Source organism: Streptomyces sp. NPDC107538 (genome assembly GCF_055657445.1).
Map to the genome: position 1 here is coordinate 288082 of NZ_JBVKAY010000008.1, position 57671 is coordinate 345752.

The 57671-nt window shown below is 70.5% G+C and carries 43 protein-coding genes (2 of these 43 only partly in view); 24 read left to right on the forward strand and 19 right to left on the reverse strand.

Annotation, left to right across the window (positions count from 1 at the left end):
• A protein-coding gene (locus tag ACZ7MG_RS28260; RefSeq protein ID WP_471384514.1) for a lytic polysaccharide monooxygenase auxiliary activity family 9 protein crosses the window boundary here: on the forward strand, window positions 1-149 show its 3' portion. The gene continues 925 nt to the left of window position 1, outside the view; the window shows 149 of its 1074 coding nt (coding positions 926-1074); its start codon lies off the left edge, out of view; its stop codon occupies window positions 147-149.
• Window positions 150-426: 277 nt separating this feature from the next.
• Here the strand turns inward: ACZ7MG_RS28260 and ACZ7MG_RS28265 are convergent, their stop codons facing one another.
• Window positions 427-4224, reverse strand: coding sequence for a GH92 family glycosyl hydrolase (locus ACZ7MG_RS28265; protein ID WP_471384512.1), 3798 nt, complete (start codon window positions 4222-4224; stop codon window positions 427-429).
• A gap of 480 nt (window positions 4225-4704) precedes the next feature.
• On the opposite strand from ACZ7MG_RS28265, the gene ngcE reads away from it, so the two are divergent.
• The 9 genes from ngcE to ACZ7MG_RS28310 all read left to right on the forward strand — a co-directional run bounded on the left by ngcE (window position 4705) and on the right by ACZ7MG_RS28310 (window position 17198).
• Window positions 4705-6183, forward strand: a complete 1479-nt coding sequence (ngcE, locus tag ACZ7MG_RS28270; protein WP_471384510.1) for an N-acetylglucosamine/diacetylchitobiose ABC transporter substrate-binding protein — start codon at window positions 4705-4707, stop codon at window positions 6181-6183.
• An 85-nt stretch (window positions 6184-6268) separates the two neighbouring features.
• Window positions 6269-7195, forward strand: a complete 927-nt coding sequence (locus tag ACZ7MG_RS28275; protein WP_471384507.1) for a carbohydrate ABC transporter permease — start codon at window positions 6269-6271, stop codon at window positions 7193-7195.
• Between the two features lie 4 nt (window positions 7196-7199).
• Window positions 7200-8123 carry a carbohydrate ABC transporter permease gene (locus ACZ7MG_RS28280; protein ID WP_471384504.1) on the forward strand — a complete coding sequence of 308 codons (924 nt, stop codon included), beginning with the start codon at window positions 7200-7202 and terminating at the stop codon, window positions 8121-8123.
• Window positions 8124-8422: 299 nt separating this feature from the next.
• Window positions 8423-9622 carry an ROK family transcriptional regulator gene (locus tag ACZ7MG_RS28285; RefSeq protein ID WP_471384502.1) on the forward strand — a complete coding sequence of 400 codons (1200 nt, stop codon included), beginning with the start codon at window positions 8423-8425 and terminating at the stop codon, window positions 9620-9622.
• 124 nt (window positions 9623-9746) lie between these two features.
• Window positions 9747-10850: a sugar ABC transporter substrate-binding protein gene (locus tag ACZ7MG_RS28290; RefSeq protein WP_471384499.1), complete on the forward strand. Its 1104-nt coding sequence runs from the start codon at window positions 9747-9749 to the stop codon at window positions 10848-10850.
• Between the two features lie 323 nt (window positions 10851-11173).
• Entirely contained in the window at window positions 11174-11959 is a 786-nt protein-coding gene (locus ACZ7MG_RS28295) for an ATP-binding cassette domain-containing protein (protein WP_471384497.1), read from the forward strand.
• Window positions 11956-13287 carry a sugar ABC transporter permease gene (locus ACZ7MG_RS28300; RefSeq protein WP_471384496.1) on the forward strand — a complete coding sequence of 444 codons (1332 nt, stop codon included), beginning with the start codon at window positions 11956-11958 and terminating at the stop codon, window positions 13285-13287. Before ACZ7MG_RS28295 ends, ACZ7MG_RS28300 begins: the two co-directional genes overlap by 4 nt.
• 318 nt (window positions 13288-13605) lie before the next feature.
• The gene (gene dxs / locus ACZ7MG_RS28305) at window positions 13606-15525 is read left to right on the forward strand and encodes a 1-deoxy-D-xylulose-5-phosphate synthase (RefSeq protein ID WP_471384493.1); all 1920 of its coding nucleotides are present in this window, start codon (window positions 13606-13608) and stop codon (window positions 15523-15525) included.
• Window positions 15526-15671: 146 nt separating this feature from the next.
• Window positions 15672-17198, forward strand: a complete 1527-nt coding sequence (locus ACZ7MG_RS28310; RefSeq protein ID WP_471384491.1) for an amino acid permease — start codon at window positions 15672-15674, stop codon at window positions 17196-17198.
• Between the two features lie 138 nt (window positions 17199-17336).
• Here the strand turns inward: ACZ7MG_RS28310 and ACZ7MG_RS28315 are convergent, their stop codons facing one another.
• Window positions 17337-17711, reverse strand: a complete 375-nt coding sequence (locus tag ACZ7MG_RS28315) for a PIN domain-containing protein (RefSeq protein ID WP_471384489.1) — start codon at window positions 17709-17711, stop codon at window positions 17337-17339.
• Window positions 17712-17854: 143 nt separating this feature from the next.
• Here ACZ7MG_RS28315 and ACZ7MG_RS28320 point away from each other — a divergent pair, with 143 nt between their 5' ends.
• Window positions 17855-18970, forward strand: coding sequence for a PLL family lectin (locus ACZ7MG_RS28320; protein ID WP_471384487.1), 1116 nt, complete (start codon window positions 17855-17857; stop codon window positions 18968-18970).
• 131 nt (window positions 18971-19101) lie between these two features.
• Here the strand turns inward: ACZ7MG_RS28320 and ACZ7MG_RS28325 are convergent, their stop codons facing one another.
• A complete protein-coding gene (locus tag ACZ7MG_RS28325) occupies window positions 19102-20199 on the reverse strand; it encodes an LCP family protein (RefSeq protein WP_471384484.1) in 1098 nt (365 codons plus the stop codon).
• Between the two features lie 367 nt (window positions 20200-20566).
• Between ACZ7MG_RS28325 and ACZ7MG_RS28330 the strand changes: the two genes are divergently transcribed.
• From ACZ7MG_RS28330 to ACZ7MG_RS28355, 6 genes are all read left to right on the forward strand, one after another.
• Window positions 20567-22201 (forward strand): stealth family protein, encoded by a 1635-nt coding sequence (locus tag ACZ7MG_RS28330; RefSeq protein ID WP_471384481.1) that lies wholly within the window; start codon window positions 20567-20569, stop codon window positions 22199-22201.
• A 105-nt stretch (window positions 22202-22306) separates the two neighbouring features.
• Window positions 22307-23920, forward strand: coding sequence for a sugar phosphotransferase (locus ACZ7MG_RS28335; RefSeq protein WP_471384479.1), 1614 nt, complete (start codon window positions 22307-22309; stop codon window positions 23918-23920).
• The gene (locus ACZ7MG_RS28340; protein WP_471384477.1) at window positions 23917-25680 is read left to right on the forward strand and encodes a stealth family protein; all 1764 of its coding nucleotides are present in this window, start codon (window positions 23917-23919) and stop codon (window positions 25678-25680) included. Before ACZ7MG_RS28335 ends, ACZ7MG_RS28340 begins: the two co-directional genes overlap by 4 nt.
• Entirely contained in the window at window positions 25677-27773 is a 2097-nt protein-coding gene (locus tag ACZ7MG_RS28345) for a glycosyltransferase family 4 protein (protein ID WP_471384475.1), read from the forward strand. Before ACZ7MG_RS28340 ends, ACZ7MG_RS28345 begins: the two co-directional genes overlap by 4 nt.
• 36 nt (window positions 27774-27809) lie before the next feature.
• The gene (locus ACZ7MG_RS28350; RefSeq protein WP_471384473.1) at window positions 27810-29207 is read left to right on the forward strand and encodes a GDSL-type esterase/lipase family protein; all 1398 of its coding nucleotides are present in this window, start codon (window positions 27810-27812) and stop codon (window positions 29205-29207) included.
• On the forward strand, window positions 29197-30075 hold the full coding sequence (locus ACZ7MG_RS28355) for an endonuclease/exonuclease/phosphatase family protein (RefSeq protein WP_471384470.1): 879 nt from the start codon (window positions 29197-29199) through the stop codon (window positions 30073-30075). Before ACZ7MG_RS28350 ends, ACZ7MG_RS28355 begins: the two co-directional genes overlap by 11 nt.
• Before the next feature lie 65 nt (window positions 30076-30140).
• On the opposite strand, the gene ACZ7MG_RS28360 is transcribed toward ACZ7MG_RS28355, so the two are convergent.
• The 4 genes from ACZ7MG_RS28360 to ACZ7MG_RS28375 form a co-directional block, all read right to left on the reverse strand.
• Window positions 30141-32267 carry a 3-hydroxyacyl-CoA dehydrogenase NAD-binding domain-containing protein gene (locus ACZ7MG_RS28360; protein ID WP_471384468.1) on the reverse strand — a complete coding sequence of 709 codons (2127 nt, stop codon included), beginning with the start codon at window positions 32265-32267 and terminating at the stop codon, window positions 30141-30143.
• The gene (locus ACZ7MG_RS28365; RefSeq protein ID WP_045559888.1) at window positions 32264-33490 is read right to left on the reverse strand and encodes a thiolase family protein; all 1227 of its coding nucleotides are present in this window, start codon (window positions 33488-33490) and stop codon (window positions 32264-32266) included. The genes ACZ7MG_RS28360 and ACZ7MG_RS28365 overlap by 4 nt, the downstream gene beginning before the upstream one ends.
• 224 nt (window positions 33491-33714) lie before the next feature.
• Window positions 33715-34737 carry a LacI family DNA-binding transcriptional regulator gene (locus ACZ7MG_RS28370; RefSeq protein WP_471384466.1) on the reverse strand — a complete coding sequence of 341 codons (1023 nt, stop codon included), beginning with the start codon at window positions 34735-34737 and terminating at the stop codon, window positions 33715-33717.
• Window positions 34734-37148, reverse strand: coding sequence for a glycoside hydrolase family 2 protein (locus tag ACZ7MG_RS28375; RefSeq protein ID WP_471384463.1), 2415 nt, complete (start codon window positions 37146-37148; stop codon window positions 34734-34736). Before ACZ7MG_RS28375 ends, ACZ7MG_RS28370 begins: the two co-directional genes overlap by 4 nt.
• 160 nt (window positions 37149-37308) lie before the next feature.
• On the opposite strand from ACZ7MG_RS28375, the gene ACZ7MG_RS28380 reads away from it, so the two are divergent.
• The 3 genes from ACZ7MG_RS28380 to ACZ7MG_RS28390 are packed head-to-tail and all read left to right on the forward strand — an operon-like array spanning window position 37309 to window position 40363.
• On the forward strand, window positions 37309-38625 hold the full coding sequence (locus tag ACZ7MG_RS28380) for an ABC transporter substrate-binding protein (RefSeq protein WP_471384461.1): 1317 nt from the start codon (window positions 37309-37311) through the stop codon (window positions 38623-38625).
• Window positions 38625-39500 (forward strand): carbohydrate ABC transporter permease, encoded by an 876-nt coding sequence (locus tag ACZ7MG_RS28385; RefSeq protein WP_471384458.1) that lies wholly within the window; start codon window positions 38625-38627, stop codon window positions 39498-39500. The genes ACZ7MG_RS28380 and ACZ7MG_RS28385 overlap by 1 nt, the downstream gene beginning before the upstream one ends.
• Complete coding sequence (locus ACZ7MG_RS28390) at window positions 39497-40363, forward strand: carbohydrate ABC transporter permease (RefSeq protein ID WP_471384455.1); 867 nt, start codon at window positions 39497-39499, stop codon at window positions 40361-40363. Before ACZ7MG_RS28385 ends, ACZ7MG_RS28390 begins: the two co-directional genes overlap by 4 nt.
• Window positions 40364-40481: 118 nt before the next feature.
• Here ACZ7MG_RS28390 and ACZ7MG_RS28395 read toward each other — a convergent pair whose 3' ends face one another.
• The 3 genes from ACZ7MG_RS28395 to ACZ7MG_RS28405 all read right to left on the reverse strand — a co-directional run bounded on the left by ACZ7MG_RS28395 (window position 40482) and on the right by ACZ7MG_RS28405 (window position 43542).
• The gene (locus ACZ7MG_RS28395; RefSeq protein ID WP_471384452.1) at window positions 40482-41783 is read right to left on the reverse strand and encodes an HRDC domain-containing protein; all 1302 of its coding nucleotides are present in this window, start codon (window positions 41781-41783) and stop codon (window positions 40482-40484) included.
• A 141-nt stretch (window positions 41784-41924) separates the two neighbouring features.
• Window positions 41925-42584 (reverse strand): helix-turn-helix transcriptional regulator, encoded by a 660-nt coding sequence (locus ACZ7MG_RS28400; protein ID WP_471384450.1) that lies wholly within the window; start codon window positions 42582-42584, stop codon window positions 41925-41927.
• Window positions 42585-42912: 328 nt separating this feature from the next.
• A complete protein-coding gene (locus tag ACZ7MG_RS28405; RefSeq protein ID WP_471384956.1) occupies window positions 42913-43542 on the reverse strand; it encodes a DUF3000 domain-containing protein in 630 nt (209 codons plus the stop codon).
• 228 nt (window positions 43543-43770) lie between these two features.
• Between ACZ7MG_RS28405 and hemE the strand changes: the two genes are divergently transcribed.
• Window positions 43771-44850: a uroporphyrinogen decarboxylase gene (hemE, locus tag ACZ7MG_RS28410; RefSeq protein ID WP_471384447.1), complete on the forward strand. Its 1080-nt coding sequence runs from the start codon at window positions 43771-43773 to the stop codon at window positions 44848-44850.
• A gap of 11 nt (window positions 44851-44861) precedes the next feature.
• Here the strand turns inward: hemE and ACZ7MG_RS28415 are convergent, their stop codons facing one another.
• Complete coding sequence (locus ACZ7MG_RS28415) at window positions 44862-45671, reverse strand: rhomboid family intramembrane serine protease (RefSeq protein WP_471384444.1); 810 nt, start codon at window positions 45669-45671, stop codon at window positions 44862-44864.
• A gap of 145 nt (window positions 45672-45816) precedes the next feature.
• Between ACZ7MG_RS28415 and ACZ7MG_RS28420 the strand changes: the two genes are divergently transcribed.
• Complete coding sequence (locus tag ACZ7MG_RS28420) at window positions 45817-46164, forward strand: hypothetical protein (protein ID WP_471384442.1); 348 nt, start codon at window positions 45817-45819, stop codon at window positions 46162-46164.
• 117 nt (window positions 46165-46281) lie between these two features.
• Here the strand turns inward: ACZ7MG_RS28420 and ACZ7MG_RS28425 are convergent, their stop codons facing one another.
• Both ACZ7MG_RS28425 and ACZ7MG_RS28430 read right to left on the reverse strand, forming a co-directional pair.
• Window positions 46282-47685 carry an FAD-dependent oxidoreductase gene (locus ACZ7MG_RS28425; RefSeq protein ID WP_471384439.1) on the reverse strand — a complete coding sequence of 468 codons (1404 nt, stop codon included), beginning with the start codon at window positions 47683-47685 and terminating at the stop codon, window positions 46282-46284.
• Window positions 47686-47723: 38 nt separating this feature from the next.
• Window positions 47724-48716 (reverse strand): DUF4349 domain-containing protein, encoded by a 993-nt coding sequence (locus ACZ7MG_RS28430; RefSeq protein WP_471384436.1) that lies wholly within the window; start codon window positions 48714-48716, stop codon window positions 47724-47726.
• A gap of 200 nt (window positions 48717-48916) precedes the next feature.
• On the opposite strand from ACZ7MG_RS28430, the gene hemG reads away from it, so the two are divergent.
• Both hemG and hemQ read left to right on the forward strand, forming a co-directional pair.
• Window positions 48917-50419 carry a protoporphyrinogen oxidase gene (hemG, locus tag ACZ7MG_RS28435; RefSeq protein ID WP_471384433.1) on the forward strand — a complete coding sequence of 501 codons (1503 nt, stop codon included), beginning with the start codon at window positions 48917-48919 and terminating at the stop codon, window positions 50417-50419.
• Window positions 50420-50424: 5 nt separating this feature from the next.
• Window positions 50425-51156: a hydrogen peroxide-dependent heme synthase gene (gene hemQ, locus ACZ7MG_RS28440; RefSeq protein ID WP_471384430.1), complete on the forward strand. Its 732-nt coding sequence runs from the start codon at window positions 50425-50427 to the stop codon at window positions 51154-51156.
• Window positions 51157-51184: 28 nt separating this feature from the next.
• Here hemQ and ACZ7MG_RS28445 read toward each other — a convergent pair whose 3' ends face one another.
• The 6 genes from ACZ7MG_RS28445 to ACZ7MG_RS28470 form a co-directional block, all read right to left on the reverse strand.
• Window positions 51185-52726, reverse strand: a complete 1542-nt coding sequence (locus tag ACZ7MG_RS28445) for an alpha/beta hydrolase (RefSeq protein WP_471384427.1) — start codon at window positions 52724-52726, stop codon at window positions 51185-51187.
• A gap of 124 nt (window positions 52727-52850) precedes the next feature.
• The gene (locus ACZ7MG_RS28450; RefSeq protein ID WP_471384424.1) at window positions 52851-53618 is read right to left on the reverse strand and encodes a TIGR04222 domain-containing membrane protein; all 768 of its coding nucleotides are present in this window, start codon (window positions 53616-53618) and stop codon (window positions 52851-52853) included.
• 131 nt (window positions 53619-53749) lie between these two features.
• Window positions 53750-54541, reverse strand: coding sequence for a DUF4142 domain-containing protein (locus ACZ7MG_RS28455; RefSeq protein ID WP_471384421.1), 792 nt, complete (start codon window positions 54539-54541; stop codon window positions 53750-53752).
• A gap of 251 nt (window positions 54542-54792) precedes the next feature.
• On the reverse strand, window positions 54793-56115 hold the full coding sequence (locus ACZ7MG_RS28460) for an MbnB/TglH/ChrH family RiPP precursor modification enzyme (RefSeq protein WP_471384954.1): 1323 nt from the start codon (window positions 56113-56115) through the stop codon (window positions 54793-54795).
• 182 nt (window positions 56116-56297) lie between these two features.
• Window positions 56298-57104 carry a DUF4142 domain-containing protein gene (locus ACZ7MG_RS28465; RefSeq protein WP_471384418.1) on the reverse strand — a complete coding sequence of 269 codons (807 nt, stop codon included), beginning with the start codon at window positions 57102-57104 and terminating at the stop codon, window positions 56298-56300.
• Between the two features lie 131 nt (window positions 57105-57235).
• Window positions 57236-57671, reverse strand: partial view of a DUF4142 domain-containing protein gene (locus ACZ7MG_RS28470; protein ID WP_471384415.1) — the 3' portion only. It continues 173 nt past the right edge of the window; 436 of the gene's 609 nt are visible here — the last part of the coding sequence; the start codon falls outside the window, past its right edge — the gene reads right to left on this strand; its stop codon occupies window positions 57236-57238.

Sequence of the window (57671 nt, forward strand, 5' to 3'; positions counted from 1 at the left end):
GCAGCGCGACGTACACCGGGCAGAACGTGATGGTGCACAACGCGGACTGGAACGGCTCGCTGGATCCCGGCGAGACGGCGACGTTCGGGTATGTGGTGCAGGGGGCGGGAGGTGATCCCGCGACCACGCTGCCCTGCCGGGTGGGCTGAACCCGGCGCTCCGACCGACGCCGTCCGCCCTGTGCGGGGGCGGGCGTCGCGCTCGGGGCGGACCGGGTGGGCGGGCGGTGCGTGCCCACCCGGTCCGCGAGCCGCGACCCGGTACGGGGGAGACCGGGCGCGGTGGGGAGTGCGGCTGTGGGGCCCCTCGACAGGACAACGTTGTCGAGTGGTCTGGACAAGACTCTATCGTTTCAACAGGCAACCAAGTCAAGCCGGTTGGGGCCGGTCCGGGGTCGGGTGGGTCACACCACCCGACCCCGGCCGGTCAGGACAGCAGTTCCACCTCCGCGAGGGTCGCCGGGCCGTCGAGGACGAGCCGGTAGTGGTCGTACGTCCTCGGGGCCGGGATCGAGAAGGCCCGCGTCTGGCGGTCCCAGGTGAAGGATTCGCCGGAGCGTTCGTCGAGGGTCTTCCAGGTCGTGCCGTCCCGGGAGCCCTGGAGGGTCCAGCCGGTCGGGGCCTCGGCGCGGCCGGCGGAGGTCAGCGTGTACTGAACGGCCCTCGTACGGGCCGGAGTCGGCAGGTCGGCCGTCTCCACCGACGCCTTCGTCGACGAGGTGTCGTCGAAGAGCGCGCCCTCCCCCTCGACGGCGTCCGTGCGAGGGGCCGGCGCCTGCCCGCCCTTGGTGATCGACACCGGGGCCGCCTTCTCACCGGTGCCCCAGCGGGACGGCCTCGGTCCCATGTCGAACTTCAGCACGCCACCACGGGAGATGAGGGAATGCGGCAGCGAAGTCGACGTCCAGGTCTTGCCGTTGACCTTCAGGCCCTGCACGTACACGTTCTTCGCGCTGTTCCTCGGGGCCTCGACCACCAGATCCCTGCCGTTCTCCAGGTGGACGGTCGCCTTGGTGAACAGCGGGGAGCCGACGGCGTATTCGCCGCTGCCCATCACCAGCGGGTAGAAGCCGAGCGCGGAGAACAGGTACCAGGCGGACTGCTCGCCGTTGTCCTCGTCGCCGTGGTAGCCCTGCCCGATGTCGCTGCCGGTGTAGAGCCGGGAGAGCGCCTCGCGGACCTTCGCTTGCGCCTTCCAGGGCTGCCCGGCGGCGTCGTACATGTAGATCGCGTGGTGGGCGACCTGGTTGGAGTGGCCGTACATGCCCATGCGGACGTCACGGGCCTCGGTCATCTCGTGGATGACCCCGCCGTAGGAGCCGACGAACTCGGGGGAGGCCGTCTCCGGGGTGGAGAAGTAGGTGTCCAGCTTCTCCGCCAGCCCGCTCCGTCCGCCGTACAGGTTGGCCAGGCCCTTGCTGTCCTGCGGCGCGGTGAAGGCGTACCCCCAGCCGTTGGTCTCCGTGTAGTCGTGGCCCCAGATCCGGGGGTCGTACTTCGCGGAGTCGACCCGCCAGGCACCGTTGCCGTCCCGGCCCTGGAAGAACCCGGCCTCCGTGTCGAACAACCGCACATAGTCCTGGGCCCGGTTGAGGAAGTAGGCGGCCTCCTCCTTGTACCGCTTCTCACCCGTCTCCCGGTACAGGGCCTGGCCCATCCGGGCGATGCCGTAGTCGTTGAGATAGCCCTCCAGGGCCCAGGACAGGCCCTCGTGGGTGTCGGTGCTGGTGTAGCCGAGGAAGGGCGAGGTGGCCATGCCCTTGCGGCCGACGCCCGCCGACGGCGGCACGACCGTGGCGTTCTTCAGGGCCGCCTCGTACGCCGATTTCGCGTCGAAGTCGACGCCCTTGACGTATGCGTCCGCGAACGCCACGTCCGAGGAGGTGCCGGTCATCAGGTCCGCGTAGCCGGGCGAGGACCAGCGGGAGGTCCAGCCGCCGTCCTTGTACTGCTGCACGAACCCGTCGACCATCTCGCCCGCCTGACTGGGCGTCAGGAGCGAGTACGCGGGCCAGGTCGTCCGATAGGTGTCCCAGAAGCCGTTGTTGACGTACACCTTGCCGTCGACGATCTTCGCGCCCGTGTGGGTCGGGGTGTCCTGGCCGGTCATGGGGGAGAAGGGCGAGGCGTACTTGTACGTCGAACCGACCTTCTCGAAACCGGAGTTGGGGTACAGATACAGCCGGTAGAGATTCGAGTACAGCGTGGTCAGCTGGTCGGGGGTGGCGCCCTCGACCTCCACCTTCCCGAGGACACGGTCCCACTGCGCCCGCGCCCGGTCCTTCACCGTCTCGAAGGAGGTGCCCTCGGGGATCTCCTGGCGCAGGTTGTCCTTCGCCTGGTCGAGGCTGATGAGGGAGGTCGCGAGGCGGAGCGTCACCGCGCGGTCGTCGCCCGCGTCGAAGCGGAGGTGGCCCTTCGCCCCGGTCGAGCCGCCGTCCGTGACCGGCGCGTCGAAGACCCCGTACACGAAGAGCCGGGTCGCGCCCGTCGACAGCCCGGACTTCACATCCGAAAACCCGGTGACGACACCGGCGTCCTTGTCGAGGGTCAGCCCCGCCTGGTCCGTGACGTTGTCGAAGAGCACGCTCGCGTCGTCGCCGGGATAGGTGAAGCGCAGCGCCGCCGCGTGGTCCGTGGGCGCCATCTCCGCCTTGACGCCGTTCTCGAAGCGCACCCCGTAGGAGTACGGCCGGGCCGTCTCGTTCTCGTGCCGGAAAGCCAACGCCCGTGCCGTACGGCTCAGTTCGGGGGTCCCGGAGGCGGCCGAGGGCATCACCTGGAAGGTCTGCCGGTCTCCCATCCAGGGGCTCGGCTCATGACTCGCGCTGAACGCCTGGATCGTCGGCAGGTTGTCCGCGTTGTTGGCCCGCGCGTAGTCGTACAGCCAGCTCAGCGAGCCCGCGTTGGTCACCGGCGTCCAGAAGTTGAAGCCATGGGGCACCGCGGTCGCCGGGAAATTGTTGCCGCGGGAGAAACCGCCGCTGGAATTCGTTCCCCTGGTGGTCACCGCGTAGTCGGACAGATGTGCCTTCGGCCGCTCCGGCGCGCGGACGCGCAGCGTCACATCGTCGAGCCAGCCGCGGAACCTCGCCGGGCCCTTCGGCGAGTCGTACGCCACCACGATCCGGTCCACGGTCCGCCCGGCCGCGACCGACCCGATCCGCGCCACCACGTCGTTCCACTGGTTGACGTACAGCACCTTCGACGCGCCCTGGCCGCGCGGCGACAGCGGGAATCCGTGCTGGTCGGCGGCGCCCAGCCCGCTCAGCGAGGTGCCGTCGGTGAAGACCAGGTCGACCGAGACGTTCGTGGCGTCGTAGTCCAGATCGCCGTCCGCCATCGAGGGGAAGATCCGGTACGCCAGCTCGGTGTCCCGCTCGACGGCCACGTTCACGTCGAAGACCTTGTTGTACGAGTGTGCCGGGCCGTCCGCCGTGTGCCGGCCCGCGTAGCGCAGGGCCCGCTTGCCGGTGAAGCCCGCCCCGGCCTTCGCGGTCGCCGAACCGCTCGGACCCCGGTCGACCAGCGACAGCATCTCCTTCGGCGCCGGGGCCTGTCCGCCGCCCGTGGAGAACTGCACATCGGCGAGCTGGGTGATCATCGAGGCGCCGTTGTTCCTGGTGATGTCGAGCCGGTAGTGCCGGTACTCGGCCGCCGCGTCACCGGGAATGTCGTACGACTTCGTCTGGAACCGCTCCCCGAAACTCTCGCCGGAGCGGGTGTCGAGGGTCTTCCACTGCTTGCCGTCGGTAGAGCCCTGGAGTGTCCAGTCCTTCGGGTCGCGGGTCTCGGCGTCGTTCGCCGAGGTCAGCGCGTAGGTGACCACCTTGGCCGGGCGGTCGAGGTCGAACTCGGCCCAGCCGGTGGGCTGGAAGGTGAGCCACTTGGTGGCGGACTCGCCGTCGACGAGGTTCTCCTTCACCTCCCCGCTGCCCGTGTTCTCGCCGCTGGCCCGGACCTCGGTGACCCGGTCGGTGATGCCGCCGGGGATGCCGGTGGTGTAGCCGCCGTCGACGCCGGAGGCGCGGGGGGAGCCGTCGGGCGCGGTGTCGACCGTGCTGACCCAGTCCGGAGCCGGGTCGTCCGTTTCGAAGGAGGAGCTGAACTCCCGTTCCCCGGCCGCCGGTCGGTCCGGTAACGCGACGGCCGCGCCCTGCGAGGCCACCACCAGAGCGAAAGCGGCGGCGCCGAGCACCACCGTGGAACCCCGTCTGTGCCGCATCAGCGAGCACCCTCCCTACGTCCAGCAGCTATTTTCGATCAAGAAACGACCGAAAGAGGACAACGTTGTCGAGCGTGTGACGCAGGGACCAGTAGGGGTTGAAGTGACGAGAGATGTCAAGGGTGTTGAGTGCGCCATCCCGGCCGAATGGCGGGGATTTTCCGGTCAGGTGGCGCAAGCTCGCTCATATTTCCGAGAGGTCTCAACTCGGAAAAGACCGATGGCGAACCTTGCATTCGATCTTGCCCCCTTGGCGGGAAGTGGACTATACCTGTCGGCGTCCGCATAGTGGTCGCACAGGTCGCACAACCGTGGACAGGCACTACCTGGGGGGAATTACCGGTGGTCGCGGACGTGTCCGCGCGCCGACCGCCACCTCGCCCCTGTTGAATCCTCACGCACGACCCCAGCTTGAACCGACCGCGGTGCCGGGAGGATCCGGTTCACCGCCTGAGTCCTGGAGAAGGCGAGGACTTGAGCATGGGATCCACTACCGCTGAGAACGACCACGGCCCCGAGGGCGTAGGCACCACCCCTTCCGCCGGTGTCGGCCGCCGCGATCTGATCAAGCGTTCCGCCGCGCTCGGCCTGATCACCGTGCCGACGATGAGCTTTCTCTCCGCGTGCGCCAGCAGCGGCGGAGGCGGCGAGGAGAAGGCCGAGGCGGGCGAGAAGACCGCCAAGAACCCCCTCGGTGTCAACGCCACCACGCAGATGGAGTTCGTCCTCTTCGACGGCGGCTTCGGCAAGGAGTACGCCGAGGACGCCGTGAAGATCTACGAGAAGAACTTCCCCAAGGCGAGCGTCAAGTTCTCCGCCACCCAGAAGATCCAGTCCACCCTCCAGCCCCGCTTCAACCAGGGCACCCCGCCGGACCTGATCGACAACTCGGGCGCCGAGCAGATGGACATGGGCGTCCTGGTCGGCAAGAAGCAGCTCGCCGACCTCACCCCGCTGCTGGACGCCCCGTCCTACGACGACCCGGACAAGAAGGTCCGCGACACCCTGCGCCCGGGGATCGTGGAGATGGGCCAGTTCGACGGCGACCCCGTCTGGATCATGTACTACGCCTACACGGTGTACGGCGTCTGGTACTCCCAGAAGGCCCTGGACTCGCTCGACGAGCAGTACCCCGAGACCTGGGACCAGATGCTCGCCGTCTGCGAGAAGGCCAAGAAGAAGGACATGGCGGGCTGGACGTACGCGGGCAAGTACCCGTACTACCTCCCCTTCTCCCTCTACCCGATGATCGGCAAGGTCGGCGGCCGGGAGGTCCTCGACGCGATCGACAATCTGGAGCCGAACGCCTGGAAGAACCCGGCGGTCAAGACCTGCTTCGAGGCCTACTACGAGCTGTACAAGAAGGGCTACATCCTCAGGGGCACTCCCGGTCTGGACCACATCCAGTCACAGACGGCCTGGGCCGAGGGCAAGGCGCTGTTCATCCCGAACGGCTCCTGGGTGGAGAACGAGTCCGCGAAGGTCATCCCGGCCGACTTCGACCTGGCCGTCTCCGCGCCCACCGGAATCGACAGCTCGGACAAGATGCCCTTCGGCACCATCTGGGCCTCGGGCGGCGAGCCCTTCATCGTCCCGGCCAAGGCGAAGAACGGCGCGGGCGGCATGGAGCAGCTGCGCATCATGCTCAGCGAGTCGTCGTCCAAGAACTTCACCAGCAAGGTCAAGTCGCTGACCGCGTACAACGGCGGCACCGACGGCATCACCCTCACCCCCGGTCTGAAGTCCGGGGTCGCCGCCCTGGAACTGGCCGGCGACAACGTGGTGAACCCGCGGATCCAGGACTGGTACGTGCAGTTGCAGAAGGAACAGATCGGTGTGGCGGGGCTCGGCGAGATGATGGCCGGTCGGCTCACCCCGGTCGAGGCCATCAACAAGATCCAGGGCTTCGCCGACGCGGCGGCCAAGGACTCGTCGATCAAGCACTACAAGCACCAGTGAGGAGTCGTCACCAGGGCCTGTCCGGGGTGCGCACCCCGGACAGGCCCTGGCGGCCGGGTCCGCGCGCAGATCGGGGTCGGTGGTAATGCAGCACGGCAAGTACCGTTTCATCGTGGGGTTTCTGGCGGTGCCCCTCGGCATTTACGCGCTTTTCGTGGTCTGGCCGTTCATCCAGTCCATCTATTACTCGTTCACGGACTGGACCGGGCTGAGTCCCGAATTCAAGATGGTCGGCTTCGGCAATTACGAGCGCATGCTGGACGACCCGATCTTCTGGAAGTCCCTGCAGCACAGTCTGCTGTTCGCATTGGTACTGCCGGTGGTGACGATCGGTCTCGCGCTGTTCTTCGCCTTCATGATCAATGTGGGGGGACGCCATCGGAGAGGCGGGCCGGTGGTCACCGGTGTCCGCGGCTCGTCCTTCTACAAGATCGTCTATTTCTTTCCGCAGGTGCTCTCGATCGCGATCGTGGCGCTGTTGTTCGCCTTCGCGTACAACCCCGACAGCGGCGCGATCAACTCGATCCTGCGCGGCATCGGGCTCGACAACGTCCAGCCGCTCTGGCTGGGCGACCCGGACCTCGCCCTGTGGGCGGTGATGGCGGTCCTCGTCTGGTCCACGGTCGGCTTCTTCGTGGTCCTCTTCTCGGCGGGCATGGCCTCCATCCCGACGGAGATGTACGAGGCCGCGCTGCTCGACGGGGCGAGCCGCGCCACCACCTTCTTCCGGATCACCCTCCCCCTGCTGTGGGACACGGTGCAGTCGGGCTGGATCTATGTGGGCATCCTCGCCCTGGGCGCGGAGTCGTTCGCGGTCGTGCAGATCATGACGACCGGGCCCGGCGGTCCGGACTACTCGACCACCGTCATGGTCCTGTACGTGTACCAGAAGGCGTTCCGCGACGGGCAGGCCGCCTACGCCACCACGATCGGTGTCGCCCTGCTCGTCGTCACCCTGGCCTTCGCCGCCGTGGTGATGCGGCTGGGCCGACGCGAGCGGCTGGAGTACTGAGCTGATGAAGACGACCGAGACCCCCGCCCCCGTACCGGCCGACTCCGGCAGCCCCGTCGTCAAGGTCGACCCTCCGGCCGGGCCGCGCCGGAGGGAGAAGAAGGAAGGCGTCACCCTCAACGTCTTCTCGCACGCGATCCTGGTCATCTGGGCGATCATGGTCGTGATGCCGCTGCTGTGGGCGGTCATGACGTCCTTCAAGGACGACCGCTCCATCTTCTCGTCCCCCTGGTCGCTCCCGGACACGCTGCACTTCGACAACTGGTCGCGGGCCTGGACCGAGGCCAACATGAGCGACTACTTCCTCAACACCATCCTGGTGGTGGGGGGTTCGCTCGTCGGCACCCTGGTGCTCGGGTCGATGGCGGCCTATGTGCTGGCCCGCTTCGACTTCCCGGGCAACCGGTTCATCTACTTCCTGTTCATCGGCGGCATGAGCTTCCCGATCATGCTGGCGCTGGTGCCGCTGTTCTACGTCGTGAACAACATGGGCCTGCTGAACACGATCCACGGGCTGATCCTGGTCTACATCGCGTACTCGCTGCCCTTCACGGTGTTCTTCCTGACCGCGTTCTTCCGCACGCTGCCGACCTCGGTGGCGGAGGCGGCCTTCGTGGACGGTGCCTCGCACACCAGGACGTTCTTCCAGATCATGATGCCGATGGCCAAGCCGGGCCTGATCAGCGTCGGCATCTTCAACTTCCTGGGCCAGTGGAACCAGTACATGCTCCCCACGGTCCTCAACACCGATCCGGACAAGCGGGTGCTCACCCAGGGCCTGGTCCAGCTGGCCGTCAGCCAGGGATACAAGGGCGACTGGTCCGGACTTTTCGCCGGTCTGGTGATGGCGATGCTGCCGGTGCTGGCCGCGTACATCGTGTTCCAGCGGCAGGTCGTGCAGGGACTGACCGCCGGGGCGCTGAAGTAGCGAGGTGGGGCCGTCCACCACGGCCCCACCCCGGCCCCACCCCGGCTCCACCCGGCTCCACCCGGCCCCGTTCCGGTCCGCCCTCGTGCCCCGAGTGGCCCGTTCGGGGACCTCAAGTAGCCGCAGAGTGACATTTAGTGGTCATTCGGCGGCCCCAGTTTCCCTCAAGGACTTGACTGCGGTAACCCGTTCAGCGGAGCTTGGAGTTCACAACTTGTAAGTGACCCGGGTCCCGTGGCTGTGACCTGGGTCACGGGCGGCGTGCGGGCCGCCCGTCCTGGACGGGAGTGGATGAGTCGATGGAGACTCCGGGGTCGCAGTCGTCGCTGCACAGAGCAAATCTCGAACGCGTCGTACGGGCGGTGCGGCTCGCCGGGTCGCTGACGCAGGCGGAGATCGCCAGGACGACCGGCCTCTCGGCGGCCACGGTCTCCAACATCGTGCGCGAGCTGAAGGACGGGGGAACCGTCGAGGTCACGCCCACGTCGGCCGGTGGTCGGCGGGCGCGCGCGGTCTCGCTCAGCGGGGACGCCGGGATCGTGATCGGCGTGGACTTCGGGCACACGCATTTGCGCGTCGCGATAGGGAACCTCGCTCATCAGGTGCTCGCCGAGGAGGCCGAGCCGCTGGACGTGGACGCCTCCTCGACCCAGGGCTTCGACCGGGCGGAGCAGCTGGTCACCCGGCTGATCGAGGCCACCGGTGTGGACCGTACGAAGATCGCGGGCGTGGGCCTCGGGGTGCCCGGCCCGATCGACGTGGAGTCCGGGACGCTCGGCTCCACCGCCATCCTGCCGGGCTGGACCGGCACCAAGCCCGCGGCCGAGATGCAGGACCGCCTCGGCGTCGTCGTGCACGTGGACAACGACGCCAACCTCGGCGCCCTCGGTGAGCTGGTCTGGGGCAGCGGCCGGGGGGTGCGGGACCTGGCGTACATCAAGGTGTCCAGCGGCGTTGGTGCCGGACTGGTGATCGATGGCAAGATCTACCGGGGCCCGGGTGGCACAGCGGGAGAAATCGGGCATATTACTCTTGATGAATCCGGCCCGGTCTGCCGCTGCGGCAACCGGGGCTGTCTGGAGACCTTCGCCGCCGCGCGCTATGTGCTGCCGCTCCTCCAGTCCAGCCACGGCACCGATCTGACCATGGAAGGGGTCGTACGGTTGGCGAGGGACGGGGACCCGGGCTGCCGTCGGGTGATCGCCGACGTCGGCCGACACATCGGAAGTGGAGTCGCCAATCTCTGCAATCTGTTGAACCCGAGCCGCGTGGTCCTCGGTGGCGATCTCGCCGAGGCCGGAGAGCTGGTTCTCGGACCCATAAGGGAGTCGGTCGGCCGGTACGCGATCCCGAGTGCCGCACGTCAACTCTCAGTGCTGCCAGGGGCGCTTGGCGGTCGAGCCGAGGTCCTCGGGGCCCTGGCTCTGGCCCTCAGTGAGATGGGTGATTCGACCCTTTTGGACGGAACCCTCTCTGCGGCAACCCCTGTCTTCACTTAGAGAACGAAACACGCCGTTGCCAACCCGTTAAGGATTTACTTCTTGACGTCGCACGTGTGGCCGAGTTGACTTCCAGCCACCTCGGCCGCAGTGCTGCGGCCCGTGTCAGGGAGGCACAACCCAAATGAACGCAACGATGCGTAGAGTCGCGATCGGCGCCACCGCGATGTCGCTGGCGCTGTCCGTGGCCGCCTGTGGCAAGGCCGGCGACGACAACGACTCGGACAGCGGCAGCACCGGCGGTTCGGACAGCAAGTCGATCGGTCTGCTCCTGCCCGACAACGTCACCGCGCGCTACGAGAAGTTCGACCGCCCGTACTTCGAGGACAAGGTCGAAGAGCTCTGCTCCGACTGCAAGGTCGAGTACGCGAACGCCGCCGCCGACCCCACCAAGCAGGCTCAGCAGATGAGCAGCATGGTGACCAAGGGTGTCAAGGTCATCGTCGTCTCCGCCCAGGACTCCGCCGCCATCAAGTCCTCCATCCAGTCCGCGGTGGACAAGGGCGTCAAGGTCGTCGCCTACGACCGTCTCGCCCAGGGCCCGGTCTCGGCCTATGTCTCCTTCGACAACGTCAAGGTCGGCGAGCTGCAGGGCCAGGCCCTCCTCGACGCGCTCGGCGACAAGGCGACCGCCAAGTCCAAGGTCGTCATGATCAACGGTGACGACGCCGACCCGAACGCCGGTCAGTTCAAGGAGGGCGCGCACAAGGTCCTCGACGGCAAGGTCGACATCGCCTACGAGCAGTCCGGCCTCTGGAAGGACACCGTCGCCGCCCAGAAGATGTCCGCGGCCATCACCCAGCTGGGCGCCAAGAACATCGCGGGCGTCTACGCCGCCAACGACGGCATGGCCGGTGGCATCGCCAACACCCTCAAGGGTGCGAAGATCAGCAACATCCCGCTGACCGGTCAGGACGCCGAACTCGCGGCCATCCAGCGGATCGTCGCCGGCACGCAGTCCTCCACGGTCTACAAGGCCTACAAGCCGGAGGCCGACACGGCCGCCGAGCTGGCGGTCAACCTGCTGGAGGGCAAGGACATCAAGTCCCTGGCCGACACCGAGGTGACCAGCGGCTCCGGTGACAAGGTCCAGGCGAAGCTGCTGACCCCGGTCTCCGTCACCAAGGAGAACATCAAGGACACGGTGGTGAAGGACGGCCTGTACACGGTCGCCGACATCTGCACCGCCGAGTACGCCAAGGCGTGCAAGTCCGCCGGTCTGGAGTAGTCACTCCGACCCGCTGAGCCTGTCCGGCGCCCGCCCCACCTCAGACCCCGCTTCCGGGGCGGGCGCCGGACGGAACCGTCACGCTCCGCCGGGAGGTGCCGGGAGGGCCGTCGGTCGTCCTCCCCGCCGTCGTGGCCGGTCGCGCAGTTCTCCGCGCCCCTTCAGGGCGCGGCCGGACCGCGGACCTCGCCCGGCCCGTCGGGCGCGGCGGATCTACGCATGTTCACCTGTAAGCCTTGTGCGTCACATACGTCTTGTGCGTCACGCACATCCTCCGCGCCTGTTACCGGCGCGGCATCCCCGCCGGTCAGGCGGCGAAGGAGATGGTTCACGTGTCCGCTACGCCCGTGCTGGCGTTGCGCGGAGTCTCCAAGCGATTCGGTGCGGTGCAGGCACTCACCGACGTCGATCTGGAGGTCCACGCCGGAGAAGTGGTCGCCCTGGTGGGCGACAACGGCGCAGGAAAGTCCACCCTGGTCAAGACGATCGCGGGTGTGCACCCCATCGACGAGGGCGTCATCGAGTGGCAGGGCGACCCGGTCAGGATCAACAAGCCGCACGACGCCCAGGGCCTCGGCGTCGCGACGGTCTACCAGGACCTCGCGCTCTGCGACAACCTCGACGTCGTGGGCAATCTCTACCTCGGGCGCGAACTGCTGCACCGGGGTGTCATCGACGAGGTGTCGATGGAGAAGAACTCCCGCGAGCTGCTGTCCACGCTCTCCATCCGGATCCCCAGCGTCCGGATCCCGATCGCGAGCCTCTCCGGCGGTCAGCGCCAGGTCGTCGCCATCGCCCGCGCCCTCATCGGCGACCCCAAGCTCGTCATCCTCGACGAGCCCACCGCCGCCCTCGGCGTCGAGCAGACCGCGCAGGTCCTCGACCTGGTCGAGCGGCTGCGCGAGCGCGACCTCGCCGTCATCCTCATCAGCCACAACATGGCCGATGTGAAGGCGGTCGCGGACACCGTCGCCGTCCTGCGGCTGGGCAAGAACAACGGCTCCTTCTCGGTGAAGGACACCAGCCACGAAGAGATCATCGCCGCGATCACGGGCGCCACGGACAACGCCGTGACCCGTCGCGCGGAGCGCACGGAGGCGGCAAAGTGAGCGACACGTCCAAGACCGTGAAGAGCGATTCCTCCCAGGGCACCGTGGCGGGTCAGACCACGGTCGCCCCCGCCGACGACCCGACGGCCGCGCCGGTCACCGTCGTCGACCCGCGTCTGCTGGTCCGCGAAGAGGGCCTCAAGGGCTACGTCACCGAGTTCAAGCGCAAGGTGAAGGGCGGCGAGCTGGGCTCGCTGCCGGTGGTCATCGGCCTGATCGTCATCTGGACGATCTTCCAGTTGCAGAACGACCGCTTCCTGAGCGCCGACAACCTCTCCAACATCAGCTACTTCCTCTCGGCCACCGGCATGCTCGCCATCGGCCTGGTGTTCGTGCTGCTGCTCGGCGAGATCGACCTGTCGGTGGGCTCGGTCAGCGGTCTGGCCTCCACCCTGTTCGCCGTGCTCGCCGTGAACCACGGCATGAACTCCTGGTTGTCGCTGGTCCTCGCGGTCCTCACCGGTATCGCCATCGGCGCGCTGCACGGCTGGTTCTTCGCCAAGATCGGCGTACCCGCGTTCGTCGTCACCCTGGCCGGCTTCCTCGGCTGGAACGGCGTCATGCTGTGGCTGCTGGGCGAGAGCGGCACGATCAACATCCCGTCCGACGCGGGTCCGGTCCGGCTGCTCGGCCAGAGCTCCTTCTTCATGGACCAGGCCATCATCGGCGCGTACATCCTGGCCGGCCTCGCGGTCGTGCTCTCCCTCGTCGGCAACCTCAACGAGCAGCGCCGCCGCCGGGCCGCGAACGTGCCGTTCCGGCCGACCAGCGAGATCCTGCTGCGCGTCGGCGCGCTCGCGGTCGCGGCCTTCGCCGCCGCCGCCGTGCTCAACAACGCGTCCGGTGTCTCCAACGCGCTGGTGATCTTCCTCGGCGCGCTGGTGGTCGTGGACTTCGTGCTGCGCCGTACGACCTACGGCCGCAAGGTGTTCGCGGTCGGCGGTGGCATCGAGGCGGCCCGCCGTGCGGGTATCAACGTGCCGATGGTCCGGATCAGCGTCTTCGCGATCTCCGGTGGGTTCGCGGCGGTCGGCGGTATGTTCTTCGCCGGTCAGACCGCGAGCGCGACGCTGTCCGCGGGTGGTGGCAACACGCTGATGCTCGCGATCGCCGCGGCGGTCATCGGCGGTACCAGCCTCTTCGGTGGGCGTGGGTCGGTGTGGTCGGCGCTGCTGGGCATGCTGGTGATCCAGTCGATCCAGACCGGTCTCGACCTGCTGAACATGAACCAGTCGATCCAGTACATGATCACGGGTGCGGTTCTGCTGGGTGCGGTCGTCATCGACTCCGTCAGCCGTCGGAGCCAGAAGGCCGCGGGCCGCGCGTAGCGGTCCGGCGGGAGGCGCCGTGGGGGTGCCCGTCCGTCGCCGGCCGCGGGTCGTTCGTGGCTGATCGCGCCCGCGCGGCGGAGCCGCATATCGAAACAGCCCCGCGCCCCTTCAGGGCGCGGATGTGCCCGGTGCCTTCAAGGCGCCGGGCACTTCTGTTTGTTGTCGGACGTTTCGTACGGGTACGTCTGCGCAGGATGGTTTACGGCCGTTCGTGTGACACGGGACCCGACCGCCCGGCGGTGGGCCCGGTGCGCGGAAGATTAGACTTCGACGAGCCCGGTAACGCTCGAACAGCACTATCGCAAGGAGGCACGGGTGCCGCTGCTGACCCGCATCAGGGGACCGCGCGATCTGGACCGGCTCAGCCTGGAGGAGTTGGACCAGCTGGCGGAGGAGATCCGGACCTTCCTCGTCGAGGCGGTGTCGAAGACCGGCGGTCACCTCGGCCCGAACCTCGGCGTGGTGGAGCTCACCATCGCCCTGCACCGGGTCTTCGACTCGCCCAAGGACAAGGTGCTCTGGGACACGGGCCACCAGTCCTACGTCCACAAGCTCCTCACCGGGCGCCAGGACTTCTCCAAACTGAAGATGAAGGGTGGCCTCTCCGGCTACCCCTCGCAGGCCGAGTCCGAGCACGACGTCATCGAGAACAGCCACGCCTCCACGGTGCTCGGCTGGGCCGACGGCCTCGCCAAAGCCAACCAGGTGCTGAAACGCGACGACCACGTGGTCGCCGTCATCGGCGACGGCGCGCTCACCGGCGGTATGGCCTGGGAGGCGCTCAACAACATCGCCGACGCCAAGGACCGCCCCCTGGTCATCGTCGTCAACGACAACGAGCGGTCGTACGCGCCGACCATCGGCGGACTCGCCAACCACCTCGCCACCCTGCGGACCACGGACGGCTACGAGCGGTTCCTCGCCCGCGGCAAGGACCTGCTGGAGCGCACGCCCGTGGTGGGCCGGCCGCTCTACGAGACGCTGCACGGCGCGAAGAAGGGCCTCAAGGACTTCATCGCCCCGCAGGGCATGTTCGAGGACCTCGGCCTCAAGTACGTCGGCCCGATCGACGGGCACGACGTCGAGGCCCTGGAGTCCGCGCTGTCCCGCGCCAAGCGGTTCGGCGGGCCGGTCATCGTGCACTGCCTCACCGAGAAGGGCCGCGGCTACCAGCCCGCCCTCCAGGACGAGGCGGACCGCTTCCACGGCATCGGCCCCATCCACCCCGACACCGGCCTGCCGGTCAAGGCGTCGGGCGCCGACTGGACCTCCGTCTTCGGCGACGAGATGGTGCGGCTCGGCGAGGAGCGCGAGGACATCGTGGCGATCACCGCGGCGATGCTCCAGCCGGTGGGGCTGAAGAAGTTCGCGGACACCTTCCCGGACCGGATCTACGACGTCGGCATCGCCGAGCAGCACGGCGCCGTGAGCGCGGCCGGTCTGGCGGCCGGGGGACTGCACCCCGTCTTCGCCGTCTACGCGACCTTCCTGAACCGCGCCTTCGACCAGGTGCTGATGGATGTCGCCCTGCACAAGTGCGGGGTGACCTTCGTCCTGGACCGGGCCGGTGTCACCGGCACCGACGGCGCCTCGCACAACGGCATGTGGGACATGTCGATCCTCCAGGTCGTCCCGGGGCTCCGGCTGGCCGCGCCGCGCGACGCCGACCAGGTCCGCGCCCAGCTGCGCGAGGCCGTCGAGGTCACCGACGCCCCGACCGTGGTCCGCTTCTCCAAGGGCGCCGTCGGCCCCGCCGTACCCGCCCTGCGCCGCGTCGGCGGCATGGACGTCCTGCGCGAGCCGGGCACGGACACCCCGGACGTGCTCCTCGTCTCGGTGGGCGCCCTCGCCCCGATGTGCCTGGAGATCGCCGACCTGCTCGACAAGCAGGGCATCACCACCACCGTCGTCGACCCGCGCTGGGTCAAGCCGGTCGACGAGCACATGGCGCCGCTCGCCGACCAGCACCGCGTGGTCGTCACCGTCGAGGACAACTCCCGCGTCGGCGGCGTCGGTTCGGCCGTCGCCCAGGCGCTGCGCGACGCCGGTGTGGACATCCCGCTGCGGGACTTCGGCATCCCGCCGCGCTTCCTCGACCACGCCTCCCGCGCCGAGGTGCTGGCCGAGATCGGGCTCACCGCGCCGGACATCGCCCGCCAGGTCACCGGCCTGGTCTCCAAGATCGACGGCCGCTTCGGCGATGCCGCCGCCGAGGTGGAGCCCGCCCGCGACTGACGTACCCGGTTGGGCCGTTCGGGCCGGTCTCACCATCCTTTACGGTGGTGAGACCGGCCCATTCGCGTGAAACCACCCGCGCCGGGGCATACGCTCCACGCCCCCTCTCGATCATGTCGAGGACGACAAGCGTGGGAGGTACGCCAATGAGCAGCACACTCTTCCGGACGAAGAAGGTCGAGCAGTCCATCCTCGATACCGAGGAGCCAGAGCACGCGCTCAAGAAATCCTTGTCCGCGCTGGATCTGACGGTCTTCGGCGTCGGTGTCATCATCGGCACCGGCATCTTCGTCCTCACCGGCACGGTGGCCAAGAACAACGCCGGTCCCGCCGTGGCCCTCGCCTTCGTCGTGGCCGGCGTCGTCTGCGCGCTCGCCGCCCTGTGCTACGCGGAGTTCGCCTCCACGGTCCCGGTCGCCGGATCCGCGTACACCTTCAGTTACGCCTCCCTCGGGGAGCTGCCCGCCTGGATCATCGGCTGGGACCTGGTGCTGGAGTTCGCGCTGGGGACGGCGGTGGTGGCGGTCGGCTGGTCCGGCTACATCCATTCGCTGCTGGCCAACGCGGGCTGGGAGCTGCCGGCGGCGCTCAGTACGAGAGACGGGGCGGACGGCTTCGGGTTCGACATCCTCGCCGCCGCGCTCGTCCTCGTCCTCACCGCCATCCTGGTGGCCGGCACCAAGCTCTCCGCGCGCGTCACCTCCGTCGTCGTCGCCATCAAGGTGACGGTCGTCCTGACCGTCATCGTCGCGGGCGCCTTCCTCGTCAACGGTGACAACTACGACCCGTTCGTCCCGAAGGCGCAGGAGGTACCGGCGGGGGACAGTCTCCAGGCCCCGCTGATCCAGCTGATGTTCGGCTGGGCGCCCTCCAACTTCGGGGTGATGGGCATCTTCACGGCCGCCTCCGTCGTCTTCTTCGCGTTCATCGGCTTCGACGTCGTCGCCACGGCCGCCGAGGAGACCAGGAACCCGCAGCGGGACATGCCCCGGGGCATCATCGGTTCCCTCGTCATCTGCACCACGCTGTACGTGGCGGTGTCGATCGTCGTCACCGGCATGCAGCACTACACCGACCTGTCGGTGACCGCGCCCCTCGCCGACGCGTTCAAGGCCACCGGGCATCCGTGGTTCGCGGGCTTCATCAGCTTCGGCGCCGCCGTCGGCCTGACGACGGTGTGCATGATCCTGCTGCTGGGCCAGACCCGGGTGTTCTTCGCGATGAGCCGCGACGGACTGCTGCCGCGCTTCTTCTCCCACGTCCACCCGCGGTTCAAGACCCCGCACCGGCCGACCATCCTGCTCGGTGTGGTCATCGCGATCCTCGCGGGCTTCACCCCGCTGAGCGAGCTGGCCGAGCTGGTGAACATCGGCACGCTGTTCGCCTTCGTGGTCGTCGCGATCGGCGTCGTCATCCTCCGCCGGACCCGCCCCGACCTGCACCGCTCGTTCCGCACCCCCTGGGTGCCGTTCGTCCCGATCCTGTCGGTGCTCGCCTCGCTGTGGTTGATGCTCAACCTGCCCACCGAGACCTGGCTCCGTTTCGCCGGCTGGATGGCGCTGGGCTTCGTCGTCTACTTCGTCTACGGCCGCTCGCACAGCCGCCTCGGACGCCATGAGGAGACCACGGTGGACGAGGTCGGCGGGAGGCCGCCGCGGAACGGCGCCTCGTAGGCCCGTAGGTCTGGAGGCCCGTACGTCCGGAGGAACGGACCGTAGTACCGCGGTCCTGTGGCCCCGTGTGTTCCGCTTACGGCGGGGCCGCGGGGCCACGTCGTGTGTGCGGGGCGGCGCGCCGCTCGGGGCGACCGCTCAGGACTCCCGGCGCACTGCCCGGGGCCCGGTGACCTCGGCGCCCAACTCGCCCACCCGGCGCCGTAGTTCACGGTCGGCGGTGACGACGAGGCAGGGGCGGTCGCGGGCCTCCTCGGCGACCAGTTCCACGATGCGGTCGTCGCCGCTGCGGGGCGCGGCCTCGACCCGTACGCCGGGTACCGGTTCCACTTCGCGGGCGGCGCCCTCGACGACCAGGACCAGTTCCACGGGCTCGTCGCGGCCGGGGACGCCGTCCCGGGCGAGCCGGTCGCGCAGGCGTTCCGCCGCGCCCCGTCGGTCGCGCCACCAGCCGTCGGGCACGGAGCCGACGACATTGGCCGCGTCGACGATCACAAGCAGGGGGTCGTCCATGGGGACAGGGTCGCACGCCCGGCCGCCACTCCCTGCTGGTGAAACGTTCATCCTATGATGGGGGCCGCTCGGCCTTCCGCGTTCCTGTGCGAGAAGGCGGCCGGGGAGCCGCGCCGAGCGTCATCGAAAGGGCAGGTCACGTCATGCGGACCAGATCCGGGCGCGCCGCTGCCCAGGGGGCGGCGGCCGACACCTCGGCGAACGGCGGGGGAGGGCGGCACAGGGCCGAGGCCCCCCTCACCGGTTCCTGGCTCGTCCTCGGCAAGGACGGCAGGCTCACCGCGTACGCCCGCGCGCGTGCCGGGCTGCTGCGCTGGACGCAGAGCCGGCCCGGCGGCGCCGAGTGGACCGGCCCGGACCTGTTCCCCGTGGCCGGGCTGACCGACCTCCACATCGTGCAGGGCGCGGACACCTATGTGCACTTCCTCGGGCGGCGGGAGACCGCGAAGGGCGACGGCCCGGCCGCCGTGGACATCGTGCACGCCATCCAGTACCAGACCGGGCGGCCGGTCACCGAGTGGCGTTCGCTGGGCAATCCGCACAAGGACGCGGCGAAGGCGGCTCGCTTCGGGATACCGGCCGGGGCCGTGAGCGCCGGCGGCAACGTCCATGTCCTCGCGCGCAACGCGGGCGGCGGTGTGATGCTGCGCCGGGAGCTGGCGGGCGGCAAGTGGAGCCCGTGGACCGACCTCAAGGGCAGCGGGGTGCAGGAGCCGGTGGCCGTGGTCGCGTACGCCTCCGGGCGGGTCGAGGTGATGGCCGGCGGCCAGGGCCTCATCATGCGCTGGACCCAGGAGAAGCCCGACGGCCCCTTCGAGCAGGCGCCGACCATTCCGCTCTCGGTGCTGCCCGGCAGCACGGCGGGGCTGGAGACCGGGCCCGACCGGGCGACGTACTACTGGACCGACCCGGCGACCGGGGGCGTCGTCGCGCACCGGCCGGGTGGCTGGGTGATTCCGCTGGGCGGGGCGCCGGCGGAGGGGCCGGTCGCCGTGCTGCGGGCGCCGTTGGACGGCTATGACTGCACGGTGCTGGCCCATCGGGACGTCGAGGGGCAGGTCGTGCTGGCGGCGTGCGGGACGGAGAACGAGCAGGCCGGGGTGTGGTGGTCGCCCACGGGTGAGCGGGGGGTGCCCGCGCTGGCTCGGGACGCGTATGGGCGGGTTGTGTTGGGGGTGCTCGGGGCGGACGGGGCACTGCGGGTCGCTGTGCAGCGGGATGAGGGTGGGTTGGTTCTGGCGCCGTCTGTTGTTGTGTGACGGCGCCTATCCGTCTGCCGGGGTGGGTGATTCGGCGGGTGCGGGTTGTGTGGGGTTGCTCGCGCAGTTCCCCGCGCCCCTGAAAGGCAGGGGCTGCGCCCCATGCCTTTCAGGCCCGCTGTCCCGGACCGCTACGAGGTGCCGCCCGTCGCCGGGGACTTCTTCGCCGAATCCGGGATGTCCTTGTCGGCGCGCAGGGCCTTCCAGAGGGTGGTCGCCTGGGGTTCGGCGGCTACGACCCGGTTGGGGTCGGTCTTGTCGTAGGTGACCGGGAGCATGATCGTTTCCATGGTGGCGGGGTCGACGCCGTTCATGCTGCGGGCGAAGTCGGAGAGTGCCGTGAGGGAGTCGAGGTCGGAGTCGGTGGTGAGGGACTCGGTGAGGCTGTCGGCGATCCGGTAGGCCTTGGTGGGGCTGCCGAGGAGGTCCTGCTTCTTGATCTCGCTCAGCAGGGCGATCATGAACTGCTGCTGGAGGCCGATCCGGCCGAGGTCGCTGCCGTCGCCGACGCCGTGCCGGGTGCGGACGAAGGCCAGGGACTGGGTGCCGTTCAGCCGGTGGGTGCCCGCCTCCAGGTCGAGGCCGCTGGACTTGTCGTGGATGGCCTCGTCGACGGTGACGGTGACCCCGCCGATCGCGTCGACGAGCCCCTTGAAGCCGGCGAAGTCGATCTCCATGAAGTGGTCCATGCGGATGCCGGACATCTGCTCCACGGTCTTCACCACACAGGCCGGTCCGGCCAGCGAGTAGACCGAGTTGAACATCACACGCTTCGCGGAGGCGAGCGTGGAGCCGTCGGACTTGGTGCACTCGGGGCGGGTCACCAGGGTGTCGCGGGGGATGCTGATCGCCACGGCCTTGCTGCGGCCCTCGGGTATGTGCATCACCAGCGCGGTGTCGGAGCGGGCGCCGGCGACGTCGCCCGTGCCGAGGTCGGCGTTCTTCCCGGAGCGTGAGTCGGAGCCGAGGACCAGGATGTTCTGGCCCGAGGTCGGCAGCTTCTCGGGGCGGTCGTCGCCGATCGCCTTGTCGAGGTCGACGCCGTCGATGTTGCCGTTGAGGTCGCTGTAGAGCCAGTAGCCGGTGCCGCCGGCCGCCAGGACGAGGACGGCGAGGCCGAGCGCGACCCAGCGCCACACCCGGCGCTTGCGCTGGGGCTTGGCGCGGCGGTTCGACGGCGCACGCCTGGATCTCGGGCTCTGGTCCGGCTCCGTCAGGGCGTGCGTCATGCGCCTCGGTGTCCTCTCGTTGTGTGGCTTGATGCGATCGATGCCGACCCTGGCGACATAGGCACACGCATGTTCGACAAATCGCGACGAGTCCGAACTATAAACCGACCGTCAGGGCGGGTCGGGTGGCACCCCGTTCACCCACCGGTTACCGAGAGTTCGGTCACGATGCCGATTGCTGTGTGTTTTCTGTCATTTTTGCCTGCTGTTGACAGTTGGCTGATTTGGTCGTGATGATGTGCCAGACCTGTGCAAGGTTAAAGTTTTTATGTGAATGAATCCGACAGTGTCGTCGGTGTGCAAGTGGTCACGTTTCGCGCCGGGGGTGCGGACACAGGTGGCCGACGGGGGCTGAGGGGCAGCAGGCGTGACCATCGTTTCGGAGCCCGGCGTCCAACGGACGACGGGTGATTCCAGCCATGACGGAAGTGTCTCCGCCGCTCCGCCACAGCTGACATCCGGCCACACGCCGAACCCCGCGGTCGCCGCCGAGCGCGGTGATGTCTACGTCGAGCCCGGCCTGACCCCGCTGGCGGCCCGCGAGGCCAACCGCAGTGCCCTCACCTCCCTGCTCGACTCGGCCGGTGTCCCGTACTTCGCCGTGCGCGGCACCTCGGACCACGCCACCGTCGTCGCGGTCGCCGAGCAGGACCGTGAGCGGGTGCTCGGCGCGGTCTTCCGGGGGCTCGGCCAGTACCCCGGCCATCTGAGCGTGATCGACCCCGACGCGCCCCGGCCCGCCCGCCCCGTCTCCTCGCGTGACCCGAAGGCCTGGCGAGGTGTCTCCGCGGCCCGGGTCGTCCAGGTCAGCTGGTACCGCACCGACCCCGGCCGGCATCTGCTGCTCGGCCACGAGTACGGCTGCGCCGTCGAGTTCTGGCAGCCGCACGGCGACCACCTCGTCGCCCCCCGCGCCAACCGCGCCACCTGGGCCGTCCTCGCGCGGGGCGTGAACGTGCACGGCGCCGCCCGGCTGTTCAGCCGCTTCGTGTCGGACTGGACGCCGGCGCACCTCGCGCCCCCGCTCGCCACCCGCCCGGAGTTCCTGGTCAACTGCGCGGACGACATCGGCTTCCCCGTCGACGCCGTCTACACCTGGGTCGACGGCGACGACCCCGCGTGGCAGCGGCGCAAGGCGACCGCCAAGGGCGAGGTCTACCACGCCGAGTCGGCGAGCGACGCCCGCTTCATCAGCCGCGACGAACTGCGCTACTCGGTCCGGTCCCTGCATCTGTTCGCGCCCTGGATCCGGAACATCTACATCGTCACCGACGACCAGGTCCCCGCCTGGCTGCGCGAGGACCTGCCCGGACTGCGGATCGCGAGCCACCGCGAGATCTTCCGCGACCCGGCGGACCTGCCGACGTTCAACTCGCACTCGATCGAGAGCCAGCTGCACCACATCGAGGGCCTCGCCGAGCACTTCCTGTACTTCAACGACGACATGTTCATGGGCCGCCCGGTCGCCCCGCACGCCTTCTTCACGCCGTCCGGCACCGCCCGCTACTTCCCCTCCCGCAACCGCATCCCGCAGGGCCCGGTCACCGAGACCGACACCCCGGTCGACGCGGCCTGCAAGAACAACCGGGCGCTCCTGAAGGAACGTTTCGGCAAGGTGATCACCCAGCCCATGGAGCACATCCCGTACGCCCTGCGCCGCTCGGCGATGGAGGAGGCCGAGCGGGACTTCCCGGAGGCGTGGGCGCGTACGTCGGCCAGCCGGTTCCGCGCGATGACGGATCTCTCGCCCACCTCGTCGTTCGCGCTCTACTACGCGGCGCTCACCGGACGGGCCCAGCCGGGCTCGATGCCCTTCACCTATCTCCAGTTGGCCGTCCCCGACCTCGCGGACCGGCTGGGCCGGCTGCTCGACGGCCGGAACCAGGACACCTTCTGTCTCAACGACGCCTTCTCCACCCCCGAGGACATCGAGGCCCAGCAGGAACTCCTCGACGGTTTCCTCAACGCGTACTTCCCCACCCCGAGCCCCTACGAGCGATGAACGGCGCCCCCCGGGGCCCGCTCGGCCGACGAGCGGACCTCCCACCCGATGCATGGCCCCTACAAGCGACGAAGTCCCCACACCTGGAGAAACGGAGTTCATGACGTGTCCGACCAGACGTCGTTGAGCTCCGCCGCCCACGTCTACCAGCGCCTCGTCCCGCAGCCGGTCCGTACCGTCGCCGCCACCACCGTCCCCGGACGCGTCCGGCGCAAGGCCAAGCGGTCGCTCGCACGGGCCCTCGGCCGCCGCGAGGCCCGGCTGCACCAGCGTGCCCTGCGGCGGGTCCGCAAGGCGGAGTTCGGGCACTCCGAGCGCCGTACCACCGCACACGACGGCCGGATCGGGCATGTGCACACCGGACTGACCGTCGACCTCGCCCGCCGCCTCGACCACAACCTGGTCACCCACGCCCTCGACGCCGCCGACGTCCCCTGGTTCGCGGTGCCCGCCCTCGACGACCGGCGGATCTGTCTGGCCGTGGAGCAGCGGGACAAGGGCGCGGTCCGCCGCGCACTGCGCGCGTTGCTGGAGGAGCACACCGGTTACGTGGTGTCCGTGTCGCCCGCGAACAGCGAGACCCAGGACATCCCCGGCAGCCATGTGAAGGCGTGGAAGCACTTCGGGAAGGCCCGGGTGATCCGGCTCACCTGGCTGCGCACCGACCCCACCGAGAACCTGTGGGTCGGCGAGGACCAGGGCGTCGAGATCGAGTTCTGGACCGTCAACACCGACCTCCCCCAGGAGCGGGTCGTCGGCCCGCGCCCCAACCGGGTGCAGCGGGCCGTGCCCAGCGACGCCCTCGGCATCGAGATCGGCCTCGACCGGCTCTCCGGCTACCTCGACATCGACGGGGCCATGGAGCCGACGATCACCCTGGAGAACTTCGACATCGCCCGGCTGGAGGAGATCACCTTCCCCGTCGACGCGGTCCTGCTGCACCAGCACGCCACCCCCTGGGGCGAGGAACTGCTGCGCGCCGCCCTGCGCTCGCTGCACCAGTACGCGCCCTGGACCGACGTCGTCCACGTGGTCGCGCAGGCCCCCGTCCCCGACTGGCTGCGGGCGGACGAACGCCTCAGCATCGTGCCCGCCCGGCCGGGCGCCGAGTGGCGGCTGCACCAACTGCCGGACATCGCCGATCACTTCCTGCTGCTGCGCCCCGGCGCGCTGCTCGGCCGCCCCGTGCGGGCCTTCGACTACTTCACCCCGCACGGCGTGACCCGCCCCCGCCGCGGCCCCTGGACCGCCGAGGAGTCCTTCGCGCCCTGGACCCGCTCCGCGTACGCGGCGACCGGCCGTGTCACCGCGCACGGCTACGCCGACGGCCCGCAGCCCCTCAGCTGCGAGACCCTGTCCCGGCTCGCCGACTCGGGTGCCCAGCTCCTGCCCCTGCCCGACGTCCAGACGGCCCCGGCGGCGACCGGCACCCACCCCATGGACGGGCTGATCCACCACTTCGGCGCCGTCGCCGGTCTCGCCGACCCCTCCGGCGAGGCGACCGTCACCCTGCACGCCGCCCTGCCCGGCCTCACCCGGCACCTGGAGCGGCTGCTCGTCCGCCGGGACAGCCAGCAGATCCAGCTCGTCGGCCTGGGGGCGCCCGAGGCCCTGACGCAGGGCGGCACCGACGCCGCCCTCCGCTTCCTGCGCCGCTATCACCCCGTGCCCAGCGTCTTCGAGCACGAGGCCTCCGAGGAGTCGGACAACCCGTCGTGAGCATCGCCAATCCCGAGGCGTCCGCCCTGGTCGGGGCGTACCGCGCCCTCGTCCCGACCGGACTGCGCCGCCGTATCGCGCGCCGCGTCCCGCCGCGTCTGCGCACGGCGCTCAAGCAACTGCTGCGCCACCTCCAGTCGGTCACCCTGGGCTCCCGGCTGCTCCGCGCGTACCGCGCCCGCCGCCGCTGGCCGCAGCTGTTCCGCGCGGAGGAACGGCTCGCCGCGCTGGCCGGGCCCGGGGCGCAGATCGCCCTCGTGCGCCCCACGGTGTCGCCGCTCGGGCTGCGCGAGGCCAACCTCGAACTGGTGGTGACCCTGCTGGAGGAGGCGGGCGTCGACTACTTCGCGATCCGCGGCAACTCCGACTTCCGCTCCTGCCTCGCGGTCGCCGAGACCGACCGGGACCGGGTGCGCGCGGTCCTGGACCGCTGCTCCGCGAGCGGACCCGTGTACGTCACGGCCTGCCGGGGCGAGGCCGCCACCGGCCGGACCGCCCTGTGCGGCTCCAGGACGGGCCGCCGGATCGCGGGGGAGGCCCGGGTGCTGCGCGTCGGCATGCTGTGGAGCGACCCGGCCGGAGCCCTGGTCCTCGGCCAGGAGCACGGCTGCGACATCGAGTTCTGGCGGCCCGAGGACGGCCGTCTGGTCGCCCCGCGCCCCAACCGCGTCACCGAGGACGTCTCGCCCGCCGAGCCCCGGGTCACCGTCCCCGTCAGCCGGCTCACCGGGTTCGCCGCCCTGCACACCCGCCGCACCCGCGCCGTCCGTACCATCGCGCCCTGCGCCGACGCCCTCCCCGAGGACGTCCGCTTCCCCGTGGACGTCGTCTACACCTGGGTCGACGGCAACGACCCGGCCTGGCAGCGCCGCCGCGCCCACTTCGGGCACACCGGCTACCACACCGAGTCCGCGAACGCCGCCCGCTACATCAGCCGCGACGAACTGCGCTACTCGCTGCGCGCCCTGGAGCAGAACGCCCCCTGGGTCCGCCGCGTCTACGTCGTCACCGACCGGCAGCGCCCGGCCTGGCTCCTCGACCGCCACCCCCGCCTCACGGTCGTCGACCACTCCGAGATCTTCGCCGACCCGACCGCGCTGCCCACCTTCAACTCCCACGCCATCGAGAGCCGGCTGCACCACATCCCCGGCCTCGCCGAGCACTTCCTCTACTTCAACGACGACATGTTCCTGGGCCGCCCGGTCACCCCGCAGGACTTCTTTCTCTCCAACGGCATGACCCGGACGTTCCTCTCGCCCTCCCAGGTCCCCCGGTGGGAGCGCACCCAGGGCGACCGCCCCGTCGACGCCGCCGGCAAGAACAACCGCCGGCTGCTGCTCGACAACTTCGGCTCGGCCATCGTGCAGAAGATCCGGCACGCCCCGTACGCCCTGCGCCGCAGTGTCCTGCACGAGATCGAGCAGGAGTTCGCGGACGCCCACCTGGCGACCTCGCACAGCCGGTTCCGCAGTCCGGACGACATCTCCATCCCGTCGTCGCTGTACCACTACTACGCGTACTTCACCGGCCGGGCCGTGCCCTCCGACATCAGCTTCGCCTACCTCGACCTGGCCCGCCCCGAGATCCAGCGGCGCCTCGGCATCCTGCTGGCCCGCCGCGACCGGCAGGCGTTCTGCATCAACGACACCCTCTCCGACGGCCATGACACCGACCGCCAGACGGCGATGCTCCGCCGGTTCCTCGACTCCTACTACCCGGTGCCGAGTCCCTTCGAGCGGAAGGAGCGTGAGGTCCGGTGAAGATCTCCTTCCTGATCAACAACATCTACGGCATCGGCGGCACCAACCGCACGGTCATCAACCTCGCCGAGGCCCTCGCCGTCCACCACGAGGTCGAGATCGTCTCGGTGTTCCGGCGCTCGACCGCCACGAAGTTCGAGATCTCGCCGAGGATCACCGTCCGCGCCCTGGTCGACCTGCGGCCCGGGTCGGGCGACCGGGGCGCCGCCGGCAGCGACGAACCCAGTGAAGTGGTGCCGCGCCAGGAGGAGTTCTTCGCGCAGTACAGCCGCTTCACCGACCAGCGCATCATCCGCGAGCTGAAGAAGACGGACGCGGACGTCGTGGTCGGCACCCGTCCGAGCCTCAACCTGTTCGTCGCCGCCCACACCCGCGACGGCGCCCTGCGCGTGGCCCAGGAACACATGACCCACCTGGCCATCCCGCCCGCCGTCCGCGCCGAGATGGCCCGCGTCTACCCCCGGCTCGACGGCATCACGACCGTCACCGAGGCGGACGCCCGCTCCTTCATGGAGCACACCCCGATCCCCGGCCTCACCGTGGTCGGCATCCCCAACAGCGTGCCGCAGCCCGCCGTACCGCCCTCCGACTGCACCCACAAGGTCGTCGTCAGCGCCGGCCGCATGCACCACATCAAGCGGTACGACCTCCTCATCCGCGCCTTCGGCATGCTCGCCGAGGAGTTCCCCGACTGGCAGCTGCGCATCTACGGCGACGGCGGCGAGGCCGGCAAACTCCGCGCCCTGGTCACCGAACTCGGCCTGGCGGGACGGGCGTTGCTCATGGGCGGCTTCTCGCCCATCGAGTCGGAGTGGGCCAAGGGCTCCATCGCCGCCGTGACATCGAGCGCGGAGTCCTTCGGCATGACCCTGGTCGAGGCGATGCGCTGCGGTCTGCCCGTGGTGTCCACCGACTGCCCCGTGGGCCCCCGCGAGATCCTGGCCGACGGAGAGGACGGCCTCCTCGTGGCCAACGGCGACGTCGACGCCATCGCCTGGGGTCTGCGGCGCCTGATGGCCGACGAGCACCTGCGCCGCGACATGGGCGCCGCCGCCCTGCGCAACGCCACCCGCTACGACCCCGCCGCCGTCGCCGCCCGCTATGTCGAGCTGTTCGAGGACGCGGCCCGCCGCCGCGCCGCAAGGGCGAAGGGGTACCGGGCACCCGCAGGGCCCCGGAAGAAGGCCGAGGCCCTGGCCGTGGTCCCGCCCGTCTCCCTCGGCGCGGCCGTCGTGGACGTGACGGCGGACGACGCGGGCTGGCTGCGCCTTGCCACCGACGGCCCCGCCGAGGGCCGCCACCGCTGGCAGTACGTGCTCCGCCACAAGCCCTCCGACGGCGACCGGCTGCCCGACCTGCCGCTGCGCACCGTACGCAAGTCGCTCGACGACGGCGGCACCCGCTACACCGCCGCCATCACCCCCTCCGCCCTCGACCACCTCGGCGACGGACGCTGGCAGGTGACCATGCGCGCCCCGAAGACGGGCGCCGTCCACATGAAGGCCGGGCTCCGCGACACGCGCGCCCTCATCGACGCCCGCGACCGCCTGGTGGCGAGGCCGCCGACCGGCCCGGTCGGCTGGAACCTCCCCTACGCGCAGCCCAACGGCCGCCTCATGCTGCGCAGTGTGCTCCGCCAGGACCACGCCGAATGCGTCGGTGTGGAGGTGACCGACACCGGGATCGCCGTGGAGGGCGTCCTGTGCGGCAAGCGCCTGCTGAAGCCCGGCGCGCTCTTCGTCGTCAGCCGCCGGGGCCGGCACTCCACGAACTTCACGGTGCCCGTGCACCTGTTGGGCAGTCGGCGGTTCCGCGCGGAGGCACCTGTGCGGCAGGTCGTGGACCACCGCCTGGAGCGCTGGGAGGACTGGGACTGGTGGCTCCAGCCCGACCCGGCCGACCGGAGCAAGCTCCGCGTCTGCCACCTCCTGGAGGACTTCCCCGACGTCAAGGGCGCGTACGCCTACCCGCCGGTGCCCCTGGTCGGCGACGAGCCCTCCGCGTACGCCGTGATCCATCCCGCGCGCCCGGTGTGGGTGCGGCCGTACTGCTCGGCCTCGGGAGCCATGGCCATGAACGTCGTCGATCGCTAGAGACCGCCAGGACGGATGAGAGATGAACCGCGAGACATGAACCGGACGATATTCGTGCTCGGGGACTCCGTCCCCGCCCCTCGCACCGACGAGGAGGCGCCCATGGCGGGCTGGGGCCAGAAGATCGAGGAGCTGCTGCTCGGCCCGGTCGAGGTCGCCAACTACGCCCGCTCCGCCATGACCAGCCGCAAGTACTTCACCGAACGCTTCCCGGCGATGCTCAACCGCATGAAGCGCGGCGACATCGTCCTCATCGGCTTCGGCTGCGTGGACCACATGATCCACAACGGGACGCGGTACGTCCCGGTCCCCGAGTACAAGGAACTGCTACGTCTCTTCGTCACCTATGTGCACCAGGAGGGCGGCGTGCCCGTCCTCGTCACCCCCATGGCCCGGTACGCCTTCTCCGCGACCGGCGAGGTCCTCAACACCCTCGGCGCGTACCCCCACGCCATGGCCGAGGTCGCCGGTGAACTCGGCGCCCCGCTGGTCGACCTGACCAGCCGCACCACGGAACTGTGGGCCGAGATCGGCCCGATGCGGCTGCGCCAGTACTTCTGCTGGGTCGACGCCGGCGACCACCCCGGCCACCCCGACGGCAGCATCGACTCCACCCATCTCAACCACACCGGCGCCTTCGAGGTCGCCCGGATCGTCGTCGCCGGCCTGTGCAACCTGGGCGTCCTCGACAAGTCCGAGGTGAACGTCCAGGCGCTCATGGAACCGCCGGCCATGCCCCCGGTCTCCGGCGAGTTCACCATCCAGGCCCCGGAGTCCGCACTGCACTACGCCCAGCGGAGCGGCGAGGCACCGGTCATCGGCAAGCCCGCCCTGGGCGGACTCTCCGGCCCCATGGTCAAGTTCACCGGCGCCGCCGCCCCCGGCACCGACTACCTGCTCTTCTTCGAGAACGGCCAGTACCTCGGCGGTACGGGCGTCGGCGCCACCGGCCAGTGGATGTGGCGCCGCTCGGTCAACTGGTCCGGCGGCGAGCACCTCATCCAGTGCGTCGGCCTGCGCGGCGACGGCTGCACCCCGGTCCTGGAGCATCGCTTCACCGTGCGCACCGAGGTCCCGGCCCCGCTGATCACGGCACCCGCCGAGGGCGCCTTCGCCGGGCCCCGGCCGCGCTTCGCCGGCAAGGTGGAGCAGGGCGTCACCAAGGTGGTCCTCCTGGAACGCGGCGTCCTCATCGGCGCGACCGGGGTCAACGAGAACGGGGAGTGGTCCTTCACCCACGCCCACCCCTGGCGCTCCGGCACCCACACCGTCGAGGTCGTCGCCCTCTTCGGCGCCTCCGAATCCCCGGCCGCCGCACGGACGTTCAAGGTCGTCGGCATCCCCGAGAACAGCCCCGTCCGGCTGTCCGGGGCCTCCCGGCACGACTGCGCCGACGCCGTCTGCGAGCACCGGCCGTTCACAGGTGACTGGTAAGGGCGGCGGCCGGGCGCTCCTGGGTGCGGTGGCCTGCGGGCTCGCCGTGCTCCTGGGGGTGCTCGTGGCACCGCGCGACGAGGGCCGGGGCGGTACGGCACCTACGAGGCCCCTGCAACTACGGGTCGTCCACTACAACCTGTGCGGCGCGGCGGCCGTCTGCCCGTGGAACTCCGGCGGCTCGGGCCCGGGAACCTCGATCCCGCGCCTGGTGGAGCGGGCGATCGTTCTCCGGGCGGACATCGTCACCGTCAACGAGATCTGCCTCGCCCAGTACGCCGAACTCAAGCGCCAACTGGCCGCAAAGGGCTGGACGATGGACGGCACCTACGCCTCCTCCCAGGACAACGTGCCCGCCTGCGGTGACACCGGCGCCTTCGGCTCGGCCGTCCTCAGCCGGGAGGACGTCCCCGACGACCGGCGGGACCACCACCCCTTCACCGACACGGGAGACGAGACCTACACGGGCGGCGGCCGTACGGTCGAGGTCCGGCGGGGACTCCTGTGCGCCCACACGTCGTTCGCGGGGCGCCCCCTCGTCGCGTGCACGGCCCACACGAACGCCAAGGCCCCCGGGCAGCTGCGGGAGATCCGGGACCGGATAGCCCAACTCCCGCAGGACACCCCCGTGATCCTCGCCGGTGACCTCAACCTACCGCCGGACGCGCCCGCCCTCGCGTACCTCACCGGCCGCTTCGCGGAGGCGGACGAGGCCGACCGCGAGCCCACCGCCGGTGGCCGCAAGATCGACTACGTCTTCGCCGACCGCCGCCACTTCACGGTGGTGGACGGCGACGCCGAGAGGTACGCCGAGTCCGACCACGCCCTGCTGACCGGGAGGTTCACGCTCAGGGACGCCGTCCCATGAGAAGAGGGCCCCCGCCCGGAGGCGGAGGCCCTCACCCATGTCCGTACGACATGTCCGTACGACGGTTACGCGGGGACCGAAGCCACCCCGGCCGCCAGGAACTTCTTGCCGTTGACGCGCTCGCTGACGCCCTCACGGTCCAGGTACGGCGTGATGCCGCCCAGGTGGAAGGGCCAGCCCGCGCCGGTGATCAGGCAGAGGTCGATGTCCTGCGCCTCGGCGACGACACCCTCGTCGAGCATGAGCCCGATTTCCTGGGCGACGGCGTCGAGGACGCGGGCCCGGACCTGCTCCTCGTCCAGGACGGAGTCGCCCTGCTTGAGGAGCGCGGCGACCTCGGGGTCCAGCTCCGGCTTGCCGGAGTCGTAGACGTAGAAGCCGCGCTTGCCGGCCTTGACGACGGCGGCGAGGTTCGGGGAGACCGTGAAGCGGTCCGGGAAGGCCCGGTTGAGGGTCTCGGAGACGTGCAGACCGATGGCCGGGCCGACCAGCTCCAGGAGCACCAGCGGCGACATCGGCAGACCCAGCGGCTCGACCGCCTTCTCCGCCACGGGCACCGGGGTGCCCTCGTCGATGACGTTCTGGATCTCGCCCATGAAGCGGGTGAGGATGCGGTTCACGACGAACGCCGGGGCGTCCTTCACAAGAACGGCGGTCTTCTTCAGCTTCTTGGCGACGGCGAAGGCCGTGGCGAGGGAGGCGTCGTCGGTGGCCTCGCCCCGGACGATCTCCAGCAGCGGCAGGATCGCGACCGGGTTGAAGAAGTGGAAGCCGACGACCCGCTCGGGGTTCTTCAGCTTCGACGCCATCTCGGTCACCGACAGCGAGGAGGTGTTGGTGGCGAAGATCGCGTGCGCCGGGGCGACCGCCTCGACCTCCGCGAACACCTGCTGCTTGACGCCGATCTCCTCGAAGACGGCCTCGATGATGAAATCGGCGTCCGCGAAGCCCTCGGCCTTGTCCAGGACACCGGTGACCAGAGCCTTGAGACGGTTGGCCTTGTCCTGGTTGATCCGGCCCTTGAGCAGCAGCTTGTCGATCTCGGCGTGGACATAGCCCACACCCTTGTCGACGCGCTCCTGGTCGATGTCGGTCAGTACGACCGGCACCTCCAGGCGGCGCAGGAAGAGCAGCGCGAGCTGGGAGGCCATCAGACCGGCGCCGACGACACCGACCTTGGTGACCGGGCGGGCCAGGTTCTTGTCCGGGGCACCGGCGGGACGCTTGCCGCGCTTCTGCACCAGGTTGAAGGCGTAGATACCGGCGCGCAGCTCGCCACCCATGATCAGGTCGGCGAGGGCCACGTCCTCGGCGTCGAAGCCCGCCTGGAGGTCGCCGTCCTTGGCGGCCTCGATGATGTCCAGCGCGCGGTACGCGGCCGGGGCCGCCCCGTGCACCTTGGAGTCCGCGATGAACCGGCCCTTGGCGACGGCCTGGTCCCAGCCCTCACCGCGGTCGATCACGGGACGCTCGACCGTGACCTCGCCCTTGAGGACGTTCGCCGTCCAGATCAGCGACTGCTCCAGGAAGTCGGCGCCCTCGAAGATCGCGTCCGCGATCCCGAGGTCGAAGACCTGCTGGCCCTTGAGCTGCTTGTTCTGGTTGAGGCTGTTCTCGATGATCACCGAGACGGCCTTGTCGGCGCCGATCAGGTTCGGCAGCAGCGCGCAGCCGCCCCAGCCGGGGACCAGGCCGAGGAAGACCTCGGGGAGGGAGAAGGCCGGGATGGCCTTCGAGACGGTCCGGTAGGCGCAGTGCAGACCGACCTCGACGCCACCGCCCATCGCGGCACCGTTGTAGTACGCGAAGGTCGGGACGGCGAGCGCGGAGAGCCGCTTGAAGACCTCGTGGCCGCCCTTGCCGATGGCGAGCGCGTCGTCGTGGTTCTTCAGCAGCTCGACGCCCTTGAGGTCGGCGCCGACGGCGAAGATGAACGGCTTGCCGGTGACACCGGCACCGACGATCTCGCCGGCCGCGGCCTCCTTCTCGACCTGGTCGATGGCGGTGTTCAGGTTCGCCAGCGACGCCGGGCCGAAGGTGGTCGGCTTGGTGTGGTCAAGGCCGTTGTCCAGCGTGATGAGCGCGAAGCGCCCGGCGCCGAACGGCAGGTCGAGGTGGCGTACGTGCGCGGACGTCACGACCTCGTCGGGGAACAGCTCGGCCGCGCCCTTGAGGAGTTCGGTGGTGCTCACTTGTCGCCTCCGGCGTCCTTGTGGTGCGGGTTCTCCCAGATGACCGTGGCGCCCATGCCGAAGCCGACGCACATGGTGGTGAGGCCGTAGCGGACCTCCGGCTGCTCCTCGAACTGACGGGCGAGCTGCGTCATCAGACGCACACCCGAGGAGGCCAGCGGGTGACCGAAGGCGATGGCGCCGCCGTACTGGTTGACGCGCGCGTCGTCGTCGGCGATGCCGTAGTGCTCCAGGAAGGCCAGCACCTGCACGGCGAAGGCCTCGTTGATCTCGAACAGACCGATGTCGTCGATGGAGAGGCCCGCCTGCGCGAGCGCCTTCTCCGTCGCCGGGATCGGGCCGTAGCCCATGACCTCCGGCTCGACACCCGCGAAGGAGTACGAGACGAGGCGCATCTTCACCGGGAGGTTGTTCTCGCGGGCGAAGTCCTCGGACGCGATGAGCGAGGCGGTGGCGCCGTCGTTCAGACCGGCCGCGTTACCGGCGGTGACCCGCCCGTGCACCCGGAACGGGGTCTTCAGCCCGGTCAGGTTCTCGATGGTCGTACCCGGCCGCATCGGCTCGTCGGCGGTGACCAGGCCCCAGCCGGTCTCACCGGCCTCCGCGTTGGTCCGCCGTACCGAGATCGGCACCAGGTCGGCCTGGATCTTGCCGTTGGCGTACGCCTTGGCGGCCTTCTCCTGCGAGCGCACGGCGTACTCGTCGGCGCGCTGCTTGGTGATCGTCGGATACCGGTCGTGCAGGTTCTCGGCGGTCATGCCCATGAACAGGGCGGACTCGTCGACCAGCTTCTCGCTGACGAACCGCGGGTTCGGGTCCACGCCCTCACCCATCGGGTGGCGGCCCATGTGCTCGACACCGCCGGCGATGGCGACGTCGTACGCGCCGAAGGCGACGGAACCGGCGACGGAGGTGACGGCGGTCAGCGCGCCGGCGCACATCCGGTCGATGGAGTACCCGGGCACCGACTGCGGCAGCCCGGCGAGGATGCCCGCCGTACGGCCGATGGTGAGGCCCTGGTCACCGATCTGCGTGGTCGCGGCGATGGCGACCTCGTCGATCTTCGCGGGCTCCAGCCCGGGGTTGCGGCGCAGCAGCTCCCGGATCGCCTTCACGACGAGGTCGTCGGCACGGGTCTCGTGGTAGATGCCCTTCGGGCCCGCCTTGCCGAACGGGGTGCGGACGCCGTCGACGAAGACGACTTCCTTGACGGTACGAGGCACGATGGCTCTCCTCCAGAGGTGCGGGACGGCACTGCTGCGATACGCAACCGCTGAGCGGGCGCTCAGCCCCATGCTACTTACGAGTAACTGTGCTGCACACCCCTGAGCGGGGGAGCGGCGAACGTCACACGGGTTCTGCATGTTACCGCCGGTTACAGCAGCCACCCTAGGGGCGCGAGGAACTGCGCGACCAGCCACCACGCACCCGCGGCCCCGTACGGCGCTCAGGGTGCAGTCGCAGTGGACCCCCGAGGAACCAGCACAGGCGTAGCCACCGGATGCGAACCCCCACCCCCACCGATCACCTCGAACAACGTCCGCGCCACATCCGCCCCGAACCCATACACGTCATGACTCATCGCGGACAACGTCGGCCGCGTCAGCCGACACAACTGCGAGTCGTCCCAGGCCAGCAACGACACCTCCTCCGGCACCCGCACCCCCATCTCCGCCGCCACCGACAACCCCGCCACCGCCATGATGTCGTTGTCATAGACGATCGCCGTAGGACGATCACCCCCCGCTCCGGTCAACAGCGACCGAGTGGCCCGAGCCCCCGCCTCCCCCGAGAAGTCGGTCGCCACCTGCCACGCCCGGGCCAGCCCCAACTCCCGCGCCACATGATCGAACGCCGCTGTACGAATCGTCGAGTGCCCCAACGACGCCGCGCCCCCCACCCGCGCGATCCGCCGATGCCCCAACGCCGCCAGATACCGCACCGCCTCCGTCACGGCGGTCGCGTCGTCCGTCCACACGGAGGTGAGCCCCCCGGTCAGCGACGGATGCCCGACGGCGACGACCGGCACCCCCAGCCGCTCCACCGCCGCCACTCTCGGATCATCCGCGCGGAAATCCACGAGGATCGACCCACTGACCTGCCGCCCCCGCCACCACGCGTCCTGCAGCCCCACCTCCTCCTCCAGGTTCCGCACCAGCCGCAGCAGCAGCGAACAGGACCGCTCGGTCAGCACGCTCTCCACCCCGGAGATGAACTCCATGTAGAACGGTTCGAGCCCGAGCAGCTTCGCCGGCCGGCACACCGCCAGCCCGACCACGTCCACCCGCTGGCTGGACAGCGACCGCGCCGCCAGATTGGGCGCCCACCCCAGCTCCCGCGCCGCCGCGAAGATCCGGTCCCGTGTGGCGTCGGACAGCCCCGGCTTCCGGTTGAACGCGAGCGACACCGCCCCCTTGGACACCCCGGCGAGCGCGGCGACGTCCTTGATGGTCACCCGGGAGGTCGTCATCGGCCGGGCTCCACGCAGTACAGGGCGGCCCGCGCGGCCTCCGGATCGGGAGCGCTCCAGCCGCTGACCCCGATGGTCACCCGCTCCCCGGGGAGCAGCGTGACGAGCCCCCGGTCCGCCCGCGCCTCCGGCTCCAGCCGGTCGGCCTGGAGCAGCAGATCCCGTACGAGGGTGTGGGCCGTCACCGTGACCGAGCCCGGTGCGACGCTCACGTCGAACTCCGGCCGGGGGTAGGGGATTTCACGGTCGGGGCTCGGAAAATACAGGGCCCGCAGCCCGCCCGAGCCCGAGCCCGAGCCCGAGCCCGAGTCCGAGTCCGCGACCAGGAACTCCTTCGGCCCCACCGGCTCCAGCTCCCCCGGTACGTCGACCCGTACCACCGCCCGCCCCGCCGCGGCGAACTCCACCCCCGTCTCCCCGACCACCACCCCGTCGACCGACATCCGCCGCAGCCGCACCGTGCCCGCCCACTCCCCGGCGGCCTGGTTGACCACGGCCAGCACCCGAGGCCGCAGCGTCAGCAACCGGTCCGCGTAGACCCTGCGCACCTCGTGATACAGCGGCTTCGCCCGCCCGTCCCCGTCGATCGCGGCCCAAGAGGTCACCGGCCAGCAGTCGTTGAGCTGCCACACGACCGTGCCCGCGCACACCGGCCAGTGGGACCGCCAGTGCTCGATCCCGGCGGCGACCGCCCGCGCCTGGTTGACCTGCGTCAGATAGTGCCACCGGTCGAAGGCCTTCTCCGCGTCCCCCTCGGGCACCACGAAATGCCGAGCCAGTCCCCGCTCCAGCTTCCCGTTCCCGTCCTCCGCCTTCTGGTGGTGCAGCATGCCGGGCGAGTCGGCGGCCAGGTCCTCACCGGGCAGCGCCCGCCGCAACGTCGCGTACGCGGGCGGCGCCTGCCACCCGAACTCGGCCACGAAACGTGGCACGTTCGCCCGGTACTCCGCGTAGTCCTCCCGGTTCCACACCTCCCAGGAGTGGTGCGTGCCGTGCGCGGGATCGTTCGGATGCCGCTCCCACGACCCCGACCAGGGGCTGCCCGCCGTGTAGGGCCGCGTCGGGTCCAACTCCGCCACCACGCGCGGCAGTAGCCCCAGGTAGTACCCCTCGCCCCAGGACTCCCCGGCGAGCCGCTCCTCCCAGGCCCAGTCCCGGAACCCCCACAGGTTCTCGTTGTTGCCGTTCCACAGCACCAGCGAGGGATGCGGCATCAGCCGTACGACGTTCTCCCGGGCCTCGGCCTCCACCTCGCCCCGCAGCGGCTGTTCCTCCGGATAGGCCGCGCACGCGAACGGGAAGTCCTGCCAGACCAGCAGCCCCAGCTCGTCGCAGACGTCGTAGAAGTCCTCGCTCTCGTAGATCCCGCCGCCCCAGATCCGTACGAGGTCGACACCGGCCCCGGCCGCCTGCCGCAGCCGCTCCCGGTACCGCTCGCGGGTGACACGGGACGGGAACACGTCGTCCGGGATCCAGTTCACGCCGCGCGCGAACAGCCGCTCACCGTTGACGACGAGGGTGAACCCGGTCCCGTGCTCATCGGCGCTCCGGTCCAGCTCCACGGTCCGGAACCCGACCCGCCGCCGCCACACATCGAGCGCGTCGCCGTCGCCCTCGCCGTACAGCGTCAACTCGACTTCGTACAGGGGCTGTTCGCCGTACCCGCGCGGCCACCACAGCTCCACACCGGGCACCTCCAGCCGTACGACCCCGCCGGTCCCCTCGACCTCCGCGACCGCGCTGACACCGCCCACCCGGGCCTCCAGTCGCAGCCCCGCCTCCACGGCCGCCCGCTCCACGTCGACGAGCAGTTCCACGTGCCCGGTGGTGCCGGAGACCGTGACGACCGGCCGTACCCGGGCGATCCGGGCCGTGGACCACCTCTCCAGCCGTACGGGCCGCCAGATCCCGGCGGTCACGAGCGTCGGCCCCCAGTCCCACCCGAACGAGCAGGCCATCTTCCTGATGAACTGGAAGGGTTCGGGATAGGCGTTCGGCCGGTCGCCGAGCCGCTGCCGCACCGCTTCCGCCTCGGTGTACGCGGAGGCGAAGCGCACCGAGAGCAGGCCGCTCATGCCGGTGATGTCGAAGCGGTACGAGCGGTGCATGTTCCGCACCGAGCCGAGGACCCGCCCGTCGAGCCGGATCTCGGCCGCGGTGTCGAGCCCGTCGAAGACCAGATCGACCTGATCATGCCCGCCGGCCGCGCCGCCCCCGGGCAGCTCGACCTCGTACGTCCACTCCCGGCGCCCCACCCACGCCACCTCGTCCTCGTTCCGCCCGAGGAAGGGGTCCGGGATCAGTCCCGCGGCCAGCAGATCGGTGTGCACGCACCCCGGCACCACGGCGGGAAGAGGACCCCCCTCATGCCGCAGCATCCAGCCCTCGGTGAGCGGTGTGGCGTCCAGCATGCGCACTCCTAAACCGGTCGAGTTCCGCCCGTCGACACTATCGCGAAATCTTTCGACAGCCTTGGCGAAATAGGGACTTTACCGGTTCAGTATCGGCCTGCCAGAGTGCCGAACCAGCCATCCCACCCGTGCTCGTCCGTCCCGAACGGAGCTGGTGCACATGAACCACCGGAAGACGCTCACCGGAACACTGCTGGCGGCCGCGCTTCTCGCGTCGGGCTGCACCGGCGGCGGAGGCAGCTCGAAGGGCGCCGACGCCGAAGCGGCCGACGACCCGGCGCAGGTGTCCGGATCCATCACGGTCCTCACCCACCGGACGGACATCGTGCAGGACGGCACGATGAAGAAGTACGCCGCCGAGTTCAACAAGACGTATCCGAAGGTGAAGGTGAAGTTCGACGCGATCACCGACTACGAGGCCGAAGTCAAGATCCGGATGAACACGGACAACTACGGCGACGTGCTCATGATCCCGGCCGTCATCAAGAAGAACGACTATCCCAAGTTCTTCGCCTCGCTCGGCACCCAGCAGGAGCTGAGCGAGAAGTACCGCTTCACCGGCTTCACCACCGTCGACGGCAAGGTCTACGGCCAGAGCCCGATGGGCGCGACCCCCGGCTTCCTCTACAACAAGCGGATCTGGGCCGAGGCCGGCGTCACCGACTGGCCCACCACCCCCGCCGAGTTCCTCACCGCGCTGAAGGCCATCAAGGCGAAGACCGACGCCGTCCCGTACTACACCAACTTCGCCGCCCAGTGGCCGCTCACCCAGTGGACGTTCGTCAACGGCTCGGTCAGCTGCGACACCGGGGCCACCACCGCGCTCGCCGAGGGCAACCCCTGGGGCGAGGACGGTGAACTGCGCGTGGGCGACCGGCTGTTGTACGACATCGTGGACCAGGGCCTGATCGAGAAGGACCCGGCGACCACCAACTGGGAGAACTCCAAGCCCCAGTTGGCCAAGGGCGAGATCGCGACGGCGTGGCTCGGCAGCTGGGCGGTCATCCAGTTCCGGCAGGCGGCCGAGAAGGCCGGAGCGAACCCCGACGACATCGGGTTCATGCCGTTCCCCGCCCGGGTCGACGGCAAGGCCTGTGCGACCGCCACCCCCGACTACAACCAGGCCGTCAACATCCACTCCAAGCACAAGGAGGCGGCCCGCGCCTGGATCGACTGGTTCACCGAGAAGTCGGGCTACGCGGCCGACAACCTCTCCATCTCGACGCTGAAGGACGCCCCGCTGCCCGAGGTGCTCAAGCCGTACGAGGAGCAGGGTGTCGAGCTGATCGAACTCGACGACACCGCCGGTGGCACGGTCAAGGACATCGACAGCGCCTCCGAGGTCGGCATCTACGGCCCGGCCTACCGTCAGGAACTGGTCGACATCGCCCGCGGCGCCAAGGACGGCGACGTGGACGACTTCCTCGACGACCTCGGCAAGCGCTGGACCGAGGCAGAGAAGACCGTGGGGTCCTGATGCGTCGGGCGCGCCTGTGGCGCACGCTCACCCCCTGGCTCTTCCTGGCCGCCCCGCTGACCCTCCTGATCGTCTTCACCTACGCGCCGGTCGCCAACATGGTGGCGTACAGCTTCACCGACTGGGACGGCGTCAGCCCCGAGCTGACCTACACCGGCGCCGACAACTACATCGAGATCTTCACCCGCCCCGAGCTGTTCCGGGTCTTCTTCGTCAGCGGCTACTACCTGGCCGCGTCGGTCCTGCAGATCGCGCTCGCCCTCTACTTCGCGACGGTCCTGAGCTTCGACGTCCGCTTCCGGAACCTCTTCAAGGGCATCCTGTTCTTCCCGTACCTGATCAACGGCGTCGCGATCGGTTTCGTCTTCCTGTACTTCTTCCAGGACGGCGGCACCCTCGACTCGGTCCTGTCCCTCTTCGGCCACGAGTCCGACCGCGCCTGGCTGGGCACGGAGACGTCCGCGAACACCTCGCTCGCGGGCGTCTCCGTCTGGCGCTACCTGGGCCTGAACTTCGTGCTCTTCCTCGGCGCGATCCAGTCGATCCCGGGGGAGCTGTACGAGGCGGCCGAACTCGACGGCGCCAACCGCTGGCACCAGTTCCGGTACATCATCGCGCCCGGGATCCGCCCGGTCCTGAGCCTGAGCGTGATCCTCTCGATCTCCGGTTCCCTCTCGGTGTTCGAGATCCCGTACATCATGACCGGCGGTGCCACCGGCACCGAGACCTTCGTGATCCAGACGGTCAAGCTCGCCTTCCAGTTCAACAAGACGGGCCTCGCGTCCGCCGCCGCGGTCGTCCTGCTGCTGATCATCCTGGCGGTGACGTGGCTGCAACGCCGACTGGTCCCCGACGACAGGGTGGACCTCGTATGACGGCCCCGACGACCGCGACGACCTCGACTCCCGTGCTGCGGAGGCGAGTCGCCCGCACCCTCACCTATCTGTCCCTGGTGGGCGCGTCGGCGGTGGTCCTGCTGCCGCTCCTCGTGGTCGTCCTGACCTCGCTCAAGACCGAGGAGCAGATGGCCGAGGACAGCGGCGCCCTCACCCTGCCGGACAGCTTCCTCAACTTCGCGAACTACGCCACTGCCTTCCGCGACGGCGAGATGCTCACGGCCTTCGGCAACACGGCCTTCATCCTCTTCTTCGCCATCACCGGTACGGTCCTCATCGGCTCGATGGCGGCCTACGCGATCGACCGCTTCAGCTTCCGCTTCCGGAAGCCGGTCGTCGCCCTCTTCCTGGTCGCCACCCTCGTCCCCGGCGTCACCACCCAGGTCGCGACCTTCCAGATCGTCGACAGCCTCGGCATGTTCGACACCCTGTGGGCCCCGATCGCCCTCTACATGGGCACCGACATCGTCTCGATCTACATCTTCCTGCAGTTCGTGCGCTCGATCCCGGTCTCCCTGGACGAGTCCGCCCGCCTGGACGGCGCCAACGCCTTCACGATCTACCGAAAGATCATCTTCCCGCTCCTCAAACCGGCGATCGCGACGGTCGTCATCGTCAAGGGAATCACCGTCTACAACGACTTCTACATCCCCTTCCTCTACCTCCCCTCCGACGACCGAGGCGTCATCTCGACGTCCCTCTTCCGCTTCAAGGGCCCCTTCGGCGCCCACTGGGAAACGATCTCGGCAGGAGCGGTCCTGGTCATCCTCCCGACCCTGATCGCCTTCCTCCTGCTCCAGAGATTCATCTACAACGGCTTCACGAGGGGAGCGACGAAGTAAGGGCATCGAGAAACCGCTGACCCGGGACAGCCCCGCTGTTTTCAGGGGCGCGGGGAACTGCGCGACCAGCCACGACGCACCCGCACCCCGCCCAACAAACAGCCACCCGCCACGGCGACTAGGCGCCCTTGACCTTCGCGACCGCCCCCATCGCCCCCACCAACACCGGCGTCACCAACTCCACCTGCCAAGCCCGAGCCCCGTACCCGGCCAACGCCGCGGACACCGACTCGGCGTCAACCGTACGCGGCGGCTCCCAACACAACCGCCGCACCGTATCCGGAGTGATCAGATTCTCCTGCGGCATGTTCAGCTGCTCGGCCAGCGCCGACACCCCGGCCCGCGCCGCGGACAACCGCGCCGCCGCGGCCGGATCCTTGTCGGCCCAGGCCTTCGGCGGCGGCGGCCCCGCCACGGGCTGACCGTGCGCCGGGAGGGCGGAGTCCGGCAGCGCCCTGGCCCGGTCCACCGCGGCCTGCCACTGCTCCAGCTGCCGCCGCCCCATCCGATGCCCGAAGCCGTTCAGCGCGGCCAGCGCGTGCGCGTTGACCGGCAGGGCCAGGGACGCCTCGACGATCGCCGCGTCGCTCAGCACCTTGCCCGGCGACACGTCCCGCCGCCGCGCGATCCGGTCCCGGGCCTCCCACATCTCCCGGACCACCGCCATCTGCCGGCGGCGGCGCACCTTGTGCATCCCGGACGTACGCCGCCAGGGGTCCTTGCGAGGCTCGGCGGGCGGCGCGGACGCGATCGCGTCGAACTCCTGCCGCGCCCACTCCAGCTTCCCCTGCCGGTCCAGCTCCTTCTCCAGGGCGTCCCGCAGGTCCACCAGGAGTTCCACGTCGAGCGCGGCGTACCGCAGCCACGGCTCGGGCAGCGGGCGGGTGGACCAGTCGACCGCGGAGTGGCCCTTCTCCAGGACGTAGCCGAGGACGCTCTCGACCATGGCGCCGAGGCCGACCCGGGGGAACCCGGCGAGACGCCCGGCCAGCTCGGTGTCGAAGATCCGGGTGGGCACCATGTCTATCTCGCGCAGACAGGGCAGGTCCTGGGTGGCCGCGTGGAGCACCCACTCGACGCCGGAGAGCGCCTCGCCGAGGCCGGAGAGGTCGGGGCAGGCGACGGGGTCGATGAGCGCGGTGCCCGCGCCCTCACGGCGCAGCTGCACCAGATAGGCGCGCTGACCATAGCGGTAACCGGACGCGCGTTCGGCGTCCACGGCGACGGGGCCGGAGCCGGCGGCGAACGCGGCGATCACCGCGGCCAGCGAGGACTCGTCGGCGATCACCGCCGGAATGCCGTCCCGTGGCTCCAGCAAAGGGATCGGCGCCCCCGCTTCAGAAGATCCGCCGTCGTCCGGAGGGGCGCCTCCGGTGGTTCGCAGGGTCCTGTCTGCTGCGGTCTCTTGGGCGTCGGTCACCTGTCAAGGGTATCTGTGTATGGACATGGCCCGCCGACGGAACGTTCCGTCGACGGGCCTTCCAGGGACGTAAACCAGTCACGTGTCACACGTGTCAGTGAATGTTCCCGGCGAACCGGGAGGGGCCGGACATTCGTGAACTCAGTGGATGATCCCGGTGCGCAGGGCCACCGCCACCATCCCGGCGCGGTCGCCGGTGCCGAGCTTGCGTGCGATGCGGGCCAAGTGGCTCTTGACCGTGAGCGCGGACAGGCCCATGGAGACGCCGATCGCCTTGTTCGACTGCCCCTCCGCCACCAGGCGCAGCACCTCGACCTCGCGGCCCGACAGCTCCCGGTAGCCGCCCGGGTGGCTCGGGGCGCCCGGGGGGCGGCGGTGCATACGGGCGGCGGAGCCCATGGGGGCGGCACCGGGGCGGGTGGGCAGTCCGATGTTGGTACGGGTGCCGGTGACGACGTATCCCTTCACACCGCCCGCGAGGGCGTTGCGTACGGCGCCGATGTCGTCGGCGGCGGAGAGGGCGAGGCCGTTGGGCCACCCCGCCGCGCGGGTCTCGGAGAGGAGGGTGAGGCCGGAACCGTCCGGCAGGTGAACGTCTGCGACGCAGATGTCACGCGGGTTGCCGACGCGGGGACGGGCCTCGGCGATGGACGAGGCCTCGATGACATCGCGGACCCCGAGGGCCCACAAGTGCCTGGTGACGGTGGACCGGACCCGGGGATCGGCCACCACCACCATCGCGGTCGGCTTGTTCGGACGGTAGGCGACCAGGCTTGCGGGCTGCTCGAGGAGAACGGACACCAGGCCTCCTGGGTGCGGGACGGGGGGCGGGCTCGCCGGGCTCGTGGGGTCGAAGCCGGGACGAACCGTGCTTTCAAGGTCACAGAGGTCTTCGGCATCAAACCTCTGCTCCTTTAGAGAATGATCACGATTTAGTGAGTAATAATCCGTGCAATTCGGACACGTCTTCGATCATTCGAAGATCGAACGGTGTCGCTTCACGTCGATACGAGGCCGAAAGTGGCCGTATCGACAAAGTGACGGTTTCGGCCGGTGTGATGGTCGGTGTGGTCGCTCGCGCACAAAAAAGGGCCGTGCTCCGAGGAGCACGGCCCTGAAGGTCGAGAGGTCAGCGGGACTGCGGTCCCCGTCGCTGCGGCAGGCTCACCACCGCCGCGTCCCCCGGGTCGACCGCCGGGGGCAGCCCCGCGATCTGGGCGAGGAGGTCGCACCACGAGGCGAGGTGGGCCGCCGTGTCGGGGACGCCGCCCAGCACCTCGCGCGGCGTCCACGAGGCCCGGATCTCGATCTGCGAGGCCGCCGGACGCGTCGCCAGCCCCCCGAAGTAGTGCGAACTCGCCCGGGTCACCGTCCCGCTCGGCTCGCCGTACGACAGCCCCCGGGACTGCAGCGCGCCGGTCAGCCAGGACCAGCACACCTCGGGCAGCAGCGGATCGGCCGCCATCTCGGGCTCCAGCTCCGCCCGCACCAGCGTCACCAGCCGGAAGGTGCCCTGCCAGGCGTCGTGCCCGGCCGGGTCGTGCAGCAGGACGAGACGGCCGTCGGCCAGATCCTCGTCACCCTCGACGACGGCGGCCTCCAGGGCGTACGCGTAGGGGGCGAGGCGCTGGGGCGGCTTGGTGGACTCGATCTCGATCTCCGGCCGCAGCCGTGTGGACCGCAGCGCTTCGACGGCGGAGCGGAACGGCAACGGTGCCGCGTCCTTCCCATCGCGCTCCCCCTCCTTCGCGTCGTCCATTCCGCCAGCGCCGTCCGACAGTCGTCCCTGAGCCGCAGCCATGCCGGAACATTAAGGGGAACCGGGCCTCGGCGCAGGGCAAGACACCCGTGCGCTGGGTCACGGTCGCATCGCGCTCAGCGAACGCGGGCCGCGCCGAAGGCCGGGAGCACCGGCCCGGGAAGCGGGGGCCCCGGTTGTCCACAGCCCCGGCCGTCACCGTCGGGCGGGCGTGCGAGACTTTGCCTCGTGAGTGCCAACGCCGGCCCCTCGGGCCACCAGCCGACCGCCCCCCGTGACACCGTCGAGAACTCCGTCTTCCTGAAGGCGTGCAGGCGTGAGCCCGTGCCCCACACACCGGTGTGGTTCATGCGGCAGGCCGGGCGCTCGCTCCCCGAGTACCTGAAGGTGCGCCAGGGCATCGGGATGCTGGAGTCGTGCATGCGTCCCGAGCTGGTCACGGAGATCACCCTCCAGCCCGTCCGCCGGCACCACGTGGACGCGGCGATCTACTTCAGCGACATCGTCGTCCCGCTCAAGGCCATCGGTATCGACCTCGACATCAAGCCCGGCGTCGGCCCGGTCGTCGAGAAGCCGATCCGCACCCGCGCCGACCTCGCCCAGCTCCGCGACCTGACCCCCGAGGACGTCTCCTACGTCACCGAGGCGATCAAGCTGCTCACCGCCGAGCTGGGGGAGACCCCCCTCATCGGCTTCGCCGGCGCCCCCTTCACCCTCGCCAGCTACCTCGTCGAGGGCGGCCCGTCCCGTACGTACGAGAACGCCAAGGCGATGATGTACGGCGACCCCGAGCTGTGGGCCGACCTGCTCGACCGGCTCGCCGGGATCACCTCCGCGTTCCTCAAGGTCCAGATCGAGGCCGGTGCCTCCGCCGTCCAGCTCTTCGACTCCTGGGCCGGTGCCCTCGCCCCGGCGGACTACCGTCGCTCGGTGCTGCCCGCCTCCGCGAAGGTCTTCGACGCCGTCGCCGGGTACGGCGTCCCGCGCATCCACTTCGGTGTCGGCACCGGTGAGCTGCTGGGCCTCATGGGCGAGGCCGGCGCGGACGTCGTCGGCGTCGACTGGCGCGTCCCGCTCGACGAGGCCGCCCGCCGCGTCGGCCCCGGCAAGGCGCTCCAGGGGAACCTGGACCCGACCGTCCTGTTCGCCGGCACCGAGGCCGTCGAGACCAAGACCCGCGAGGTCCTCGACTCGGCCGCCGGACTGGAGGGCCACATCTTCAACCTCGGCCACGGCGTCATGCCCAGCACCGACCCGGACTCCCTGACCCGCCTCGTCGAGTACGTCCACACCCAGACCGGGCGATAGACGCTCCCGGGTCACCAGCCGGGCCGCGCCCGTCTGCCGAACAGCAGGCCGCGCGGCTCGGGCGGGGGCGGGGTGCCGGGGCGCAGGGGCCAGGCGAGGAGCATGCCGGCCACGAAGCCGACGAGATGCGCCGCGTAGGCCACCGTGCCGACGTCGGAGACGCCCTCGCCGGACGAGTAGACGGCCTGGAGCACGAACCAGGAGCCCAGCACCAGCCAGGCGGGCAGTCTCAGCGGCAGGAAGACCAGGAACGGGACGAGGACCCAGACCCTGGCTTTCGGATAGAGCACGAGATACGCGCCGAGGACCCCGGCGATCGCGCCGGACGCGCCGATCAGGGGGTCGCCGGAGTCGGCGTTGAGGAACGCGTAGCCGTACGACGCCGCGTAGCCGCAGGCCACGTAGAACAGCGCGAACCGGACGTGGCCGAGCCGGTCCTCGATGTTGGTGCCGAAGATCAGCAGGAAGAGCATGTTGCCCAGCAGGTGCAGCCAGCCGCCGTGCAGGAACAGCGCGGTGAGGACGGACAGCGCGGGCGACTTGTCGTAGCCGGGCGGGCCCAGCGCGCAGCCGCCGGAGCGGGTCAGTTCGCCGGTGGGCACCAGCTGCGGCAGCTGATGCCGGATCAACTCCTGCGGTACCGCCGCGTACCGCTCCAGGAACGCCTGGGTGTGGCACAGCCGGGCCAGTTCGCTGTCGCCCGGTACGGAACCGGCGAGACCCGGCATGAAGACGAAGACGAAGACGCTCGCGGCGATGAGCGCGTATGTCACGTAGGGCGTGCGGCCCACGGGGTTCACGTCATGGACGGGGATGACCACACCGGACTTGTGCCCTGGATACGGGGCCGGAATCAGCGGGGCCGGGGGTCGGTGCGGCCCGGGGCGCGGGGCGGTGAACGTGCGGGGCGGGTGGTGCGTATGACTTCTCAACCGCGGATCTACGTATCTACGTGAGGAACAGGCGATGAACGACCGAGTTGCCCCGGCGATGCACGCCACCCCTGATGGTGAGGCCGAGATCTCGCTGGTGGTGCGACTGCCCTGGGAGGACGTGGCCGCGCTCGGCCAGGAGGCCGGGCGGCTGGCCGCGCGGATGCAGCGGCCGGTGACGCTGGACGAGGCGGTCAGTCATCGGCTGCGGTCGGCCCGGCCGGCGGCGGCGCACGCGAAGCCGGCTGCGGCGCCGACGGCGCCGCCGGCGGTGACCTCTGCCGTGACGTCGGCGGCGTCGGTGTCCTCGTTGCCGTCGCGGCCGCCGGCGGATCAGGCTCGGCAGGCGATTGATCGGATCACCGGTACGTCGGCCATGTAGCGGGGGGATTTTAAGACGGGGGATCGCCGTGGGGGTGCTGTGCGTTGCCGGGTGCGGGGGCGTTGTGGCTGGTCGCGCAGTTCCCCGCGCCCCTTAAAAGCCTGGGGCGCGCCCCCGTCAGGAGGCGCCCTTCCTTACGGCCGTTGTGGCCTTTCTCGCCGCCACCAGGATCGGGTCCCAGACCGGGGAGAAGGGTGGGGCGTAGCCGAGGTCGAGGGCGGTCATCTGTTCTACTGTCATGCCCGCGGTGAGGGCCACGGCGGCGATGTCGACGCGTTTGCCGGCGCCCTCGCGGCCGACGATCTGGACGCCGAGGAGGCGGCCGGTGCGGCGTTCGGCGAGCATCTTGACCGTCATGAGGGCGGCGCCGGGGTAGTAACCGGCGCGGCTGGTGGACTCGATGGTGACGGAGACGTACTGGAGGCCCGCACGGTCCGCGTCCTTCTCGCGGAGGCCGGTGCGGGCGATCTCCAGGTCGCACACCTTGCTGACGGCGGTGCCGACGACACCGGGGAACGTGGCGTATCCGCCGCCCGCGTTGGCGCCGATGATCTGGCCGTGCTTGTTGGCGTGGGTGCCGAGCGGGATGTGGCGGTGGCTGCCGGAGACCAGGTCGAGGACCTCGACGCAGTCGCCGCCGGCCCAGATGTTCTCGTGACCCCGCACCCGCATCGAGAGGTCGGTCAGCAGGCCGCCGTGGTCGCCCAGCGGCAGTCCCGCCGCCCGCGCGAGTGCCGTCTCCGGGCGTACGCCGATGCCCAGGACCACCACGTCCGCCGGGTACTCGGCGTCCTCGGTGACCACCGCGCGGACCCGGCCGTCGGCGCCGGTGCGCAGGGCGGTGACCTCGGTGTCGTCGACCATGGTGATGCCCAGGCCCTCCATGGCCTGGTGCACCAGGCGGCCCATGTCCGGGTCCAGCGTGGACATGGGCTCCTTGCCGCGGTTGACGACCGTGACCTCGTACCCCCGGTTGATGAGCGCCTCGGCCATCTCCACGCCGATGTAGCCGGCGCCGACGACCACCGCGCGCCGCCCCTCGGTGGCGTTCAGCGTGTCCAGCAGGGCCTGGCCGTCGTCCAGGGTCTGCACACCGTGCACGCCGGGGGCGTCCATGCCCGGCAGGTCGGGGCGGATCGGGCGGGCGCCGGTCGCGAGGACGAGCTTGTCGTACGCCGTCCAGGACTCGGCACCGGAATCGAGGTCCCGCGCGCGGACGCGGGAGCCCTCGACGTCGATCTCCACGACCTCCGTGCGCGTCCGCAGGTCGATGTCGCGGGCCCGGTGCTCCTCGGGCGAGCGGGCGATGAGCCGGTCCCGCTCGGGGACGTCACCGCCCACCCAGTACGGGATGCCGCACGCGGAGTAGGAGGTGAAGTGGCCCCGTTCGAACGCCACGATCTCCAGCTCGTCGGGCCCCCGCATCCGGCGCGCCTGCGACGCGGCGGACATGCCCGCCGCGTCGCCTCCGACGACCACCAGGCGTTCCCTCGCACGTTCTTCAGCGCGACTCATGTTCATGGGAACACGCTACGGGGGTCCCGCATTTCAGGTTCGCGTCACTCCCGCTCCTCCTGTTCCTCCTCCCGCTCCTCCCGGCTCGGAGCGGCCGCGATCGGGGCGGCTGTCGCCGGGGCGAGGTGGCGGGTGCGGGTCCGGGTGACGCGGAGCCACACGAACACCACCAGGGCCGTGGCGACGGCGAAGGGGAGGATCGCGGCGAGGGCCATGCCCAGCCAGACGAACACGGCGACGAACGCGTTCCAGCCGCCCGCCAGTGCGTCCATGAAGCCGGGCTCGTCGTCCTTCTTGTCGGCCTTCTTCACCGCCGTCTCGGACAGGGAGAGCGTGATGGTGGCGAGGCTGGTGCGGTCCTTCAGCGACTTCCGCTGGGCGAGCAGCGCCTCCAGATCGGCCTGACGGGTGCTCAGCTCGCCCTCCAGCGTGACCACGTCACCGAGCTTGGTCGCCCGGTCCATCAGCTCACGGATCCGGGCCACGCTCGCCTGCTGCGTCTTGATCCGGCTCTCCACGTCCACGACCTGGTCGGTGACGTCCTCGGCCTTCGTCTTGCGCTCGATCAGCGTCCCGGTGCCCTCCAGCGCGGTGAGGACCTCCTCGTACTGTTCGCTGGGCACGCGCAGGACGACCCGGGTGCGTTCGCGGTCCTTGCCGTCGCGGGTGGTGGACTCGTCGCCGACGTAGCCGCCCGCGCTCTCCACGGCGGTGCGGGCCTCGTCCAGGGCCTTCGGCACGTCCTTGACCCGCACGGTCAGGGTGGCGGTGCGGATGATGTGGCTGGAGGTGATGCTCGGCGGCGCGTCGGCGGCCTTGCCGCCGCTCATGTCACCGCCGGCCCCGCTCTCACCCTCGTACGCCCCCTCCTGCCGGGCCGCGTTCTCGTCGGCCTGGCTCTGCGCCTTCGCACCGCTGTCCATGGTCGACGCGTCGTCACGGCCGCTGCAGCCGGTGAGCGCCAGGGCGGCGGCGAGGAAGAGGGCGGCCAGGGCCCCTGCGGGCCGCCGGGAACGTCGTACGTGTGTTTCGGCCATTGTGGCTGTACCCCCCGAGGGTCGTGGCAGGCCTCTCCGCCTGCCTTGCTGACGCTCCTTCGACGCCGGAGGGGACCGGAACGTTGGCGGGAAGCGGTCCCGAAGCGGTCACGGTCGGGACTCGGCGAGGCCACGTACCCCCAGGGGCCGAGGCCCGTCCCGACGACGTGACTGTCAGTGACATCTGAGAGGGTGGAGTCATGAGCGGATCACGTACGGACGTCGGCCGTGACAGCGGGCGCGACGCCGGGCTTGTCGTCGTCATCGGGGCCGGGATCGCGGGGCTGGCCGCCGCGCACGGGCTGTTGGACCGGGGTGCGAGAGTGACCGTCCTGGAGGCCTCGGACCGGGTCGGCGGCAAGCTGCTGCCCGGCGAGATCGCGGGTGCGCGCGTCGACCTCGGCGCCGAGTCGATGCTGGCCCGCCGCCCCGAGGCGGTCGCCCTCGCCCGCGAGGTGGGCCTCGCCGACCGGCTCCAGCCGCCCGCCACGGCCACCGCCTCCCTGTGGACCCGGGGTGCCCTGCGGCCCATGCCCAAGGGGCACGTCATGGGCGTCCCCGGCACCGCGTCCGCGCTCTCCGGGGTCCTGTCCGACGAGGGCCTGGCCCGGATCGAGCGGGACGCCGAGCTGCCGCGCACCGAGGTCGGCGACGACGTGGCGGTGGGGGAGTACGTGGCGGCCCGACTCGGCCGCGAGGTCGTCGACCGCCTGGTCGAGCCGCTGCTCGGCGGGGTCTACGCCGGTGACGCGTACCGCATCTCGATGCGCTCGGCCGTCCCGCAGCTCTTCGAGGCCGCGCGGACCCACACCTCTCTCACCGAGGCCGTCCGGGGCATCCAGGAGCGCGCTGCCGCCGCCCAGCAGACCGGGCCGGTGTTCATGGGCATCGAGGGCGGCATCGGCCAACTGCCGCTCGCGGTCGCCGAGTCGGTGCGCGAGCGCGGCGCCGACATCCGCACCCGGACCCCCGTCACGGAGCTGCGCCGCGAGGCCGGGGGCGGCTGGCGCGTCGTCACCGGCGGTTCCGGGAGCGGCGGTCCCGAGGATCGCGTGCTGCACGCCGACGCCGTGATCGTCGCCGTCCCCGCCCCGGTCGCCGCCGGTCTGCTGCGCGCCGAGGCGCCCGAGGCCGCCGCCGAGCTGTCCGGCGTCGAGTACGCCTCGATGGCCCTGGTCACCCTCGCCTACCGCCGCGCCGGCCTCACCCTCCCCGAGGGCAGCGGCTTCCTGGTGCCGCCGGTCGACGGCCGCACCATCAAGGCGTCCACCTTCTCCTCCCGGAAGTGGGGCTGGATCGCGGACGAGAACCCGGACCTGCTGATCCTGCGCACCTCGGTCGGCCGGTACGGCGAGACGGCGATCCTGGAGCACGACGACGCCCACCTCGTGGAGGTGTCGCGCACCGATCTGCGCGAGGCCACCGGCCTGACCGCCACCCCCCTGGAGACCCGCGTCACCCGCTGGGACGGGGGCCTGCCGCAGTACCCGGTCGGCCACCACGCGCGCGTGGCCCGCGTCCGCGAGCACATCGGCAAGCTGCCGGGCCTCGCGGTCTGCGGAGCGGCGTACGACGGCGTCGGCATCCCGGCCTGTGTCGCGAGCGCCACGGCCGCCGTCGACCAGATCCACGGCGACCTGCGCGCGGTGCGCGATCTCACCGCCCACCCGGTGCAGAGCCTGCACGGCGGAGCGGGAGAATAAGAACCATGAGCGACGACGCCCCCACCACCGAGTCAGGCCGTATCCCGAACAAGGGCAAGCTGGCCAAGGACCTCAACGAGGTCATCCGTTACACGCTGTGGTCCGTCTTCCGGCTGAAGGACGTGCTCCCGGAGGACCGCGCCGGTTACGCCGACGAGGTCCAGGAGCTGTTCGACCAGCTCGCCGCGAAGGACGTGACCGTCCGCGGTACGTACGACGTGTCGGGCCTGCGCGCCGACGCCGACCTCATGATCTGGTGGCACGCCGAGACCGCCGACCAGCTCCAGGAGGCGTACAACCTCTTCCGCCGTACCAAGCTGGGCCGCGCCCTCACGCCCGTGTGGTCGAACATGGCGCTGCACCGGCCCGCCGAGTTCAACCGCTCGCACATCCCGGCGTTCCTCGCCGACGAGACGCCCCGCGACTACGTGAGCGTCTACCCCTTCGTGCGGTCGTACGACTGGTACCTGCTGCCCGACGAGGACCGCCGCCGGATGCTCGCCGACCACGGCAAGATGGCCCGCGGCTACCCGGACGTCCGCGCCAACACGGTCGCCTCGTTCTCGCTGGGCGACTACGAGTGGCTCCTCGCCTTCGAGGCCGACGAGCTGTACCGCATCGTCGACCTCATGCGTCACCTCCGTGCCTCGGAGGCCCGGATGCACGTCCGCGAGGAGGTCCCGTTCTACACGGGCCGCCGCAAGTCGGTCGCGGAACTGGTGGCGGGCCTGGCGTAGCCGCCGAGGCCCCGGAGGGGCGCGGGCCCTAGCGGGGCGCGGGGCTCGGCCGGGGATCGGGGCGCCCCGCGCACGCGGCCCTGCGCTCCGGTACCCGCCCCTCCAACAGGTACGCCTCCAGGTGCCCGTTGACGCACTTGTTCGTCCCGCCCGCGACCCCGTGGCTCCCCGCGTCCCGTTCGGTGACCAGCACCGACCCCCAGAGCCGCCGGTGCAGCTCGATCGCCCCGTCGTACGGCGCGGCCGCGTCCCGCTCGGCCGCGAGGATCAGCGTCGGCGGCAGCTCACCGGGCCCGGTCCGTACGTCGAGCGGCCGTTGACGCGGTCCGTCCCAGTACGCGCAGGGCAGGTTCGTCCACACGTTGTCCCAGGTCTCGAAGGGCGCGGTGCGCGCGAGCCGGGTGTTGTCGCGGTCCCAGGTCCGCCACCGCGTCGGCCAGGGGGCGTCGTTGCACTCGACGGCCGTGTAGACGGCCTTGGTGTTCTCCTGCTCGACGGCCGCCTCCGGGTAGGGCCCGGCGATCTGCACGAGCGGCTTCGCGTCGCCCTTCAGATACGCGGAGAGCGCGCGGGCCCGCTCCGGCCAGTGGTCGTCGTAGTACGCGGCCTGGAGGAACGCGCCCTGCAGCTGCCCCGGGCCCACCTTCCCGCCGGCCGGCTTCACGGCCAGCCGGGCCGCCGCCCGCTCGTAGCTCCGCAGCACCTTCTCCGGGGTGTCACCCAGCCCGTACACCTTGTGGTGCCGGGCGATCCAGGCCCGGAGGTCCGCCCAGCGCCCCTCGAACGCGGCCGACTGGTCGAGGTTGTTGCGGTACCAGATCTGCTCCGGGTCCGGGTTCACCGCCGAGTCGAAGACCATCCGGCGGACGTGCGAGGGGAACAGCGCCGCGTACAGCGCCCCGAAGTACGTGCCGTACGACGCGCCCATGAAGGTCAGCCGCGGTTCGCCGAGCGCGGCCCGCAGGACGTCCAGGTCACGGGCGTTGTTGAGGGAGTGGTAGTGCCGCAGCGCGCTTCCGCCGCGCCGCGCGCACCCCCGCGCGTACGCCTTGGCGCGGGCGATCCGCTCCTTCTTGTACGCCTCCGAGGGGTGCGTGGGCGCCGGTGAGGGCCCCCGGTGCAGCCGCTTGGGGTCCTCGCAGGACAGCGGTGCCGAGCGACCGACCCCGCGCGGGGCGTAGCCGACGAGGTCGTAGGCGGCGCCGATCCGCTTCCACTCGGGGAGGTGGCCGATGAGCGGGTAGAACATGCCGGAGGCGCCGGGGCCGCCCGGATTGAACACGAGCGCGCCCTGCCGGGGGACCTTCCGCCCTTGGGCGTCCTTGCCCCGGGCCTTGATCCGGCTGACGGTCAGGGAGATCCGCTCGCCGTCGGGCCGCGCGTAGTCCAGCGGCACCTGGACCGTCCCGCATCGCACGCCGTCCGGCAGGCCCTCCACCGCCGGGCACTTCCCGAACCGGATGGCCTCGTCGGGGGCGGGAGCGGCGGGGGCGATGGGGGCGGCGGGGGCGGCGGTGAGGAGGCTCAGCAACAGCGCCCCGACAGCCCCGTGGAGAACGGCAGTTCGCATGGCAGTCCCTCAGTCCCTCCGAAGCCCGACAGCGACAAAAGGATGGTTCGTGCGATAAGGGGCAAAAGTAAAGCACCGTCCGCCGTGTGTTCCGCTGTCGCGTGCTCCGTCGGAGCGCGTTCCGTTACCGCTGCTCGAACGCCGCCCGCAGCTCGGGCGACCCCACCGCCCCGACGCCCCAGACGGCCACGGAGACGAGGTCCGCCACCTCGCCGCCGCCCCGGCCCACCACGGTCCCCAGCACCCGCAGCCCCTCCTGCGACGCCCACCGGGTGCCCGGCGGGCCCTCGACCCGGGCGATGACCAGACAGCTGAGGGTCAGCACCAGCGGCAGCGCGAACCACAGGGCGACCAGCACCCGCTGCTCCTCGAAGCCCTGCGAGGGCAGCATCAGCGCCAGCGCCCCCAGCCCGCACACACCGAGCGCGGCGCCCCGTACCTGCGTGACCGCGTCGGCGACGCTCGTCCGCGCGGCCTCCGGTACGGCCAGACCCGCCGCGACGAGACGGTCGGAGAGCCGCCGTACGGAGTCCGCGGTCGCGGTGGCCCGTCGTACGGGCGCTATCCGGGACTGTCCGCCGGGGCCTATCGCGCCGATGACGGACCGTTCCATCTCGTCCCGTCCGTCCGGGTCCACGACGGTCGCCCAGCCGGTGTGGGCGAGCAGGAGCCGGCGCTGCCGGGCCATGGAGACGAGGGTGAGGTCGGCGACGCGCGCCGGGCCGCCGGACAGGAACGCCGCCTCGTACAGCGTGAGCCGGTGGCAGTGGTGGACGTGGTCCGCGTGGACGGCGGTGTCGGCCGCCGCCGCACGCATCGAGGTCAGACACAGTCGGGCACAGGACACGCCGGCGGCGGCCCAGGCCAGGAGGAGGAAGAGGACCCAGAGCATGGCGTGTTTCTATGCGCCGGCCCGGACCGGTGGCGGGCGATGACCGTAATCCGGAGGGAAGGTTCCCGGTCTCGTCCGTTTGTTCACCGTTGCGGGCTGCAATTGCCAGGCCCCGAAGGGCGGTTCGAGTACTACTGACCGACGTCCTCCTCGGGCCCGTTGGCGGCCGGGGGCAGGGTGTAGGGCGACGGTGACCCGGACGGTGTCGGCGTCGGGGTCACCGGGACCGGGGAGCCGGGGTCGGTCAACGGGACGGGTGGGGCCGGGGAGTTGGTGAGGGGCGGGGCGCTCGCGGAGACGGTGTCGCGGGCGATCGCGTCGTAGTCGACGAGCCCGGTGGCCTCCAGGACCTTGATGTGGTCCAGGACGGTGGTGTTGGCGTCGTCGGCGAGGTCGCGGACCAGCGAGTTGCGGGTGGTGGCGCGGACCTGGGCGACGACGGAGAAGACCTTGCCGTGCGCCAGGCGCAGGATGTTGGCGAACTCGCGGTCGTACTCCTGGCCCTGGGCCGCCGTCAGCGTGTCCAGCCAGCCCTTCTGCTGGTCGGTCGGCTGGTTGGGCAGCGGCACGCCGAGGCGCGCGGCGACATTGCGGACCCGGGCGTCGAGGAAGGTGTGCCCCTCGATGAGATGCCCACCGGCGACCCGTACGGCCTCGGTGGTGCCCTTGGTCTCGGCCTGCTGCCCGGCGGGCAGTTCCCACAGCCCCGCCAGGCGGACCTTGGTGATGAAGTCCCGGTCCAGGGCGGACAGCGCGCCGTACCGCGTCGTCACCGTGGTCGCGTTGAGCACGCTGACGCCGGTGCCGGAGCGGTCCGCGTACGACCAGACCGGGAAGACCAGCGCGACGAGCGTCGCCGTCAGTCCGGCGACGATGAGTCCTGTGCCACTGAAAAGTCCCCCTCGGCCCTTGGTGGTTCGCATGGTGCCTCCTGCTCGCGGCACCGCACGCTAATGCGCTACGGGTGCTGATCGGCCTGCCGAACGGCATGTTACTGCCCGGTCTACGCCAACTGCCGTATGCGGAGGAATGGTTGAGGAGGGGACAAAGCGCGCCGGACGGCGTACGCGAAACGGTGGGCGAATCGCGTCAAAACGTGGCGTAAACGACGGCAAACCCGTGCGGGGTGCACGGGTTTGTTAATCGCAGCACATCCGGGGGCGAACGCCCCGGCTCAGCGGCGTAGCAGCACCCTGCGGGTCGCGCGGGCCAGCCGGGCCGTCGGGCGCTGCGAGAGCGGCGTCGGGCCCGAGCGCTCCCGCCACCACTGCCGTACCGCGCGGAGCACGTCCGCGTCGTCGGGGCGGCCGGTGAGCAGCACATGCTCGGCGAAGGAGAGCGCGTCCCGCCGGTAGCCGTCGGTCATCGGGTTGCCCTGCGCGTACGCCACGAACGTCGGCCGGTACGACGATCCCAGGATCTCCGGAAGCTCCGGCGCCACCTTCGCCACGACGTCCGCCCGCTTGGCCGCCAGCGCCCGCGCCTGTACGCCCAGCCGCACCCGGTCGAACCCCTCGGGCACCGGTGTCCCCGCGACCAGCGCGGACAGCAGCGCGGCCTGCGCGAGCCCGAGCCGCTGCCGCGCGACGGGCTCGGCCTCCTCGACGGGCGCCGGCGCGATGGCGGGCACCTTCGCCGCGGAACCCCGCACCTCGGCCTTCTCCAGCACCCCCCGGATCGCGCCCAGCTCCCGCTCCAGCTCACCCGGCTCGGGGAAGTTGTCGTCGCGCTCCAGGAGGACACCCGGTGGGGTCACCCGGGAGGTGAGGTCGGCGAGGATGTCGAGGACCGGCTGGGGGACGGGGTGGGCGTGGCTGTCGTGCCAGACCCCGTCGCGCTCGAAGCCGCCCGCGACATGGACGTACGCGATGGCCTCGACCGGCAGCTCGTCGAGCGCTTTCGCGGGGTCCTCGCCCCGGTTGACGTGGTTGGTGTGCAGGTTCGCCACGTCGATGAGGAGCCGGACGCCGGTGCGGTCGACGAGGTCGTAGAGGAACTGCCCCTCGGTCATCTCCTCGCCCGGCCAGTTGATGAGCGCGGCGATGTTCTCCAGCGCGAGCGGCACGGGCAGCGCGTCCTGGGCGATACGGACGTGCTCGCACAGCACGTCCAGGGCGTCCCGGGTGCGCGGCACCGGCAGCAGGTGCCCGGCCTCCAGCAGCGGCGACGCGGTGAGCGCGCCCCCGGCCCGGACGAACGCGATGTGCTCCGTGACCAGGGGGGCGCCCAGTGCCTCCGCGCGCTCCGCGAGGGAGCGCAGGCGCTGCGCGTCGGGGCGGTCGGCGCCGCCGAGACCGAGGGAGACGCCGTGCGGCACCACCGTGACGCCGTGCTCCCGCAGCCGCAGCAACGATTCGTCGATGTGACCGGGGCAGACGTTCTCGGCGACGACCTCGACCCAGTCGACACCGCCCTCCGCCCCGGCCATGCGCTCGACGGCGTCGGCGATCTCCGGCCGCCAGCCGATGCCCGTTCCCAACCGTGCGATCTGTTCCATCGTCTCCGCCCCCTCCTCGGTCACGTCGGTCACGGCTGCACCAGGACCCTTGTGTCTCTCCTCACGGCGGACCCGTGTTCCGGCGTGACGGAGTCATGGCCCCGGCAGCCGGGGCCGAACCCCGTGGAGGGGACCTTCAGAGCAACATTTGAGCTTTCCGCCCGAGCCGTCGAGCCCGGCCGCTACTGGACCTGAACCGTGCCCTGGTCCTTGTTGATCTCCTCCGGGTCCGGACGGCCGGTGGGGACCGGACTGTTGTTGAAGGGCGACGGGGTCGACTTCACGTCCGGGTTGGTGGACGGCACCGCCGGCGGCGCGGCGGGCGGCACCTGGCCGGGGACGGGCGGCGCCGGGCCGGTCGGGCTGGCGGTACCGCTGACCGAGTTGTCGGCGATCGTCGCGAAGTCGACCTCGCCGGTCTTCTCCAGGATCGTGATGTGGTCCAGCACGGTCTGGTTGGCGTCGGACGCCAGCTGACGGATCAGCGTGTTGCGGGTGGAGTTCCGCACGGAGGCGATGGCCGGGAAGATCTTGCCGTGCGCGGCCCGCAGCAGGTTCGCCCAGGTCTTGTTGTACTCGGCCTCGGTCTTGCTGGCGGTCATCTGGTCCAGCCAGCCCTGCTGCTCCGCCGTCGGCTGGTTGGGCAGCTCGACACCCAGCTTCGCCGCGATGACCCGCGACCGCTTGTCGAGGTCGGTGTGGCCCACGATCAGGTGGTCGGCGGCCTCTCTGACGGTCGCGCTGCCGCTGCGCTCCAGTGCCTGCTGCCCGGCGGGCAGCTCCCACAGTCCCGCCAGCCGCACCCGGATGAGCAGGTCGCGGTCGCCGGGGGTGAGCGGCCCCCACTGGGTGGTCACCGTGTCACCGGTGAGCGCCGCCGCGGCCGTGGCGTTGCGGTTGGGGTACGAGTAGAAGATGGGGTAGGCGACCGCGGTGAGCGTGCCGGCGATCGCCAGGGCGACGAGGACAGAGCCCTTGGAGCGTCGCAAATGAGCCTCCCGGAGGAAACCAACTGATCGTTGGGGACTGAACGTTGCTGGGGGTGCGGGTGATGACCGCGGGGTGTGCCCGGTCCGGGACCGCGGAACGGGTCGGTGCCCGAGCCGCGGCCGGAGCCGCGTCAGATGGTGCCGTTGGCGATCGCGTCGAAGTCGACCTGGCCGGTCTTCTCCAGCACCGTGATGTGGTCCAGCACGGTCTGGTTGGTGTCCGAGGCCAGCTGGCGCACCAGGGTGTTCTCGGTCATGTTCCGTACCTGCCCGATGGCCGGGAAGATCTTGCCGTGCGCGGAGCGCAGCAGGTTGGCCCAGACGCGGTCGAACTGGTCGTCGGTCGCGTTGTCCATCTGGGCGAGGAAGCCCTGCTGCTGCTCGTTCGGCACGTTCGGCAGCTCGACGCCCATCTGCGACGCCACGGCCCGCACGCGCTCGTCGAGGTCCTTGTGGCCCACGATCAGGTGGTCGGCCGCCTCCCGGACCTCCGGGCTCTTCGACCGCGCCATGGCCTTCTCGGCGGCGGGCAGTTCCCACAGCCCCGCGAGCCGGACACGGATGATC

Coding starts and splice junctions, on each gene's coding strand:
- ACZ7MG_RS28405 (WP_471384956.1), bottom strand. CDS start 43,542: ATGGACGACGCGAAGGAGGGGGAGCGCGATGGGAAGGACGCGGCACCG.
- ACZ7MG_RS28295 (WP_471384497.1), top strand. CDS start 11,174: ATGGTTCACGTGTCCGCTACGCCCGTGCTGGCGTTGCGCGGAGTCTCC.
- ACZ7MG_RS28390 (WP_471384455.1), top strand. CDS start 39,497: ATGACGGCCCCGACGACCGCGACGACCTCGACTCCCGTGCTGCGGAGG.
- ACZ7MG_RS28375 (WP_471384463.1), bottom strand. CDS start 37,148: ATGCTGGACGCCACACCGCTCACCGAGGGCTGGATGCTGCGGCATGAG.
- ACZ7MG_RS28385 (WP_471384458.1), top strand. CDS start 38,625: ATGCGTCGGGCGCGCCTGTGGCGCACGCTCACCCCCTGGCTCTTCCTG.
- ACZ7MG_RS28290 (WP_471384499.1), top strand. CDS start 9,747: ATGAACGCAACGATGCGTAGAGTCGCGATCGGCGCCACCGCGATGTCG.
- ACZ7MG_RS28455 (WP_471384421.1), bottom strand. CDS start 54,541: ATGCGAACCACCAAGGGCCGAGGGGGACTTTTCAGTGGCACAGGACTC.
- ACZ7MG_RS28320 (WP_471384487.1), top strand. CDS start 17,855: ATGCGGACCAGATCCGGGCGCGCCGCTGCCCAGGGGGCGGCGGCCGAC.
- ACZ7MG_RS28265 (WP_471384512.1), bottom strand. CDS start 4,224: ATGCGGCACAGACGGGGTTCCACGGTGGTGCTCGGCGCCGCCGCTTTC.
- ACZ7MG_RS28460 (WP_471384954.1), bottom strand. CDS start 56,115: ATGGAACAGATCGCACGGTTGGGAACGGGCATCGGCTGGCGGCCGGAG.
- ACZ7MG_RS28275 (WP_471384507.1), top strand. CDS start 6,269: ATGCAGCACGGCAAGTACCGTTTCATCGTGGGGTTTCTGGCGGTGCCC.
- ACZ7MG_RS28315 (WP_471384489.1), bottom strand. CDS start 17,711: ATGGACGACCCCCTGCTTGTGATCGTCGACGCGGCCAATGTCGTCGGC.
- ngcE (WP_471384510.1), top strand. CDS start 4,705: ATGGGATCCACTACCGCTGAGAACGACCACGGCCCCGAGGGCGTAGGC.
- ACZ7MG_RS28370 (WP_471384466.1), bottom strand. CDS start 34,737: ATGACGACCTCCCGGGTGACCATCAAGGACGTCGCCGCGCTCGCCGGG.
- ACZ7MG_RS28325 (WP_471384484.1), bottom strand. CDS start 20,199: ATGACGCACGCCCTGACGGAGCCGGACCAGAGCCCGAGATCCAGGCGT.
- ACZ7MG_RS28450 (WP_471384424.1), bottom strand. CDS start 53,618: ATGCTCTGGGTCCTCTTCCTCCTCCTGGCCTGGGCCGCCGCCGGCGTG.
- hemQ (WP_471384430.1), top strand. CDS start 50,425: ATGAGCGACGACGCCCCCACCACCGAGTCAGGCCGTATCCCGAACAAG.
- ACZ7MG_RS28420 (WP_471384442.1), top strand. CDS start 45,817: ATGAACGACCGAGTTGCCCCGGCGATGCACGCCACCCCTGATGGTGAG.
- hemG (WP_471384433.1), top strand. CDS start 48,917: ATGAGCGGATCACGTACGGACGTCGGCCGTGACAGCGGGCGCGACGCC.
- ACZ7MG_RS28445 (WP_471384427.1), bottom strand. CDS start 52,726: ATGCGAACTGCCGTTCTCCACGGGGCTGTCGGGGCGCTGTTGCTGAGC.
- ACZ7MG_RS28310 (WP_471384491.1), top strand. CDS start 15,672: ATGAGCAGCACACTCTTCCGGACGAAGAAGGTCGAGCAGTCCATCCTC.
- ACZ7MG_RS28430 (WP_471384436.1), bottom strand. CDS start 48,716: ATGGCCGAAACACACGTACGACGTTCCCGGCGGCCCGCAGGGGCCCTG.
- ACZ7MG_RS28285 (WP_471384502.1), top strand. CDS start 8,423: ATGGAGACTCCGGGGTCGCAGTCGTCGCTGCACAGAGCAAATCTCGAA.
- ACZ7MG_RS28280 (WP_471384504.1), top strand. CDS start 7,200: ATGAAGACGACCGAGACCCCCGCCCCCGTACCGGCCGACTCCGGCAGC.
- ACZ7MG_RS28380 (WP_471384461.1), top strand. CDS start 37,309: ATGAACCACCGGAAGACGCTCACCGGAACACTGCTGGCGGCCGCGCTT.
- ACZ7MG_RS28425 (WP_471384439.1), bottom strand. CDS start 47,685: ATGAACATGAGTCGCGCTGAAGAACGTGCGAGGGAACGCCTGGTGGTC.
- ACZ7MG_RS28350 (WP_471384473.1), top strand. CDS start 27,810: ATGAACCGGACGATATTCGTGCTCGGGGACTCCGTCCCCGCCCCTCGC.